This window comes from Nitrospira sp., from assembly GCA_024998565.1.
Taxonomy (GTDB): Bacteria; Nitrospirota; Nitrospiria; order Nitrospirales; family Nitrospiraceae; genus Nitrospira_A.
Genome location: JACOEM010000003.1, coordinates 115,343 through 173,013, shown reverse-complemented (window position 1 = coordinate 173,013; position 57,671 = coordinate 115,343). Strand labels below are relative to the sequence as shown.

At 60.4% G+C, this 57,671-nt stretch carries 46 protein-coding genes and 1 tRNA gene (2 of these 47 running past the window's edge); 28 read left to right on the top strand and 19 right to left on the bottom strand.

From position 1 onward, the window contains the following. The 3 genes from H8K11_07255 to H8K11_07245 form a co-directional block, all read right to left on the bottom strand. Positions 1 to 2,383, bottom strand: the 5' portion of a protein-coding gene (locus H8K11_07255) for a DUF2309 domain-containing protein (protein ID MCS6263542.1). The gene continues 968 nt to the left of window position 1, outside the view; only the first 2,383 of its 3,351 coding nucleotides appear in the window; its start codon is at positions 2,381 to 2,383; its stop codon lies off the left edge, out of view. 36 nt (positions 2,384 to 2,419) lie between these two features. Beyond that, positions 2,420 to 4,090, bottom strand: coding sequence for an NADH-quinone oxidoreductase subunit L (locus H8K11_07250; GenBank protein ID MCS6263541.1), 1,671 nt, complete (start codon positions 4,088 to 4,090; stop codon positions 2,420 to 2,422). Positions 4,091 to 4,293: 203 nt separating this feature from the next. Beyond that, on the bottom strand, positions 4,294 to 4,584 hold the full coding sequence (locus H8K11_07245) for a hypothetical protein (GenBank protein MCS6263540.1): 291 nt from the start codon (positions 4,582 to 4,584) through the stop codon (positions 4,294 to 4,296). Positions 4,585 to 4,803: 219 nt separating this feature from the next. Here H8K11_07245 and H8K11_07240 point away from each other — a divergent pair, with 219 nt between their 5' ends. Then, entirely contained in the window at positions 4,804 to 6,147 is a 1,344-nt protein-coding gene (locus tag H8K11_07240; protein MCS6263539.1) for an IS110 family transposase, read from the top strand. Positions 6,148 to 6,152: 5 nt separating this feature from the next. Here H8K11_07240 and H8K11_07235 read toward each other — a convergent pair whose 3' ends face one another. The 3 genes from H8K11_07235 to H8K11_07225 form a co-directional block, all read right to left on the bottom strand. Then, positions 6,153 to 6,395 carry a hypothetical protein gene (locus H8K11_07235; protein ID MCS6263538.1) on the bottom strand — a complete coding sequence of 81 codons (243 nt, stop codon included), beginning with the start codon at positions 6,393 to 6,395 and terminating at the stop codon, positions 6,153 to 6,155. Then, positions 6,392 to 6,691, bottom strand: a complete 300-nt coding sequence (locus H8K11_07230) for a hypothetical protein (GenBank protein ID MCS6263537.1) — start codon at positions 6,689 to 6,691, stop codon at positions 6,392 to 6,394. The genes H8K11_07235 and H8K11_07230 overlap by 4 nt, the downstream gene beginning before the upstream one ends. 421 nt (positions 6,692 to 7,112) lie before the next feature. Beyond that, positions 7,113 to 7,994: a tetratricopeptide repeat protein gene (locus H8K11_07225; protein ID MCS6263536.1), complete on the bottom strand. Its 882-nt coding sequence runs from the start codon at positions 7,992 to 7,994 to the stop codon at positions 7,113 to 7,115. Positions 7,995 to 8,431: 437 nt separating this feature from the next. On the opposite strand from H8K11_07225, the gene H8K11_07220 reads away from it, so the two are divergent. The 8 genes from H8K11_07220 to H8K11_07185 all read left to right on the top strand — a co-directional run bounded on the left by H8K11_07220 (position 8,432) and on the right by H8K11_07185 (position 16,704). After that, positions 8,432 to 8,740 (top strand): DUF1778 domain-containing protein, encoded by a 309-nt coding sequence (locus H8K11_07220; protein MCS6263535.1) that lies wholly within the window; start codon positions 8,432 to 8,434, stop codon positions 8,738 to 8,740. Beyond that, on the top strand, positions 8,737 to 9,231 hold the full coding sequence (locus tag H8K11_07215; protein MCS6263534.1) for a GNAT family N-acetyltransferase: 495 nt from the start codon (positions 8,737 to 8,739) through the stop codon (positions 9,229 to 9,231). The genes H8K11_07220 and H8K11_07215 overlap by 4 nt, the downstream gene beginning before the upstream one ends. Before the next feature lie 169 nt (positions 9,232 to 9,400). After that, positions 9,401 to 9,877, top strand: a complete 477-nt coding sequence (locus H8K11_07210) for a hypothetical protein (GenBank protein ID MCS6263533.1) — start codon at positions 9,401 to 9,403, stop codon at positions 9,875 to 9,877. A gap of 102 nt (positions 9,878 to 9,979) precedes the next feature. After that, positions 9,980 to 11,239 (top strand): TolC family protein, encoded by a 1,260-nt coding sequence (locus tag H8K11_07205; protein MCS6263532.1) that lies wholly within the window; start codon positions 9,980 to 9,982, stop codon positions 11,237 to 11,239. Continuing rightward, the gene (locus tag H8K11_07200; protein ID MCS6263531.1) at positions 11,236 to 12,447 is read left to right on the top strand and encodes an efflux RND transporter periplasmic adaptor subunit; all 1,212 of its coding nucleotides are present in this window, start codon (positions 11,236 to 11,238) and stop codon (positions 12,445 to 12,447) included. The genes H8K11_07205 and H8K11_07200 overlap by 4 nt, the downstream gene beginning before the upstream one ends. Before the next feature lie 7 nt (positions 12,448 to 12,454). Continuing rightward, a complete protein-coding gene (locus H8K11_07195) occupies positions 12,455 to 15,577 on the top strand; it encodes an efflux RND transporter permease subunit (protein ID MCS6263530.1) in 3,123 nt (1,040 codons plus the stop codon). 188 nt (positions 15,578 to 15,765) lie between these two features. Then, positions 15,766 to 16,131, top strand: coding sequence for a response regulator (locus tag H8K11_07190; protein MCS6263529.1), 366 nt, complete (start codon positions 15,766 to 15,768; stop codon positions 16,129 to 16,131). 174 nt (positions 16,132 to 16,305) lie between these two features. Then, positions 16,306 to 16,704, top strand: a complete 399-nt coding sequence (locus tag H8K11_07185) for a VanZ family protein (protein MCS6263528.1) — start codon at positions 16,306 to 16,308, stop codon at positions 16,702 to 16,704. A gap of 2 nt (positions 16,705 to 16,706) precedes the next feature. Here H8K11_07185 and H8K11_07180 read toward each other — a convergent pair whose 3' ends face one another. The 6 genes from H8K11_07180 to H8K11_07155 all read right to left on the bottom strand — a co-directional run bounded on the left by H8K11_07180 (position 16,707) and on the right by H8K11_07155 (position 22,219). Further along, entirely contained in the window at positions 16,707 to 17,123 is a 417-nt protein-coding gene (locus H8K11_07180) for a hypothetical protein (GenBank protein MCS6263527.1), read from the bottom strand. 82 nt (positions 17,124 to 17,205) lie between these two features. After that, the gene (locus tag H8K11_07175; GenBank protein MCS6263526.1) at positions 17,206 to 18,063 is read right to left on the bottom strand and encodes a hypothetical protein; all 858 of its coding nucleotides are present in this window, start codon (positions 18,061 to 18,063) and stop codon (positions 17,206 to 17,208) included. A gap of 59 nt (positions 18,064 to 18,122) precedes the next feature. Beyond that, positions 18,123 to 19,889, bottom strand: a complete 1,767-nt coding sequence (locus H8K11_07170) for a SagB/ThcOx family dehydrogenase (GenBank protein MCS6263525.1) — start codon at positions 19,887 to 19,889, stop codon at positions 18,123 to 18,125. A gap of 47 nt (positions 19,890 to 19,936) precedes the next feature. Then, positions 19,937 to 20,632, bottom strand: a complete 696-nt coding sequence (locus H8K11_07165; GenBank protein ID MCS6263524.1) for a VIT1/CCC1 transporter family protein — start codon at positions 20,630 to 20,632, stop codon at positions 19,937 to 19,939. Positions 20,633 to 20,663: 31 nt separating this feature from the next. Next, positions 20,664 to 20,921: a hypothetical protein gene (locus tag H8K11_07160; protein MCS6263523.1), complete on the bottom strand. Its 258-nt coding sequence runs from the start codon at positions 20,919 to 20,921 to the stop codon at positions 20,664 to 20,666. Between the two features lie 440 nt (positions 20,922 to 21,361). Next, positions 21,362 to 22,219: an HDOD domain-containing protein gene (locus tag H8K11_07155; GenBank protein ID MCS6263522.1), complete on the bottom strand. Its 858-nt coding sequence runs from the start codon at positions 22,217 to 22,219 to the stop codon at positions 21,362 to 21,364. 265 nt (positions 22,220 to 22,484) lie between these two features. Between H8K11_07155 and H8K11_07150 the strand changes: the two genes are divergently transcribed. Further along, positions 22,485 to 23,210 carry an endonuclease/exonuclease/phosphatase family protein gene (locus H8K11_07150; GenBank protein MCS6263521.1) on the top strand — a complete coding sequence of 242 codons (726 nt, stop codon included), beginning with the start codon at positions 22,485 to 22,487 and terminating at the stop codon, positions 23,208 to 23,210. Positions 23,211 to 23,298: 88 nt separating this feature from the next. Here the strand turns inward: H8K11_07150 and H8K11_07145 are convergent, their stop codons facing one another. Continuing rightward, a complete protein-coding gene (locus H8K11_07145) occupies positions 23,299 to 23,871 on the bottom strand; it encodes a thioredoxin family protein (protein ID MCS6263520.1) in 573 nt (190 codons plus the stop codon). 152 nt (positions 23,872 to 24,023) lie between these two features. On the opposite strand from H8K11_07145, the gene H8K11_07140 reads away from it, so the two are divergent. The 8 genes from H8K11_07140 to H8K11_07105 all read left to right on the top strand — a co-directional run bounded on the left by H8K11_07140 (position 24,024) and on the right by H8K11_07105 (position 29,564). Continuing rightward, a complete protein-coding gene (locus tag H8K11_07140; GenBank protein MCS6263519.1) occupies positions 24,024 to 24,446 on the top strand; it encodes a hypothetical protein in 423 nt (140 codons plus the stop codon). A gap of 86 nt (positions 24,447 to 24,532) precedes the next feature. After that, a complete protein-coding gene (locus tag H8K11_07135; GenBank protein ID MCS6263518.1) occupies positions 24,533 to 25,300 on the top strand; it encodes a tetratricopeptide repeat protein in 768 nt (255 codons plus the stop codon). A gap of 66 nt (positions 25,301 to 25,366) precedes the next feature. Then, positions 25,367 to 25,684 carry a tetratricopeptide repeat protein gene (locus tag H8K11_07130; protein MCS6263517.1) on the top strand — a complete coding sequence of 106 codons (318 nt, stop codon included), beginning with the start codon at positions 25,367 to 25,369 and terminating at the stop codon, positions 25,682 to 25,684. Positions 25,685 to 25,702: 18 nt separating this feature from the next. Beyond that, positions 25,703 to 25,903 (top strand): hypothetical protein, encoded by a 201-nt coding sequence (locus H8K11_07125; GenBank protein ID MCS6263516.1) that lies wholly within the window; start codon positions 25,703 to 25,705, stop codon positions 25,901 to 25,903. A gap of 158 nt (positions 25,904 to 26,061) precedes the next feature. Next, positions 26,062 to 27,141, top strand: coding sequence for a hypothetical protein (locus H8K11_07120; GenBank protein ID MCS6263515.1), 1,080 nt, complete (start codon positions 26,062 to 26,064; stop codon positions 27,139 to 27,141). A gap of 136 nt (positions 27,142 to 27,277) precedes the next feature. Next, on the top strand, positions 27,278 to 27,931 hold the full coding sequence (locus tag H8K11_07115; GenBank protein MCS6263514.1) for a sigma-70 family RNA polymerase sigma factor: 654 nt from the start codon (positions 27,278 to 27,280) through the stop codon (positions 27,929 to 27,931). After that, the gene (locus H8K11_07110; protein ID MCS6263513.1) at positions 27,928 to 28,944 is read left to right on the top strand and encodes an anti-sigma factor; all 1,017 of its coding nucleotides are present in this window, start codon (positions 27,928 to 27,930) and stop codon (positions 28,942 to 28,944) included. The genes H8K11_07115 and H8K11_07110 overlap by 4 nt, the downstream gene beginning before the upstream one ends. Positions 28,945 to 29,075: 131 nt before the next feature. After that, positions 29,076 to 29,564 (top strand): nucleoside deaminase, encoded by a 489-nt coding sequence (locus H8K11_07105; GenBank protein MCS6263512.1) that lies wholly within the window; start codon positions 29,076 to 29,078, stop codon positions 29,562 to 29,564. Here H8K11_07105 and H8K11_07100 read toward each other — a convergent pair. From H8K11_07100 to H8K11_07090, 3 genes are read right to left on the bottom strand one after another with little or no spacing between them, the layout of a single operon-like run. Then, positions 29,561 to 30,346, bottom strand: coding sequence for a 4'-phosphopantetheinyl transferase superfamily protein (locus H8K11_07100; GenBank protein ID MCS6263511.1), 786 nt, complete (start codon positions 30,344 to 30,346; stop codon positions 29,561 to 29,563). The two genes, H8K11_07105 and H8K11_07100, sit on opposite strands and share 4 nt — an antisense overlap. A gap of 10 nt (positions 30,347 to 30,356) precedes the next feature. Next, entirely contained in the window at positions 30,357 to 32,054 is a 1,698-nt protein-coding gene (locus tag H8K11_07095) for a cyclic peptide export ABC transporter (protein ID MCS6263510.1), read from the bottom strand. A 57-nt stretch (positions 32,055 to 32,111) separates the two neighbouring features. Continuing rightward, positions 32,112 to 41,474 carry an amino acid adenylation domain-containing protein gene (locus H8K11_07090; protein ID MCS6263509.1) on the bottom strand — a complete coding sequence of 3,121 codons (9,363 nt, stop codon included), beginning with the start codon at positions 41,472 to 41,474 and terminating at the stop codon, positions 32,112 to 32,114. Positions 41,475 to 41,753: 279 nt separating this feature from the next. Between H8K11_07090 and H8K11_07085 the strand changes: the two genes are divergently transcribed. Beyond that, a tRNA-Ser gene (locus H8K11_07085) sits at positions 41,754 to 41,841 on the top strand. Between the two features lie 577 nt (positions 41,842 to 42,418). Here the strand turns inward: H8K11_07085 and H8K11_07080 are convergent. Beyond that, on the bottom strand, positions 42,419 to 43,924 hold the full coding sequence (locus H8K11_07080) for a DUF2779 domain-containing protein (GenBank protein MCS6263508.1): 1,506 nt from the start codon (positions 43,922 to 43,924) through the stop codon (positions 42,419 to 42,421). Between the two features lie 95 nt (positions 43,925 to 44,019). Between H8K11_07080 and H8K11_07075 the strand changes: the two genes are divergently transcribed. Beyond that, positions 44,020 to 45,357, top strand: coding sequence for an MATE family efflux transporter (locus H8K11_07075; GenBank protein ID MCS6263507.1), 1,338 nt, complete (start codon positions 44,020 to 44,022; stop codon positions 45,355 to 45,357). A 5-nt stretch (positions 45,358 to 45,362) separates the two neighbouring features. Here H8K11_07075 and H8K11_07070 read toward each other — a convergent pair whose 3' ends face one another. Continuing rightward, a complete protein-coding gene (locus tag H8K11_07070; GenBank protein MCS6263506.1) occupies positions 45,363 to 46,730 on the bottom strand; it encodes a 2-dehydropantoate 2-reductase in 1,368 nt (455 codons plus the stop codon). A gap of 90 nt (positions 46,731 to 46,820) precedes the next feature. Between H8K11_07070 and H8K11_07065 the strand changes: the two genes are divergently transcribed. Further along, on the top strand, positions 46,821 to 47,552 hold the full coding sequence (locus H8K11_07065; GenBank protein ID MCS6263505.1) for an NAD-dependent deacylase: 732 nt from the start codon (positions 46,821 to 46,823) through the stop codon (positions 47,550 to 47,552). On the opposite strand, the gene H8K11_07060 is transcribed toward H8K11_07065, so the two are convergent. Then, on the bottom strand, positions 47,538 to 48,263 hold the full coding sequence (locus H8K11_07060; protein MCS6263504.1) for an HAD-IA family hydrolase: 726 nt from the start codon (positions 48,261 to 48,263) through the stop codon (positions 47,538 to 47,540). The two genes, H8K11_07065 and H8K11_07060, sit on opposite strands and share 15 nt — an antisense overlap. A 220-nt stretch (positions 48,264 to 48,483) precedes the next feature. Here H8K11_07060 and H8K11_07055 point away from each other — a divergent pair, with 220 nt between their 5' ends. The 7 genes from H8K11_07055 to dnaK form a co-directional block, all read left to right on the top strand. Next, a complete protein-coding gene (locus H8K11_07055) occupies positions 48,484 to 49,650 on the top strand; it encodes a response regulator (GenBank protein ID MCS6263503.1) in 1,167 nt (388 codons plus the stop codon). A 480-nt stretch (positions 49,651 to 50,130) separates the two neighbouring features. Continuing rightward, a complete protein-coding gene (locus H8K11_07050; GenBank protein MCS6263502.1) occupies positions 50,131 to 52,890 on the top strand; it encodes a valine--tRNA ligase in 2,760 nt (919 codons plus the stop codon). After that, complete coding sequence (nadC, locus tag H8K11_07045) at positions 52,877 to 53,758, top strand: carboxylating nicotinate-nucleotide diphosphorylase (protein ID MCS6263501.1); 882 nt, start codon at positions 52,877 to 52,879, stop codon at positions 53,756 to 53,758. Before H8K11_07050 ends, nadC begins: the two co-directional genes overlap by 14 nt. Further along, positions 53,742 to 54,614, top strand: a complete 873-nt coding sequence (locus H8K11_07040) for a biotin--[acetyl-CoA-carboxylase] ligase (GenBank protein MCS6263500.1) — start codon at positions 53,742 to 53,744, stop codon at positions 54,612 to 54,614. Before nadC ends, H8K11_07040 begins: the two co-directional genes overlap by 17 nt. 35 nt (positions 54,615 to 54,649) lie before the next feature. Beyond that, positions 54,650 to 55,420 carry a type III pantothenate kinase gene (locus H8K11_07035; protein ID MCS6263499.1) on the top strand — a complete coding sequence of 257 codons (771 nt, stop codon included), beginning with the start codon at positions 54,650 to 54,652 and terminating at the stop codon, positions 55,418 to 55,420. Positions 55,421 to 55,554: 134 nt separating this feature from the next. Next, the gene (grpE, locus tag H8K11_07030) at positions 55,555 to 56,109 is read left to right on the top strand and encodes a nucleotide exchange factor GrpE (protein MCS6263498.1); all 555 of its coding nucleotides are present in this window, start codon (positions 55,555 to 55,557) and stop codon (positions 56,107 to 56,109) included. Between the two features lie 89 nt (positions 56,110 to 56,198). Continuing rightward, positions 56,199 to 57,671, top strand: partial view of a molecular chaperone DnaK gene (gene dnaK, locus H8K11_07025; GenBank protein MCS6263497.1) — the 5' portion only. 459 nt of this gene lie beyond the right edge of the window; the window shows 1,473 of its 1,932 coding nt (coding positions 1-1,473); it begins with the start codon at positions 56,199 to 56,201; the stop codon falls past the right edge of the window.

Genomic DNA, 57,671 nt, shown 5'->3' with positions numbered 1-57,671 from the left:
GCGCATTCGGCAGGCCGCTGTTGCCTCCGCAGGCGCCGCAATCGAGTGCGGACTCATAGGGATTGTTGTCGGACGTGCTCCCGTGTGAACACATCACAACCAACCTTGCAAACCCGGAGGTGAACCCCATGAGACGGAGCGCCGCCTCCACGGCATAGGCCTGCTCGGATACCGAAAAACCATGCAGGGTGATGCGCTGGAGGCGGGACGACATGCCGCGCGGCGTGAGGTTCAAATCGCGCCGAAATCGTTCATACAGGGCATCCGCTTCGGAAGGAGTCAGGCCGAGACTTTTTGCCACTTCGCGAGTCTTCTGTTCGTCCTGGGTTTCCATCGCCCCAAGGCGGATGGCCTCAATCAAAGTCGGCGTGATGTCGGAGCCCAGCGCGGGAAATTCCCGCCGCAGCGCAGCACGGATGGCCGCGCGCTGCTCCACAGCGACCATCTCTTCCGCCTCGTCTCTGGTCAGCTTGTCGATGGTGAGGGTCGTCGCCAAAGGCGGCAGCCAGAGCCCTTTGAACCAGGAACTCATGCGTTGGTACCACAGGGGAAACAGCGTCTTACCGAAAAACGGGACGCTGAAGAACCAGCCCAGGGCTTCGACCATGACGTACGGCGTGATGACGTTTTCTTTCAGGTCGTGCAGGAGCGTGTGGCCGGCATGACTGAGACGCGCAAATAGTCGATGCCGACTTGCCGCCGCCCCATGGTAGCTGCGCGGGATTTCACGGATATGATTCTTGGGTTTTAGCAACACCGGAGCATGGGTGACCGGATGCTCTTCACCAAACGCCTGATACTTCACCGGAATACCGAAAAACCCTGCCACGCCCAGAGTTTCGTACCCTCCGAGTTGCTCGAGATGACGTCGAAAAATCTCTGATCGCACATCGATGCAAAAGACCATCTGGGCCAGCGGTCGCGAGCCTCCCGCAGGAGGGGCCTGACCATCCGTAACCCGCAACTGGTTCGCGACGCCGGTCAATTGTGCGACCACATCGCGGCGATGGCGGGCTTCCAGTGCTTCCAACCAGCGATGGTTGTGTTGCGCGGGCGGAAACCCGTCCAGCCAGGTCAACACCGTGAGCACGTCTGATGGCGCCGTCTGACTGATAAGTTCGGGGTCGACGCCCATGGCAGTCGCCAGTGCAAGCAACCGCCTCGCATCGCGTTGCATGATTTCTGCGGCACGCCATTCGGCGGTTTGTTCGTACACCTGCCGGCCGATCTCGTTCCACTCTGCCGGCTGAGCGGTCCGATGAAGACGACTCCATGCTTGTATCTCTCTCTCGGCAGACGCAGGCAATCGGCCTGCCACCAGTTGACGCCTCAGCCAGTGCGCATGGGGAGCCTGGTCGATGTAGCTGCGAATCGCATCGTAGTGCCCCGGAAGATCTAACAAGCCGCGGCATCGTAACGCGACCAATTCACGTTCGTAGAACAATCGCACCGCGAGATATTTCACCAGATCGATCGGATACCGCGCCTGCCAGGGATGATGCTGTTCTTCGGCTCGCCACTTGATATACCCCGTCCAACCTGGAAGCGCGGCCAGGTGCAACGCAAAATAGGACTCCCAGGAAGACTTAGGAATTCCCAAATCCGCCAGGCACTGCAAGACCGCTTCTTCCGGCCGCTCGCCCAAGGCATCGATCTTGGTTGCGGCATCATGGATCCCGAGCAGCCGCAGGCCGGCATCATATCGGGCCAGCCGCTTCCAGGCGCGGTAAAACGTCTGCTCCCGTTCCGGCATGACCCAGGAGGCTTCGCCTTCATCCAGGAATACGCCGCACCACTTGATCATCTGCTCATCGATGTCCGCCGCGGCGGACGTACCCAGTGTCCGGTCGCACCAAGTCGAGAGCGTTTCGTGAGCCAATACATCCACGGCCTCCCACGGAACGAGCGGCTCCTCCACTCGAGTACGCGCCTGCGCGAGAGACGTGGTGAGCCAGGCGGTGAGCTCCTCCAGCGATTTCTCTGCCGCCGCATCAGCACCGGACTGTGCCGTCGCAGGATCGTCCAGCCCTTGCACCATGGAATACCGGAGCAAGTCCAGATGTGATAACTCCCGTCCCGCAAACATGACTCGCCGGTCGCTGGCGAGGGGAGCCAACACGTGAGCGATATCCTCCTGACTAATACGACCTTGTGCAAAGTAGCGGCGATAGAGAGCGCCGGCTAGATAGCCTTTTCCGCCGAGCAGTTGCTCCCCCCGCTTGACTGCTTGATCGAAGGGAAGATGCTCCAGACCATGGAGCGGGTTGTGATGGATAAACGTGCGCATGGGCCAGTAGGCGGCGATTGCCTCGCCTGCCAGTTCCACATGGGACCGCAGCTCCATCCGCTGGGCATCTGTGAAGGCGCGTTGTTCGAGTGCCATCCAATAACTCCGTGTACGGCTGCCCGCCCGGCCCGACTAGCGGCGAAAAGCCGTTCGACCGATCATGCGCATCAGGTCCTCGACATAGAGACCGTTGAGAAAGGTCACATAGGCGCGCGCGCGTAGGGTTTCGATCCAGGCCGGCATGAGAAGCTTAACCCCTTTGGCCTTGCCGTAGATCATTCCCCAGGCGGCGATGATCAACAGCACCACGCATCCCACCACGAGATCAAAGAACGAGCGATTCCATTCCGCAGCGCGCATGAACGCCGCCGCCGTCTCATGTCCGGGGTAGAGAAAATGCGTGAACGCCTCGCCCGCCCACAGATACGTAAGTCCGATCACCGCGAGCGCCCCAAGCATCGTTAACGACACGGTCCATGAAGCGCCGGTGTGCAGACGATACAGCGTAAACATCGCCTGCGAGGTTGTGACCCACCCGAAGAAGAGAAAGATCACCGCGCCCTGGGCATCCTGGAGGGGAATACTGACGACACCATGCCCGACGAGCAGGATCACCAGCGGTAACACCAATGTCGCCGCCAGTCCGGTCGTCCACGTCATTGGCGAGAATGCGCCGGCCTCATCCACCTTCGCGGCCGGCGGCAATTTGAACTCCGTCCGCGCCTTATGGATGACCGACCCTGAATTGAGAAACAGGGTCGCCTTGAAGAGGCCGTGCGCGCACAGATGGAACACGGCCAGAGCGAAGGCGCCCAATCCGCACTCCATGACCATATAGCCCATCTGTCCCATCGTGGAGTAGACGAGGCGGCGCTTCACGCTGGTCTGCGTCAACATCGCAGTGGCGCCGATCAAGGCCGTTACGCCGCCGATGACAAACAATAGGTGCAGCGTCGTCGGGGCGAAACTGAACAGGGGCGCCAGTCGGTTCACGAGAAAGCCGCCCGCATTCACGATCCCCGCGTGCATCAAGGCTGAAACCGGCGTCGGCGCTTCGATCGTGCCGATCAGCCAGACATGAAACGGGAATTGCGCCGATTTCGTCATGACCGACAGGATCAACAGCAGGGTGGCGATTAAGGGTACGTTCAGTCCGGCCTGCAGGCCGCTGACCTCGGCTGAGGGCGTTGAAGCGTTCTGCAATCGCGCGAACAGATCCGTCAGATCCAATGTGCCATAGGCCCTGTAGAGCAGCACCAGCGCCACGGCAAATGCCGCATCGCCCAGCCCCTGTGTCCAGAAGGTCTTCCGTCCCGCCTCCCTGGCGGCGCGGCTTGCCGGGTTACAGACCAACAGCGACGAAAGCAGCCAGGTCACCAGGTGCCAGCACAGGAACATCCAGAGGAGATTCCCGCTACTGACGAGACTTAGCAGCACGGACGTGAGGGCGCCCAGGAACGCAAAATATCTGACATAGCCCGCATCGCCGACCATGTAACGCTCGGAGTACACATGAATGATCAGGCTCACGCAACTGATGAGGACCATCATCACCGCCGCCAAGCGATCGACCAGGATCGTATAGGCGAATGGTCCTGAAGGTGCGCCAAGGATCGTCAGACGGATCGGCTCGCCGTAGAACACGATCACAAACGTCGCCACCGAGGTGAGCGCCGCACACCATAACGCTCCGATCCCGATGCGTGAAATGCGTTCTCCCAGTTCTCGCCAGAATAGACCGATGAAGAGCGTGCCCAACAGGGGCGCAAATATCGTCAGCAGGGGAACAATCGCTTCCATCACACGAACATCTCCGACAGTCACGTAGGTTGTGCAGGGGCACCAGCAAGAACAAGGCCCGGGGAGCAAATACCTCTAAAAAGCGGTGAAATGCAAGAAACCACGGAATCAGCCTCTCACCGGGTAGCTGCAAAACGAGCTGTCGCCCTGAAAGCGCCGTGCATCGATGCACAGCCGTGCATATGCGCACGACGTGCGTACTGAAATCAAGGAAGGGAAGGAACGTCGTGCTGAACGAAGAGTCCATACCCCATCAATGAAGGAGGGACCGTACAGAGCAACGCGCGAGCGGTCCATGCGGGATGAGATGAGAGTCCCCGGAGGCAGCTCGTCACCTGGCTGCCCGGCAGAGTCTTACTGAGCAATTGATTGACGGCATTGTAGGCGAAGCTGATGGTCTCGTTCTTGGGCGTGATTCTCGTGAGCAGGTTGTCGTTGCCGTCGTATCTGGTATGACAACGAACAGACGGAGTCGCCCGCTTGCGCGGAACCGTCACAGCGCGTACAGACGTGTGATCGGGTTCGGGGCAAGCGAGGTGGCAACGGGAGCGCGGGGACCACGTCGCTTGGGGCCGGTCGCGTATGCCTATGGGCTGCGAGCCCGCGATCGTATCTGACCGCCCCTGCGGCCCACCCGATTGGCCTACGAGGCCGGAGAGGTAGTTGCCGAGTGGCGCCCCACACCGTCGCCTGCGCTCACACGGAAAGGAGGACGTATGCCCCAGTTTATTGGGCTGGATATTCATAAAACCGTCGTGGCGGTGTGTGTACTGGATGCACACGGCACCGTCTGTACGCGACTCCGCTTTCCCCTCACCCGCGCAACTCTGACTGCCTGGGCGCGCCAGCTGACCGCCGAGGATGCGGTGGCACTGGAAGCGACCACCAATACCTGGGCCGTGGTGGCACTGCTGCAGCAGACCCCGGCGCGACTCGTCGTGAGCAACCCGCTGCGCACGCGGGCGATTGCCACGGCCAAGATCAAAACGGATCGAGTAGATGCCGAGGTCTTGGCGCAACTGCTGCGCTGCGACTATCTGCCGCCGGTGTGGATTCCCGATGCGGCGACCTTGGCGGCTCGACGACTCACTACCCGCCGCAGTGTGCTCGTGGCGGAACGGACCCGACTCAAAAATCGCCTACATAGCGTGCTGCACCAGCTGTTGCTGCCCTGTCCCGTGGCCGATCTCTTTTCCCGCACCGGCCTCGCCTGGCTGGCCACGGTCGAGGTGCCGGCGGCGGAGCGGGCCGCCGTGGACGCCGATTGCCGCCTGCTCACGGCGATCGACCAGGAACTGGTGGCCTTGGAGCAGACGCAGGTCGTCGACGCGGCTGCCGACCCCCGCATCCGACTCTTGCTCACGCTGCCCGGCCTCGATGTCGCGGTCGCCACGGCCCTGCTGGCCGCCATTGGCGAGGTGAGTCGGTTTCCCACTCCCGCTCGATTGGCGGCCTATCTGGGCCTCGTTCCCTCGGTCCGTCAGTCTGCCCAGCACTGTTACACTGGCCACATCACGAAACAAGGCGCCAGCCATGTACGGTGGCTATTGGTCCAGGCGGCCCAACACCTGGATCGCCATCCCGGCCCGCTTGGCGCCTTTGTGCGCAAGCTCCTGCGCCGCAAAAATCGGAATATCGCTATCGTGGCCGCCGCCCGCAAGCTCGTCACCCTCGCCTGGCACGTGCTCCGCACCGGTGCACCCTATCGCTATGCGATGCCCCGTGTCACCCAGGAGAAGCTCGCCCGCCTCCGGCGACGCGCCACCGGCGTACGCCGACGCAGTGGCCCCTCGGCGGGCACCCCCCGCACAGCGACGTATGGCACTGGTCAGCGGACTCGGGGCATCCCGGCGCTGGCAACGGTCTATCAACAGGAAGGGCTGCCCGCGCCCGGTCCGGCTCCCGCGGCGGAGACACGGGTGGTGGCCCTCGACCAGGCCGTCCACCAGTTCGTCACGAGTCTCCACAGTGTGCAGCGTCAACCTCGGTCTGCCCGGTTCACCGCCGAGACATCCGTCGAACGCCACTCGCGCCAGGTGGACAAACCCAAACCAGGTTGACATTGTCAGAGGTAGGTCAACGTGGTCGTCCGGTTCAGTGGATCGGTCGTGGTGAGCAGCCGGCCCAGCGCGTCATAGGTAGAGGTGGTGGTCTGATTCAGCGCGTCCTGGGTCGTGAGCAAGAGGCCCTGCGGGTTGTAGGTGAACGTGGTCACCTGGTTCAGGGCGTCGGTGATCGTCAGCGGATTGCCCTTGGCATCATACGCAATCTGCGTGAGGGTGCCTTTGGGGTCGCGGATGCTGGTCACCTGGTTGAAGGTCGGATGCTTTGAGGAGGGTTGCCTTGATCCTTTTTCAAGCGGTGGGACTCATAGCAGGTTACTTCATCGACGTGCCCACTGCCATCTATGGAGATCTGAGGCGTGCTCGGCACGATTGCCGGAGCCGGATAAGTCAAGAGTTTACGGTGCGCAGAAGGCTCACCGCTTTTAGCAGAATCCATCTTAGTAACATCAACATCCGTAACGTCCATTGGCTTGCCCATCAATTCCCGTACCTTCTCTTCAGTATCTCCTATTTTCACCTTCTCGCACGCCTGAATCATTCTCCGGTGCTCCATAGATTGACCATCACAGCTGACGCTCAGAAGCAACCCGAGTAGCAGCAAGTAGAAACCTCTTCCTTGCGACCACCTCTTTTTCATAACATTTACCTTCACCTATGTGCTCATTTACAAGAGTTTACCGGATCCAGCGGGCAGGAAATATGCTTTCGTTTAGCAAAGAAAGCGCGAAGCTGATCTCCAAAATTCTGGCTTGGATTCGCTGTCGCAAAAAATTGTGCGCCGAGCGCATTCGAATAGAAATCCTGTGGATCAAAGGCACCACCGGAATTGGGGTCAGGTCTTGCTATCAAACACTGCTTCACCAAAACTGCACCTGAAACGTGTTCCGACACACCAGCGCACAGCCCAATTGATCAGCCGGCGATACCACCGGTGCGGCAGGCATGTTCCTCTTCCGCCCTTACCCACAGCCTGTATGCACTTCCGCCTGAACCAGTGTGGTGGGTTCCTGAGCGAGATGTGCTTTGGCCTTCTCAAGTTGCGAGACTGCACGGGGGAAGGGTGCGATGCGAATAGCTTGTTCCCACTGCACAATCGCGTCGCGATAGCGCCCCTTGCACATCAGAAACGCAGCATACTCACCATAGGCGTAGGCATTCTTCGGATTGAGGCCGATGCCCTCCTTCAGCAGCTTCTCCTGTAAGGCAGCGTTCCCCTCGACTTTCGTCACACTGGTCCGATGCCCCACGACGAGCATCGAATGGTGTGGAAGTGTCGCCGCATGTTGCGCGCCATCGAATGCCTGATTGGCCTCAGCCACCTGACCTTGCTTCTCATGCCAGATGCCTTCGAAATACGGCGGATAAAAGCTGTCGGGGTCGAGTGCTTTCGCGGTGGCGATGTGACGTGCCGCTTCCTCAAACTCTCTTTTCACGATCAGCACCCGCGCCAACTGCGCATGGGCCGCTCCAAGGTTGGGATCCAACGCGACTGCCTGCTGGGCATGGCCGAGCGCTTGCTGGACCGTATCCCCTGAAAACGTGTTGAGGTCATACCAATCGCCGATGGTGTAGCCTCCGATCAGGGTACCGAGGGACACAGCCACATATATGAACGCTTCATTGCGGTTCTGGTCGGCGGCCTGGTTGATTTTGGTATAGGCCTCCTGCAGTTGCGTGCGATCAAACACATGCGCTTCCATCTGATAATAGGCTTGCCGCGCGAGATCCCGGGGCGTGGGGGTTCCCGCGGATGGCCGGTCGTGATTCGTGACGGTATAAGACCAGGCCCCGAGGATGACAAGACTGCACCCGAGTACCCAGGCTAACGATTTCAGCACCATGGCCATCCCCCACCCTTTCCATGCATTCTTCTTGAGTCAGAAGATCGCGACAACTCGCTCTTGGATCTTTCCATGAGCGTACCTTCGCAGCAAGCATTGGGTGAAAAGATGGCGTGGTGGCGGTACCGGTCGATGCAAGCAAGGAGAGCGATCCGGTGGAGCAGAGTCTAAGCGGCAGCAGGAAACCCTAAGGGAGCGGGAAAACGAGGTCACTTGGTTCAGCGCGTCGGTGATCGTGAACATATTCTTGGCATGGTAGGCGAATAGCATGTAGTCTCCTTTGGGCGTCTGTCGTGTGACGAGAAGGAACGGTTACCACTGGATGCATATCTGTCGACAGATTCTCACAAGAGCCGGCAATCTACGACAAACAGTCATGACATTGTCTTGACAGCGCATCGTGATCGAGTTATCGTGCTCGTCATACGAGGTGATCCATGGCGGTCCGTACCCTCCGTACTGAAAAACTCGATCTCCGGGTAAGCTCCTCAGCCAAACGTATGCTGGAAGCTGCCGCCTCGGTTTCCAATCGTTCGCTGAGCGCATTTGTCCTTGAGAGTGCGCTGGCTCGTGCCGATGAAGCCTTGGCAGATCGTCGAGCATTTCCCTTGAGCAAAGCGAAATGGAGCGACTTTTTGGCGGCACTTGATGCGTCCCCCCGCCCTCTCCCTCGGATGCAGCATCTCCTTACGGAGCCAGGCTTTTTTGACGCTGCATCGGTGGCCAACTCCAAAGCAAAACGTTGAAGAGACGTATCGAGAAACTTCAACCGCATCATGCCGTTGACGCATTCGACTGCGGGCGGGAAGCCCTCAATCTTTTTCTCCGGAAGCACGCATTGCAGAATCAACGCACCGGAGGCTCACAGACCTATGTAGGAACGGCCGACGACACAGTGATCGGCTACTACGCTCTGGCTGTGAGCTCAGTCGAACAAGAACATGCCCCAGCGCGAGTAAAGAAAGGAATGGCGAGGCACTCCATTCCCCTCATGTTACTGGCAAGGTTGGCCGTCGATCTCCACTGGCAACAACAAGGAGTCGGTGCCGCGCTACTGAAGGATGCGACCCTGCGAACACTTCAGGCTGCCGATATTGCCGGGATTCGTGCCCTGGTGGTCCACGCTCAAGATGAAGAGGCCAGAACGTTTTACGAGCGCTTCGATTTTCTCCCTTCACCCAGCGATCCGCTCCACCTATTCATTCTTCTCAAAGATCTTCGGAAATTGCTTTCGTAATGTGTTCGAACATCGGGCGCATGTGAATCGCCGCCCCTGCGGACCGAAGATTGGCGACATGCGCCCAAGCCCTCACCTCCCCTGCCGTCTCTGGCCCTGCACCCTTCAGAGCGCTTCTTGATGTGTTTCGCGCCCTGTGATAGCGTCTACTTAGAAGCCTATGCGTTCCATGCACAACAGACTCCTCCGACTCGACCACATGCTACGTGCATGGGCAGTCCTGTGGCTATTGGCCTTGCCGCTGTTCCATATCCATCCCGAGACGGATCCCCATCATGGCGAAGCCGGTCACATCCACGCCGCTGCCGTGCACACGGTTTTTTCGGCCGACCTTGAGGGGGAATTCAGGGACCATCGCGAGTCCCATCACCATGCGCCGGACACAGAATCGGGGCAGGGCCTCTCAGTGGAAGGCCCGCACGCCTGGAACGCTGATCCCGAACTAAGCTTCTCGCTGCTGAACGACGCCACCGACCGCAAGCTCGTAAAGCCCCTGCTCACGCATCTCCTATTCGTCGCCCAACACTTTCTCCCCCTGCCTGAACGCCGTGAACCGGCGGTGGACCAGGGCGATTCAACCGTTGCCTTCCCCCTTCTTGCTGCTGGCATTCCTGCGCGCGCGCCGCCCGCTCCCCTCTTCGGCTAACGTCCGTACGTCCCGACACCCATAGCCTGCTCGCACTCGCGCACCGGTTCAGGGCTCTCCTGTTGATCGGTGTGGCCCGATTGCGAACGGAGGAGGCTCCCGATGATTGCTCGTCTCGTCATGTCCGTTGTCTGCATGAGCCTGGCTACCGTCTCCTTCACAGGCGGTCACGAGGCCCGGGCTGAAACGCCTCGCAGCGCCGCCTATTCCTTACCGGATATTCTCGGTCTGGCGGTCCAGCACAATCCTACCTTGGCCGGTGCCGAGGGGATGGTCAAACAAAGCCAGGGCCAACAGATTGCGGCCGGCGCCTATCCGAACCCCTCCATCACCGGCATTGCCGGTCGCGGTGCGATTCGCGACCCGAGTACCGGGACACACGTCACCGAGCGGACGTTCACCGTGGAACAGCCGCTGGAATGGACCGCCAAGCGACAGGCCCGCCAGGAAGCGGCCGATGCCGGAGTGGCCGGTGCGAATGCCGCATTGGAAGAAACCCGCCTCACAGTACTTGCCGATGTGAAGGTGGCGTTCTATCACCTGCTTTTCGCCCAGCGTGATGTCGAACTCGCCGCACAAAACGTCACCAGCGTGGAGGAAGTCCAGCGGACGGTACACGCGCGCGTGGCGGCCGGAGAAGCCACCTCCTTCGACAGCATGAAAGCCGGTGTCGAGGTACAGAAGGCCAAGAAGGAAGTCGCCCGGGCGAACAGCACGCTCTTGGTGGCCAAGGCCCGCTTGAATACGCTGACCGCCGGGTCGCTCGGAAAAGATTTTTCGATCCAGGGGGATTTTCAGGCTCCGAAACAGGGCATGAGTGCAGACGTGCCGGCAGGACAGGCCCTGGAACAACATCCGGCCGTTCGCCGCCTCAGCAAATTGGCGGAACAAGCGGAACATACGGTGCGTTTCGAACGCGAAGCTCGAGTGCCCAACATCAGCGTCGTGGGAAGCTATCACCGGGAAGCGGGCGACGAATCGCTCACCGCCGGGCTCAGCGTGCCGTTGCCGCTCTGGTATCGGCGGCAGGGCGAAATTCAATCCGCCCTCGGGGCACAGCTCCGTGCCGACGCAGAACGCCGGCGCGCGCAGAATGAGTTGGAACAGGCCATCACTCAACATGCGCAGGAGGTCCGCACGGCGCAGGATCAGCTCCAGGTGTTTGAAACCGGTCTGTTGAAACAGGCCGAACAAACCTTGACCGTAGCCCGTACCAGCTTTCGCCACGGCGCCGCCAGTTTGTTGGATGTGTTAGATGCTCAACGAGTGTACCGGCAAACCCAGCTGGAATATGCCCAGGTGCGGGCCGATCTCTCCATTGCGCTGGCCCGGTTGGAGCGGGCACTGGGAGCCTCGCTATGAGTCTCCTTGCCTGGTTCGCACCTCAGCAAGAGCCGATGATCGGACGCGGCGCAACAACCGGAATGATCCTGACCATCCTTTCCGTTCTCCCCGGATGCGGGGATCCGGGAACGGAACCGCCGAAACCGTCCACGCCCGCCGCGGTAGCGCCGCATGCAACTGTGACGCATGCGATTCACCCTCCGCCGGCAGTCCGTGAGCGTCTGCGCGCCGAGCCCGCCGCGCGACGCACCGTTCCCGAATTGGTGACCGCCCCCGGCGAGGTCGCGCTCGACTTGAAAAAGGTCGCCAAGATTACTTCCCGCATCGGCGGACAGGTCGAACAGATTCACGTGCAGTTGGGTGACCGGGTCAAGCCCGGCCAACCGCTCGCCGCCATCGGCAGCCTGCAGCTCGATCAGCTCGTGGAAGAATATCTCGTCGGGAAGGCCCAGGCCGACGTGGCGGAAAACAGTCTCCGGCGCACCGAAAAACTGCGCACGGACGACATCGTGCCGGAACGAAAACTCATTGAAGACAAGGGGCACTACCTGGAGACGAAGGCACGCTACCAGCACGTCCGCGAAAAGCTGTTGGCCATGGGCATCTCGAAAGCCGAACTGGCCGGACTCGAACGCGGCGGACATGAAGAAGGCCATCACTATACGCTGACGTCTCCGATCGCCGGGACGGTGGTGGCCCAGAATGCGGTGCGCGGACAGGGGGTCACACCCGGAGCCGAGCTCTTCGAAGTCGTCGATACCAGCCGCGTCTGGGTCATTGCCAATCTCCCCATCGAACAGGCTCGCAAATTCAGAGAGGGCGACCTGGGCACGATCACGCCGAAAGGCGGCGACGTCATCACGGCCCCGCTGACCTATCTGGCGCCGGTCGCCGACGAGACCACGCGCACGATCCACGTTCGCTTCGAGGTGGAGAACCGGCAGGGACAACTGAAGCCGCACGAATATGTGGAAGTGGCCCTCACCCTCTCAGGCGCGCCCGCGGTGGCGGTTCCTGTGTCGGCTCTGACCACCATCGATAAGACGCGAGGGGTTTTCCTCGAAAGCCAAGACGGATACACGTTCTCACCGATCGACGCGGGACATGAAAGCGGCGGCTGGGTCGAGATTCGAACTGGTGTGAAAGAAGGCATCCCGGTCGTGACGGAAGGCGTGTTCGATCTGAAAAACGTGCTGCTGAAAGAACAGATCGGATCGGGCGACTGAGGACCCCATGGACCACCTGCTGACATTTTCGCTCCGCTATCGATTTTTTACCCTGGTGGCGATCGCCGTCGTCATGGCCACAGGCATCTGGTCTTTTACGAACCTCACCATCGACGCCGTCCCCGACCTCACACCAGTGCAGGTGCAAGTGCTCACCCGCGCTCCGGCCTTGGGTCCGGTGGAAGTCGAACAGTTCGTGACGTTCCCTATCGAGGCGTCCTTGAACGGGTTGCCGGCCTTGCGGGAGCTGCGCTCCGTGTCGCGCTACGGACTCTCCGCCGTGACGGCGATCTTCGACGACCACACCGACATCTATCGGGCCAGACAGTTCGTGACCGAACGGCTGGCGCAGGCCATGGAACGCATCCCCGCCGAATATGGACGACCGGTCATGGGCCCGCTGACCACCGGGCTGGGCGAAGTGTATCAATTCACGGTCAAAGGCCCGGGCTACAGCCCCATGGCCTTGAGAACGCTGTTGCAGTGGGACATCGGGATGAAATTGCGCGCCGTGCCCGGCGTGGTCGAGGTCAACATCTGGGGAGGCGAACCGCAACAGTTCCACGTGATCGTGGATCCGTCAAAGCTGCTTTCCTTCAAGTTGACCATGAAGCAGATCTTCGACGCGCTGCAACGGAACAATGCCATCGCCGGCGGCGGCTACATCGAACATCAGCGTGAGCAACTGCTCATTCGAGGGGAAGCGCTCGCCACGCAGGTGAGCGACCTGGCCCGGATCGTTGTAGCCCACGGTTCGGGCGGCGTGCCGGTCTACATCGCCGACCTGGCCGAGGTGAAAGAAGGGTCAGGGCTCCGCATCGGCGCCGCCACCGCCATGGGCGAGGGCGAGACGGTCATCGGAATGGTGCAGATGCTCGCGGGTGAAAACGCGCAGCAGGTCGTGACCCGCGTGAAGGCGCGCGTGCAGGAAATCCAGGCGACCCTGCCCTCCGGCGTCACCATCGAACCCTACTACGATCGCACGATTTTTGTGTCCAAGGTCATGACGACCGTGCGCAACAACCTGCTCGAAGGCGGCTTGCTCGTCATCGCCGTGCTGTTTCTCTTTCTCGGCGACCTGCGAGCCGGCCTGATCGTCGCCTCGGCCATCCCGCTCGCCATGCTGATCGCCTTCACCGGCATGATGCAGGCCGGACTCTCGGGCAACTTGATGAGCCTGGGCGCCATCGACTTCGGCCTCTTGGTCGATGGCTCCGTGGTCATGATCGACAACATCCTGCGCCGATTGGCCGACAAGCCGGCACGCACCCAGGAAGAGCGACTCGCGACCGTGCTGGCGGCCGGGCGGGAAGTCCTGCGTCCCATGACTCTGGCCGTGAGCATCATCATTCTGGTGTATGTACCGATCCTGGCGCTCACCGGCATCGAGGGCAAGATGTTCCGTCCCATGGCGTTCACGGTGATTATGGCCCTGGCCGGTTCCCTGCTCCTCGCAGTCACCGTCACGCCCCTGCTGTCGTTCTGGTTTGTACGGACCGGGACCGACCAGGAGGAAACCCGGGTCATTCGGGCCCTCAGAAGCTTCTACGCCCCTTGGGTCAGGGGAGCGGTCGCACGACCGGTCTGGCCGGTGGCGCTTGCGGTGGGTCTGTTTGCCATCAGCCTGGGGGCCGCCACGAGACTCGGCGTCGAGTTTGTACCGCGACTGGAAGAAGGTGACCTCGCCGTGCAAGTGTGGCGGTTGCCCAGTATCTCGCTGACCGAATCAGTGGCCACCGCACTCGAGATCGAGCGGGTGCTCCGTCGCTTTCCCGAAGTCACTCAAGTCGTCACCCGCACCGGCAGCCCCGAAGTGGCGACGGATGTGATGGGGGTCGAGATGTCGGACGTCTTCGTCATTCTCAAACCGCAACGCGACTGGGTCAGCGCCGACAACCGCAACGCCCTGATCGAGGCCATGAAGCGGCGCATCGAGGAACAGGTGCCCGGAGTCGGCCTCGGATTCACCCAGCCGATCGAAATGCGGTTCAACGAATTGATCGCCGGCGTGCGATCGGATCTGGCCGTGAAGATTTTCGGCCCCGACCTGGATGTCCTCAAACAGCAGGCCGAACGCACGGCGCGCGCACTTCAAAACGTGCCGGGCGCGGCAGACGTCAAGGTCGAACAGGTCGCGGGGCTCCCGCTGCTCCGTGTCATCGTCGATCGTGCAGAAATCGCCCGGTATGGGCTCACCGCCGACGAAGTGCTCACGCTCATTCAATCGACCCGGGTGGGAACGGTCGTCGGCACTGTCGTACAGGGCTCCCGTCGATTCGAGCTGGTCGTGCGGTTGGCCGACCGGGTGTCGCAGGATCCAGCGTCCTTGGGCCGACTGCTGATCCCGACCATGCACGGAGAACTCGTACCTCTCTCGCGTGTGACCAGCATCACCATTGATTCAGGCCCGGCGCAGGTCAGCCGGGAGCATGTGCAACGACGCATCGTAGTGGAATGCAATATTCGAGGTCGGGACCTGGGTGGGTTTGTGGCTGACGCCCAGCAAGCCGTCGCCCGGGCCGTCACGCTCCCCGCCGGTTACGAAATGACCTGGGGCGGGCAATTCGAACACCTGCAGGAGGCCGCTCGCCGGTTGACCATGGTCGTGCCGGTCACGCTGCTGCTGATCCTCGGCATGCTGTCGGTGATCTTCGGCGCGATGCGGCCGGCCCTGCTGATTTTCCTGAATGTGCCCCTGGCCTTGTCCGGCGGCATCCTGGCGCTGTGGCTCCGGGGATTGCCGCTGAGCATCTCCGCCATCATTGGCTTTATCGCGCTGTTCGGCATTGCCGTCCTCAACGCGGTCGTCCTCGCGAGCCATATCCGCCGGCTGGAGGCGGACGGCGCCTCCACCGGCGAAGCGGTTGTGCAAGGGGCCATGGATCGCCTGAGGCCGGTACTCATGACTGCGCTCGTCGCAAGCCTGGGATTTCTCCCCATGGCCTTGGCGACCAGCATGGGCGCGGAGGTCCAACGGCCGCTGGCCACGGTGGTGATCGGCGGCCTTCTGACGTCGACGGCCCTGACATTGCTGGTTATTCCGGCGCTCTATCCCTACTTTGTGCGCGGCGAGACCACGGGGCCGCCGCCCGCGGCCGGAGGGGCAGGAATCACCGAGTCCGGCTTGTAACCTATTGGCCCATCAAGGCGGGGCGGGGCAGGTTCGAATCCGGGCCGAGCCGTTTCCGACTCTTTTCTGGACAGACTTTCATCCCGGCGGTAAGCTTCCTCTACGAGTCGAATTGTCTGCAACCGAGCCCGAATACTGCGAAATCGTTCCATCACACGCAGAACCGGTGCCCATCCTGAGGAGTAGTTATGGCGACCATCATGGTGATCGACGACGAACCATCCATCCGCGGCCTCCTGCGGGAGGTCCTGGAACGATCAGGACACAAGGTCGTCGAAGCGAAAGATGGGCGGGAAGCGTTGGATCTCTATCAGAAACATAAAGCCGACCTGCTGATCATGGACCTGCTCATGCCGGAGGTCGATGGACTGGAAGCCACGCTGCAGCTGACCCGCGAATACATGGACACGAAAATCATCGCGATGACCGGCGCCCAAGGGGACCGGAACTTTTTGGATATCGCGAAACTCTTCGGCGCCCACCGGACCTTCGAAAAGCCCTTCGACTTGAAGGAAATGCTGAACGCCGTGGAAGCGGAACTGGCCCAGAAATAATCCGCACTCCGCTCTGCGCCCCCGGCCTTTCCCGGAGCGCCATTCACGAAGGAAATTCTGCTGGAAACCCCACCGCTGCTTCTGCAAGAATCGGCCGGTGCAGCGGACAGCCACCCCCAATCACCCGTGTTTCTAACCCCCACTCGCGCATGGCGTCTCTGGTGTGCCTGGAGCATGCTGATCGTGCTCGTCGGCATCCTTCCGCTGCATAACTTCGTCGGCCATGCGCATTGGCAATACATTCGCTGGGTGCCCACGCCGGACCAATTGAGCTCTCCGTCCGTGCTGTTGGATCTCGGCATCGATGCGGTGGCCAACATCATGCTCTTTGTGCCCTTCGGGCTGCTCTATACCCTGCGCGGATTGGGCGGCAAATCCTTCTCGCCGGGCCTTCTGATGTTCATGGCCTTTATCCTCTCCTTCGGCATCGAGTACTACCAGGTCTATTGTCACAATCGCAGCACATCGCTGCTGGACCTGTTGGATAATGTCCTCGGCGCCTATATCGGCATGCGAGTGGGAGAGATGTATCTCAGAAAGAAAGCGGCGGAAGTGATGGAAGCCGCGACGTAACCCTACTGCCAGCCGGTCGGATCATACCCGCGCTCACGCAGACAACGATCCACATAGTTGGTAAACGCCCCGCTCGGCGGCGATCGCCTGAACAGGCCTCGCAGAAAGCCAGCCGTCGCGCCGCTTGCTGCGCCGACCATGGCCCCTCGCCCCGGATGTCCCAGAATCGCTCCGCCCACCGCACCGGCGGCCGATCCGATCGCCCCGCCCGCCACTGTGCCGGTGGCAACCTGGGCGGTTTTCCCTTCGCTGGGAGAGGCCCCGGCTTGCTCGGCCAATGTCATACAGTCTTTGATGTCCGATTCGGCCGCATCGGCGCCGACCTGTCGATAGTGATCGTTGGGGTAGAGAATCGGTTTGGGCCCCGCACAACCGGCGAGCAGCAGGCTCATGGCGCAGATGAGCATCGTTTGCTTCATGGCTCACAGGTCCTCTGTTCCAAGACACCGGGGCAACTGGGTTGACCGGCCGCATCAGCGAAAGCCTGATGCCTGCTGAGGCTTAGATCCGTCCCCCCAGATCCTTCCGCTGCAATGTTCGCATCATCACCGAATCGTTATAGGCCACTTCGCTCAAGGCATCCAGAATATGCAGGCCTTTGCTCGCCACTAATTCTTTGGCCTTGGTGTAGTTCTTCGCGCTGAAACGGGCGACGGCCGGCTGACCGTTTACGATCTGACAGGCGAGCACTTCCCCGCCGGCGACGTCCATCGTACCGCCCTCCTCCACGAGTTTCTTCGCCTGCGGCACCGTAATCTGGTGCAGCTGCGCAAATTCCTCCAACCCGCCCGTCTCCACGAGACGTCCATCCGGCATGATGCAGAGCCGTTTGAAATGAGGCGACCAGTCTTTGCGGAAGTCGATGAACTTAATATCCCCGCCCTTCGCCACCGCGCGGTCGAGGGTCCGGTAATCGAGGCCGAGATTCTTTTTCGCCAGCTTGTCTTTTAATTCCTGAGGAAGCGTTCGATAGAACACCTCTGTCGCCGCCTCGAGCAGCGGCACCGCACGCGACCGGGCCCATTGCTCCGCTTCGGCAAACTGCATCAGGTCGAGCACCCAGGTCTGTTTCGGCGTGGCGCCCGTGGCATCGATCCGACAAGCAAAGAGGCCACGCGTCAGCAACCCGCCCACTTGGGGATACACATAGACACCACCCTCCGCCAGCAGCTGCGTCATCTGCTCCAACGGCACATCGTAGCTTTCGGCCAGAATTTTCGCATGCGCTGGCAGATCTTCCGGCAACGTCATCGCGCAGGCCGTCACGTTCCCCGGCGCATCGAACTCCGAGTAATCTTCGATCACGTTATATAAAACCGGTGGTTTCGGCTTCTCGATCTTCTTCTTGATCTTAAACATAGTAAGCTCGTTCCTCGTCTCTCGTCGTTCGTCTCTCGTTCAACGCAGGTCCTGCACAATCACTCATGCCGGAGGTGATGATAGGGAGGGAGCGTCATGAGCCGCTGGTCGTCCACCGGCCCGCCGATCGTGAAATGGTACAGCGACTGGATGGAGAGGTCCTTGATGCCGACAACCTCATGCACCGGATCGTCGAAAAAGCAGCCGATCCCCGTGCCCCGCACCCCTGCGGCCTCCGCTTCCAGATAGAGCACCTGCCCGAGCAATCCTGTTTCCCAGAACAGGCGTGGATACCACCAAGCCCCGTCCTGCCGCAAGCGGCCTTCGAACTCCGCCAGCATCCCGAGCGAGAAAGCGCTGTCTCCGGCAATCGCCTGTTGGCAACTGACTTGCGCCGCCAGTCGTTGGGCATTGCCCTGCAGCAGCCAGAACAGGGGAAGATCTCCCGGGCAACCGGGCGCCGGGGTCCATTCCAATTCAGGATTCATCGACTGCTGCAGAAACGGCAGCTTGTTCGGGTCACGCGCCAGAAGATACAACCCCGCCTCCAGCCCTTCGACGCGATGCACGAACAGCATGAGGTGAATCGCCGGATCCCAGGACAAGGCATCCCACGGCATGGGCCGCTGCAATTGCGGTCGCTCCACGCGAGGCATCACCCGCTGCAGGATGTGAAAGAATGTGGCGGCTGAAATAGCGGTGCGGCCATCGAAGGAGACGGCGCTGCGGCGTTGCCTGATGATCGCGCCGGCATCGTCCGTCGTTCGTGACGCGTGAAGCGTCCCGGCCTGAACAATGGGCGCCGCGCCAAGCAGAACCGTCGGGTGCTCCAGGCTGGTCTTCCAGGAGGCCTCTGCCACCTGGTCGATGACATCCCAATGCACCCCATGTTCGCGGCTCAGCTCGTTGGCCTTCCCATGCCATGGCCCCGCAGCCACACCCGTGACAGCCGCCTCATCCAGAAACAACGGCAGCCCCTGATTCTCAAGCGATGAGCTCGCCGAGGACCCCACCTCGGCTTCACCCGGCCAGATCACCGCAAGGCAATCGGGATGTTCCGGCTCCACCCCGCTGAAATCGTCTACGCGATGAGTGCCCAATACTCTCGCGATCTGGTTCTGATCGACTCCATCCAAGAGCGCCATCTTCCACCCGAGCGTCGCCGCCGCAATACGCGCCGACCCGATCGCGTGGCCAACATCGTGGTTGCAGTAGCGAAACGCCCGCTCGCCATACTTCCAGGCTTCCCGCCAATGGACAGAGGTGAGACCGAACAGAAACGCTCCTGCCGGAAAGGGCGCCAATAGACTCGAGCTGGCGGCAGGCGAACAGTCCGCGCGTAACTCCAGCCCATGTTCTCTCGGTGCGTAGTGATAGAGCCCCGGCTTCAGGTCGAGTCCCTCGGCCGACGGCAGCAGGACATAGCCTTCTGTCGGATGGAGATTGCCGGACGACGGATTGTTCCGCAGGGCCCACTCCGACTCCCCGGCCTTCTTCCAGGCCGACAGCCCGAGGGCCAGCTCGAAGAACCGTGAGATGGTACGGGTGGTCACCGCCTGAGGAGAAACGGCGCCTGGTTGATAGATGGCGTGGTAGGACGGCGACCGCGGTTCATCCTCCGGCTTCAACAGCGGCAACCGGACCAACTCGGCTCCGTCGAATCGCCGAAAGGGATTGGGCTGATTCGCCCAGTCCAGATAGCCCAATGACCGCGCATAACGATTGAAATAGTGCTTGGTTCGAACGTGATAGGCGATCACGCGATCGACCGGATCGGTTGAAAGCAGCTCAGTGGAAGTAGTGGAAGACGGTTGTTCAGGAGTCATGGCGGCAGTCTAACGAGGCGGAGGAAGGAAAGTAAACGCGGGCCGCCTCAACCGAGCAGGCGGGCAATACCGAAGGCCGCCGCCGCCGCAAGACCACCGACCAGCACGGTTTGGAATCCGCCGCGCCACGGCGGCACACCGGTATACCCGCTCTTGACGTAACCGAACACAAATAACGCCACGGGAGTCACCGCCACCGACCACCAGAGCGCGGTCTGGATATCGGCGAACACCATGTAGGGCACCAGCGGAATGAGCCCGCCGACCACATAGGACAGCGCAATCGTCCAGGCGCTGATCCGCGCGCGTGTGGGATCAGGCTCCTCAAGTCCCAGCTCAAACCGCATCATGAAATCGACCCACTGCGTCGGATTGGCCTGAAGTGTCTCGATCAATGGAGCGATCTGTTCATCGCGCAAACCATACCCGCGAAAAATCTCGGACACTTCTTCGGCCTCCCGTTCCGGAATATGCTGCGTCTCTCGCAACTCCCGCAGGCGCTCAGACGCGTAATGTTCCAGATCCGTCTTCGCCGCGAGATACCCGCCCAAACCCATGGCAATCGAGCCGGCCGCGATCTCGGCTAACCCGGCTGTGACCACCAGGCCGGATGAGGCCACGGCGCCGGACAGGCCGGCCGCCAACGCAAAGGGCACCGTCAACCCATCGGCCATACCGATCACGATATCGCGGACGGTCGCGGTGGCGGTGAAATGTTTTTCAATGTGAGGCGTCACGGGCATGGGCACACTCTTTCCGGGAACGCACCACCGCTTACGCTTCTTGAATGCGTACAAACTCCCGTGCGCTGCGCAAATCTTCCTGCGTGCAGAGTTTCAGCTCCAGCAAGAGATGCTCTAAGGCCGCCACCCGGGCGGCGACCTCCGGCAGCACCACATCGATCCGCTCCACGAGATCTTGTAACCGGCGGGTCATCCCGGCCTCACCGCTTTTCGTCGCGGCGCCCTTCCGTTTCTGTCCGGCCGACCGATTGCGGCCCGACTGCCGTGGCACTTTCCTTTTGGGTGGCATAGATCCCTCCTGGTTAGGGTGCTTGTGTACGCGCCTTCGTGGCGCCGGTCAAGCAAAGGATGTGGAGAAGGAGATCTCGCCGCCCAGAATAAAACCTCATGTGATCATTAAAGTTTTAAAATGGATCGATTGGTCGTCCCATGGACGCAGGTGTGTTGGTCAGGCGGTTCGAAGCTGCTGCGAATCCCCTATCCTTCACCTCTGAAACGGCTAAAACGCAACAGGAGCCAATCGAATGGAATATAGCTTAACTTATTACTTGAGGTTAGCACGGTGCGGCAGGCTGGGGGACTGGGCCCTGCCCCAATGGTCGGACAGACTCCGGTTTCATGAGAACGATGAGTTGGAGGGGAATATCTGGAACAGGGTCCGCATCCGCCGACGAGCCGTCTCAAACGTGGAGCGCATCGCCGGCGGTGAGATCGCGTCTCTGCCTGAAGTCAGGCGGCCATCGCGACGGGACTGAACAGTTTCACCGTCTCCTGCAGTTGCTCCTGCGCCTCGTTCAGTAATGCCGGCCACTGACTGACATCGAATCGGGTGGACTGCAATGCGGCCGCATGAAACGACAACTCCTTCGGAGCAACGGAGGGATGCAATTCATTGTGGTCGGCAACCACCCCGGCGAGGTGCACGATCGAAGGGTGAAGCGCATACTCACCCGCCTCGTCAGGATAGAGCTGGTGCCGGATGGCCTGCTCGATTTGAAGCGGCATCCCCCAGGAATGAATCAACTCGGCGCCCACTTCCGTAAAATCGCACCCGAAGTTGGACTGTTCGACTTCCGCAAGCGGGCTACCCAGATTGCCCGCCTCGATGAGCGCCGATTGCGCGCGCTCGGGAATGGTCTGATACAACACCAGGTGCCCGATGTCTCGCAGCAGGCCCTCGATAAAGAACCGCTCGCTGTCATCGATCCCGCAGGCTTTGGCGATCTTGCCGGCCATCAAAGCGCAGAGCACGCTTTTACGCCAATAGGCCGACAGATCCATGATCTGCACCGTCATGCCGCTGAAGCTGCGGCCGATGGTCGTGGCCGTCACCAAATCGCGAATCGCTTGCATCCCGAGCAGGTTCACCGCCCGGGTCACCGTATCCACCTGCTTGGGAACCCCATACAGCGGGCTGTTCACAATCTTCAGGACGCGGGCGGAAATTGCCGGGTCCATCTTGAGGACCTTCGCCAAATCATCCATTGTCGAGTCCGGGTTGTCCACGACGTCGCGAACTCGATAGTAGATCTCAGGAAGGGTAAAGACGTTTGAGCAGGATTGGACGAGTTCTTGCGCCGATGCCATGATAGACGATCCTCCTTGGTGCGCGTTGCGCGTGCGCCCTGCACAGGGGGCCCCGGCTATCTTTATCGGTTGCGGCCTGTCTTTTCTGAAGGGCCAGGAGATCCCCGGTCTATACCAGGCAGGGGCCGGTTGTGATCGTCTTGTTTGGTCCCGCAAGGAGGTAGACAAGCATTGGGACATTCTGTAACTTCTGACGGCAACCGATGGCAAAAACTTCCGCTTTCACGCACATATCAACGCCAGAGCCATTCTATTTGTTCACCTCATGAGAATTGTCAGTTGGAATTGCAGTGGCGCCCTTCGCAAAAAGCTCCCACAGCTTCTCTCTCTCAATGCCGACATCTACATTGTCCAAGAATGCGAAAAGCCGGAAGGGGCCATAGACAGTGCATACAAGAGTTGGGCGAAGGGTTCATTGTGGGTTGGTAGTAACAAACACAGGGGGCTGGGGGTATTTTCAAGTAACGCGCCTCTGGTCATGCTCGACTGGGATGGCAATGGACTTGAGTCATTTGTTCCGTTCACCATCGACAACAAGATCACGGCATTGGCGGTTTGGACGCGTCACGCAAATTCGCCGACCTTCCGCTACATCGGTCAATTGTGGAAATACCTTCAGGTCCACAAGGCAAGAATTGGGGATCGCAACATGGTCATCTGCGGAGACCTCAACAGCAACGCCCGCTGGGACGTCTGGGATCGGTGGTGGAACCACAGTGATGTCGTCAGGGAGCTCTCCTCGATTGGCATAGAAAGCGTGTATCACCACCAGACCGGCGAGCAGCAGGGAAAGGAATCACAGCCCACGTTTTTTATGCACCGTAAGCTTGCTCGTCCCTATCACATCGACTATGCATTTGCTTCCGCGGATCTTCTTCGATCTTCAAAAATTTCAGTCGGCCGAGCCGATGAGTGGCTCGCATTCAGTGATCACGTGCCCATAGTGTTCGATTTCGCCTGCGACTTGTGTACGGTTCAAACCGATAAGTAGCGGTACCGCCAGACATTCGCCAGAAAATAACCAACGGAACACAAGAACGGCTCAACAATTCTCAATTTCTCTCCGCAGCCGTTCAGTCCTAGGCCGGTGCGTTGCCCGGCTTCCACTTGATGCTACAGCCGATGCTGGCTTTTTGATCGGGATTCACCGGCTTTCCGCTCAGGACGGCATCGATCGCGGCGCGGAGATCTCGGCCGGTGACCGGCCTGTTGTTGCCGGGACGTGAGTCGTCCAATTGGCCTCGATACACCAGTCGACGCTGCCGGTCGAACAGGAAAAAATCAGGCGTGCAGGCGGCCCGGTAGGCTTTTGCCACCTCCTGCGTGTCATCGCAGCAGAACGGGAAGGAGAAGGCCAGCCGCTCGGCCATTTCTTTCAAGCACGAAGGTGCGTCGTCCGGATACGACTTCGCATCATTGCTGCTGATCGCGATAAGCCCCAGTCCGGTCTCTGCATAGTCTCGCCCGATCCTGGCGATCTCCTGCTCCACGTGCACCACATAGGGGCAATGGCGGCAGATGAACATCACCAGGAACGCCGCCTTCTCATTGAACGAATCCAACCGGTAGATCTGACCATTCACCACATTACGCAATGAGAAATCAGGCGCATTCGTTCCGAGCGGGAGCATAGCCGATTCGACCGCCATCATGACCTCCTGAGGAATATGCACACACCACGATGTATCCACCCTACAATTGCGTGACTGATGATTCAAGCGTCGACAGCATTGACCTCCCTTCCCTGCCCCCAGTATTCTGCCAATGAACGCCGGACATCATTTACCGACCCAGTGAGGACTCCATGCAATTCGATGCCGCGCTGGCCGCGCAGGATACCCTACAGGAATCAGAAGCCGAACTCGGTGCCGATTGGGACCAGGCCATTGAGCTCGAACAAACCTTCTCGTCCAATGCCGGTTCCACAGCCCGCGAGGCTTATGAACAATTGCTGGCGTTGGCCGGTCGCCACCCCAAGGCACATCGCTTCCAGGCCTTCTGTATTTACATCACTTGGCAACAGGTGACGGAGGAGACCATCGCCCGTCATTTTGAAACCGGCATGACGCTCTCCGAGGCCTATCTCGCCTCACCGGAGGGGAAGGACCCGCGCCATCTGGCCTATGTGGCCGAGCTGCTTGAGTCATTTCGCGCCGGCCTCGGCCTAGACGAAGAAGACGACATCGTGGTGGAGTTTCGCAAAGACACCCCGAAGGGCGGCGACTGACCCAAGCCGTGAAGCGTGACCCGTAAAACGTGAAACGTTTCAAAAACGAGATACAAGCGACGGGAGACGAACGACGGTTCTAAGACATGGCTGAAAACGACAAACACCGCGCACGCATTTTTCTCCATCGTGGCGATCTCGTCCAGGCACGTGCCGCCTGGGAGGCAGCCGTCAAGGATGACCGGCTGACCGGGACTCAGCGCGAACTCTCGAACAGCCTCGGCAATCTCGGCAACACCTATGCCCTGGCCGGCGACTTGGAGAAGGCCGACACCTGTTACAAAGAAGTGCTGGCGATCCAACGCAGCGAACAGGACCCACACGCCATCGCCCATACACTCGTCAATCTCGGCAACCTCTACATCGGTGCCGACAAGCCGGAGAAAGCGCGTCCCTATTATCTCGAAGCGCTGGACCTCCTCAAGCCGCTCAACGACCATCGCGCCCTTGGCATCCTCTACCACAACCTGGCCATGGAAGAGGCCCGGCAGCACCAATGGGATGAGTCCGTCCGATTGTTCACGCAAGCGCTGGAGTCCCACCGGGTGGTCGGGAACGAAGAAGGCCTGGCCGGCACCTACAGTCAGCTGGGAAAGACCTTCCTCGACAGCGGCCGCACGGTAGAGGCCGAACGATGTTTCAACAATGCCTCCGAGCATTTCATCAAGCTCGGCAATCCGGCCGGCGAGGCGGCGGTCCTCCGGGAACTGGCCGAACTCTATGAACAACGACAGGATACGGTCGCGGCCATTCGTTGTGTGGAACGGCTGCACCATCTGGCGCTGGGAACCGGACGCGCGCCCGCTGACGCGGACCGCGAACGGCTCGCGCGGCTTCGCGCCGCCCGTAGCTGAACGAACAACGGTGATGGTAGAATCCCGCGTCACCAGACCAGCCAATCACGCTTCACAAGGAGCCTCATGGATATCAGCGCGTTTCGCCAAATGGTTGAGAAAAACCCGAAAGGATTCCTGGGTCGCTACGGCCTAGGCAATAAGATTTTGCAGGAAGGCGGCAGCGTCGAAGAAGCCGCGGAGCACCTCACGGTCGCCACCCAACTGGATCCGACGCATGTGGCGTCGCACCTCGCCCTCGGACGCGCCCTCGTCACACTGGGCAAGAAAGAAGAGGCCAAACCCGTCTTGAAGGCGGGTATCGACGCAGCCGTCTCCGGCCGATCCAACGGCGGAGTGGATCTGGTGCCGGAACTGCAACAACTCCTGAGGACGCTCGGATAAGCCGGTTGGAGGATCTCTATGACTCTTGACACAGCCAGACAGCGGATCGAATCCGCGATCACACAATACGGCCAGCATGCAGCCATGGCTATCGAGCTGGTCATCAATGAAGTACGCTCCGACATGGGCCGGGACGCCGTGAATGAATTGATCGACGAGTTCGACCTCGAACTGATGTACAACATCGCCCCCATGGAATCCGACTACTCGAACAGCTAAGCCAAGATGGAGCTGATCTGCACAGCCCTCGCAGGGTGCTCAAAAAGGCCATCCAACAAGGCCGCAGGCGAGGAAGACCCGGAGACGTACGTTCAGAGGTACGTTGAGGAGGATTCCGAGTCGAGAACGACGTTGGAGGTCTTTTTCAGCACCCTGCCATGCCGCTGATCTGGTGTTCCATCTCAGGCCACGGCTACGGGCACGCGGCGCAAGTGGTGCCGGTGCTCAACGCGCTGGGACGATTGGTGCCGAATCTCAGCGCCATTTTACGAACAAGCGTTCCCGCCGACTTCTTCGAACCTCGCCTCGACATTCCCTGGCAGCTCCAGGTGGGGCAGCAGGATATCGGGTGCATCCAGGACGGCCCCCTGAAGATCGATGTCTCCCGCACCTGGGCCGCCCACTCTGCGCTGCACAGCGATTGGCCGCAGAAAATTGAGGCTGAAGCCGCGCTCATCCGCAGCGCCGGACCCGCCTGTGTCCTTTCCGATATCTCCCATCTCGGCATTGCCGCCGGCGCGGCTACGGGCATTCCGACCATCGGCCTCTGCTCCTTGTCCTGGGATCTGGTCCTGGAGCCGTTCGCAGATCCCGCCCAGCGCGAACATGCGACGATTCTTCGCCAGATCCGCGAGGCCTATGCCAAAGCCACCTGCTTCCTGCGCGTGGCGCCGGCCCTTGCAATCACCGCGTTTCATCCTGTCCGGGAGATCGGCCCCATCGCGGAACCGGCCGTCCCTCAACCCGCGGCGCTCCGTAAGGCCATCGGCGCCGGGCAGTCGGAACGGGTCGTGCTGGTCGGGTTCGGCGGCATTGCCCTGCGAGCGTTTCCCTTCGAACACATGGAGGCGATGGACGGCTTTCGTTTCGTTGTGGATGGCGTCGTGCCAAATGGACTGACTCGCGTCCTATCGCTGGCCTCCCTGGGCATGACCTTTAAAGCGGTCATGGCGTCCGTAGATATGATCCTCACAAAGCCAGGGTACGGCACGATCGTCGAAGCCGTGGCGCTCGGAATCCCCGTCGTCTATGTGCGACGATACAATTTCCCCGACGAGCCGCCCCTGGTCGATCACCTGCATCAATATGGTCGCGGTGCAGAGCTCTCACTGACCGATTTTCTCCAGGGACGATGGAACGCAGCCATAGAACAAGCCTTCGCCCGCCCCCTCTCATCTACGCCGCCGCCCCTGTCCGGCGCACAGGACGCCGCGCACATTCTGAAAGACTACGTATGAGGCCGTGCCGGCTGATCGTTCGTGACACTGCCCTCGATCGCCGCTGAAGACCGTTACGCTGCCGTGAACGGCTGTGCTACGACTGCCGACGGATTCTCACATCCGATTAGTCGTTTTTCACGTAGAGTGTTATAGTGTGCCCTATTCTGATCCGGAGCATTGCGCCCGCGCCCAGGCCGACTGCATGGAAGCTGCCTCCCGACAAGCTGCATCGATGATCGACCCCAAACTCCTGGCCCGTGTGGCCAGGGGCGATCAACAGGCATTCGGCCAACTCTACGATCAATCGAGCACCCTGCTCTTTACCCTGGCGTATCGCATTTTGAGCGACCGCGATGAGGCCGCGGAGTTACTTCAGGAGGTCTACCTGGAGGTATGGCGCAAAATCGCCAAATACGATGTCGGCCGTGGAAGCCCGATTGCCTGGCTGGTGACACTCACCCGCAGTCGAGCCATCGACCGGCTCCGTGCACGAGCATCGCGCGGGCAACATGTCGTCGCCGATTCGTTCGAACATCCCCTGGTTTCGCGCACACCCGATGTCAGCCCGAATCCGTACGAAGCCCGCGAGGATACCGAGCTACGCCAGCTGATGGCGAAAGCCATCCTCGAACTGCCGCTGCCGCAACAACAGGCCATCGAGATGGCGTTTTACCAGGGCCTGACCCATACGGAGATTGCCGCCAAGCTGAACCAGCCGCTCGGGACGGTGAAGACGCGCATCAAACTGGCGATGGCCAAGCTCCGCGCGTCGTTGCAGCAGACAATGCCGCAGGGTGAGGGGGTATGACACACGAGGAACTGGAGGACGCGGTCCCCCTCTACGCGATCGGCGCCCTCGAACGCTCGGAGCGGCAGGCCATCGAAGCACACTTGTTATCGGGATGCGCGGCCTGCCATGCCGCTCTCAAGGACTATCAAACCGTGGCGTCACTGCTGCCGTTCGGACTCACCCCGGCGACACCCCCGAATACGCTCAAAGCCAAAATCATGATGGCGCCGATGCCCATCGCGGGTGCGGTGGAAACGGAGCAGGCCGGCCCGAAGTCGAGCCTGGAACCGGGCGAATGGATGAACCACCTGTTCCCGCCCATCGCGCCGGCCCGTTCGCTGCCGTTCCGCCTGGCAATGGGATTTGCTGCGACCGTATTGATTGTGGGAGGCGGGTATTTCGCGTGGTTATCCTACACGCAAACCTCTCAGCGTTCGGGCGAGATTCAGCAACTGCAAGCCGCGGTGCAACAGGAGACCGCCCGCGTGGCCGGCCTGCAGTCGGAGCTGCAACAGCGTGAACAGACCATCGGCACGCTTAAGTCGGAGATCGACCAACGGAGCACGGAGATCGCGGAACTCCGCGATCAATTGCTGCAGCGGGAAGCGGAGCTGGACGACGCGCACACCCAGCTGACCCAGAACGAATCCTCCTTGCAACGCCTGGCCAGGCAGAACGAGGAATTTGCCGGACTGTTCAAAAACCCCTCGTCAAAAGTCGTGTCGCTGGCCGGATCCGATATGGCCAAATCGGCAGGCGCCTTCCTGCTGTTCGATCCGGCAACCAAGAAAGCCTGGCTCTACGCGTACAATCTGCCGGCCTTACCGAGCGGCAAGGTGTACCAGCTCTGGGCCATCGACGACAAACCGGTGAGCGCAGGTGTCTTCGGACTCGATGCGGGCTTGAAAGCCCGTATGCTCATCAGGAATATGACCGAGTTTTCGCGAATGAAAAAATTCGCCGTGACCGTGGAACCGGACGGCGGACGCCCGGAACCGACCGGCGCGATTTATTTGATCGGGCAGATCTGACCGGCCGGTCACTCGACCTCCGCTTGCGCCTCCTCTCCCGGTGCCATTCCACATGCAGAACGTGCTAGCATGCAGGCGCCTTTTCGACTGCCGTAGCGTTCAGCCCCTGACAGGATTCATCCGACGACACAATGCTCGCCCTCGACGATCCCGATACCCGTTTCATGCAACAAGCCCTGACACTCGCGCGTTCGGCGCCGCTGATCGGTGAAGTGCCGATCGCCGCGGTACTGGTGCACGAGGGCATCGTGATCGCTCAAGCCCACAATCTCAGGGAAACCAGGCAGGACCCGACGGCTCATGCAGAAGTCATCGTGATTCAGGACGCAGCCCGGCACATGGGGAGCTGGCGACTCATCGACACGATCCTCTATGTCACGCTGGAGCCCTGCACGATGTGCATCGGCGCCATCGTGCTCGCTCGCATACCGCGGCTGGTCTTCGGCGCGACCGATCCCAAAGCCGGCGCGTGCGGATCCATCATGAATATTCCCCCTGAGCCAAGACTCAACCACCGCGTGGAGGTCGTCGGAGGAGTCTGCGCTGAAGAAAGTCAGGCGTTGCTACAGGACTTCTTTCGGCAGCTGAGAAAAGACGCAGCCCGGCGGGAGTTCACCTAACGGAACAGACCTGTACTTGAATCACACAGTCGAACCTGGCAGGCCGGCCCCTCAACGGCGAGCGCCCCGGAGACGTCATCGGCCAGCGAAACCGACTGCACTTGCCAGTTGGTATCGAAGGCCCCGGAGTCGGTCATCCGCACATGAGCGAGCGGCGACCCGTCTTCGAACAAGATTTCGAATCGATCCAAACCGAGAGACAACCCCACCCCACGCCCTTTGAGATAGGCCTCCTTCGCCGTCCAATAGCGATAGAACAGTGACAGCTGCGCACCCTGCTGAGCCTGAGTGATCTGCCGTGACTCCTCGGACGAAAAAAAACGCTGCGCGAGCTTGAGCGCATCCACGTTCGGCCTGTACACCTCGACATCCACACCGACGGCGCGCCCGGCCGCCACGGCCACCACGGCGTAGGCCCCTGAATGGGAGAGGCTGAACTGAATGTCCTGACCGGCACAGGAGCAACCGGTCAGAGCCGGCTTCCCATGGGCTCCGCTGGCGAACTCAATCTGCCCGGCTTCTCTGCCGACGTAGCGGGCCAGAATGGCACGCAGCAACCCGTGCGACAGGATGAACCGGTGACGATCCCGGTCGAAGGCAAATCGGGCCGCGCGGGCCTGTTCATCACGCGAGAGCAGAGCGGCAAGAGCGGCGCGTTGCTCCTCATGCCGGACAAGACGGCAGAACCAGACGTGCACATCCTGCCGGCTCAGAGCGGGCAACGGCGACGAATCTCTGGAGGGAATCGACAATCCGGACATGGGTTGAGACACGCGAGGCACAGACCCTGCGTTATGCCGAGGAGCGGGTCACCGGCTTCAGCATCGGGGGCGTTCGAGTCGAGCCCGTTGAGGCGGCCTGGTTCGGAGTTTCCAGGATCTTGCCTTCGTCGAGTTTTAGCACACGGTCGCCCACATGAAAATACCGGTCGTCATGGGTGACTACGATGACACCTTTTCCTCGCGCCCGCAACTCCGGCAGGAGCTCACCGTAAAACACGTCCTTGTACTGAGGATCCTGATCGGCCGCCCATTCGTCGAAGACATAGAACGGACGATCTTCCAGCATGGCCGTCACGAGGGCGAGGCGCTTCCGTTGGCCCTGTGACAGGTTGATCGTCGAATACTCGCCGTTCTGGATCGTGACCTTATGCTGGATCCGGAGCGTCTTCAACCAGCCGTCCGCCTCGCTCTCGATCAGTGCCGGATCGAGCCCCAACAGTTTCTTGAACAGGTAGAAATCGGAAAAGACCGCCGCAAAATGCTGTCGGTACCAGTCCTGGTTCGAGGGCGTGATTGCCTCGCCGTTCAGCCTGACCGTTCCCTGCTGCGGCAAATACAACCCGGTGAGTACTTTCACAAAGGTCGACTTCCCGCTTCCGTTTCCTCCGATGATAAACACCAGTTCGCCGGTCCTGATCGTCACATCCAGCGGTCCAAGGCTGAACGACCGCTCATCTTCACCTTTCGGTTCATACGAAAAAATCGCCTGCGAGAACTCCAGAGATTGCGTGCCGTGATTCACCGGGCGCTCCGCGCCACCCTCACGACCGCCTTCATCCAACGCCAGCCCCAGCGATTCGATTTTCTCCAGCGCCACTTGGCCGCGACTGAGGGTGGGCACCATCCCGAGCAGACCCCACATCGGACCGATCATGTAGAGCATCGCGAACGCATACCCTGTCAGAGACTCTCCCGACAACGACAACCATCTGGGGAAGAGCAGGAGAATAACCCCGATCAGTCCGTAGAACAGCACCTGTGTCCAGGAGTCGGTGGTGAGGTATTGCTTTGTCGTCACCAGATTGTGGTAGCGAAGCGCTTCGGCAGCTTGTCGGATATCCGACTCGACGAACGTTTCTCGACGCCCGCGATGCAACATCAGCTCCTTCATGCCTTCCGTCAGACTGCGAAAATGCTCGAAGAGCGCCCCTTTCGCATCGCGCACCGCCATCGAAGATCGGAGCACCCGGTTATACAGCTGGCGGTACCCGATCAGTCCGAACACGGCCAAAAGAACCACGCCGAGAAACGCCTGCCAGGAGAGCCAGGCAAGGTAGAGGGAACAGCCGGCAAGGATCGCGACATTGATCGCCAGGCCAGGCAACCCGTTCACCGCCCAGGCCATGGCATTCGTGTCATCCGTCAGCGTGGCCAGAATTTCATGCGCGCCACGGCGTTCCAACGTGCGATAAGGCGCCCGCACCACTTTCCAACAGAGATCCATCCCGAGCTTCAAGATGGTTTTCTGCGCGAAGGTGACGAGCAACAGTTGGGAGAGATAGTTCGACAGGACCTTCAGCACCGCCAGACCGATGAAGGCCACTGCAAACAGTTCGGACGTCGCTCCGGCGCCGTTGATGAGCTTGTTGATGACGGCGAGCAGACCCACGCTGGACAGCCCGGCCAACAGACCGGTCAGGACCATCAGCACCATCATGCTTCGGGCGTCGCGGAGCAGAAACAGGAGAAACCGATACAGTTTCATCATGGTGAGGTGACTGCTGTCCCGTTGGCCTTAACCCGGACTATTCATGAATAGTCCGGGTTAAGCGGCTCTTGAGGAAGGCCCTTTTCCCTGATCATCCGGTTTGTTCCGGAGCACCGACCAGGCTTCCTGCCAAAACGTCTTGAGATGGTGCGCCAACTCCTGCACATGCGGCGCGACAAATAACCGCCCCGAATCTTCGGCCGGCAGATAGATCGTCCGGCTCATGCCCATCGCGGATTCACCGAAGACCAACCGCGTATCATCGCTGGAATTCGTCAGCGGATGTTTGGAAGCAATCACATTCAACACCGGTCCGCGGAACGGTTTCAAATCGTAACGCGCCACGGCATGGAAGGTGGCATACGTCACCTGATCCTTGTACAGAAACTCGTCTTGATGCTCGGCCGCTTCGGTATGGTGCATGAGATTCCAGATCCGTTTCAACTTGCCTCGCCAGAACGACGGCCACTCGTGGATCGGCAGTCTCCGCATGAGACGCAGATACGTCGTGATCTTCATCCACACAAACAGGATCGGCCAGAGCAGATAGGGAGGTCGACTCCAATGCGTCAGATAGGACCGTGGATGCCAGGATTCCATGACAGCCAGAATCACCTGCTCTCCCTGCGCCATGAGCTGTTGAGCGATCTCGTAAGCCGCAAGCCCGCCCGTGCAGGTTCCTCCAATGAGGTACGGTCCCTGCGGTTGAATCGACCGTATCTCTTCGATGTAATGCGCGGCCATCTCCTCCACGCGCATGAACGGTTTTTCTTTTCCGTCGAGGCCACGGGCCTGCAGTCCATAAAACGGTTGGCCTTCCCCCAGCAACTTGGCCAGGCGGGCAAATACGAGCACATTGCCGCCGACCCCTGGAACCGCAAAGAAGGGGGGATTTTTTCCCTCCGGTTGAATCGCGACCAACGATCGCCAGCGCACGGTACACCCTTCGCCGGTCAGGACATCGGCCAATTGTTCGATCGTGGGCGCCTGAAAGAGTACCGCCATCGGCAGGCGGATGCCGAACGTCTGCTCGATGGCGCTGAACATCCGGAGCGCCAGCAGGGAATAGCCTCCCAACGCGAAGAAGTTGTCGCGCACCCCGATGGGTGTGATTCCCAGGACCTGCTCCCAGATGGCCACCAACTGCAATTCAACTCGATTTCTGGGCTCGATCGGCTGGGCGCTGTCATGCACCGGCTCCGCCGTCGGCGCTGGCAAGGCGCCACGATCCACCTTTCCATTCGGCGTGAGAGGGAATTCGTTGAGCGGCACAATCGCCGCCGGCACCATATAATCCGGCACCATGTCTCGCAGGGCCCGTCGAAGCGCCTGCGGATCGCAACTGTGCCCTTCTCTCGCGACCACATAGGCCACCAATCGCTTGTCTCCCGGCGCATCTTCCCGCACGATGACCACCGCCTGCTTCACCGCCGGATCGTCCGCCAGGACCGCCTCGATTTCACCGAGTTCGATCCGGAATCCGCGCAGTTTGACCTGATAATCGATACGCCCGATATACTCCAATCGTCCGTCAGGCAGCCATTTGACCTGGTCGCCCGTGCGGTAGAGCCGCTCGCTCGCCCGGAATGGATTGGAGACGAATCGCTCCGCCGTCAGCTGAGGAGCCCCCCGGTATCCACGCGCAAGTCCCCTGCCGCCGATATACAGTTCACCCGGAATTCCCACCGGGACCGGCTCCCGATTCAGATCCAACACATAGACCTGAGTATTCGCGATCGGCCGTCCGAGAGAAATCGTACGTTCAGCAGTACGTACGCGCTCCAACGTCGACCAAATCGTCGTCTCCGTCGGTCCGTACACATTCCAGACCGATCCCGCTCGGGCAAGCAGCTCCTGGGCCAATTCACGCGGCAAGGCTTCCCCGCCGCACAGCACTTTGACCTGTCGTCCACCCTGCCATCCCGACTGCAACACCATCCGCCAGGTGGCGGGCGTCGCCTGCATCATGGTCACGGCACCCTGATCGAGTTCGCGCTGTAGCCACGCTCCCTCCATGGCCTGAAGACGACCGGCCAGAATAATGCGGGCCCCGACCAGCAGCGGAAGATAGAGCTCCAAACCGGCGATATCGAACGACAGCGGCGTGATGGCCAGCAGGACGTCCCGGCTGCCGATGCCCGGCTCCTGTTGCATGGAGCGGAGAAAATTGACCAGTGCGCGATGTTCAATCTCGACGCCTTTCGGCTGCCCGGTCGATCCCGAGGTGAACAGCACATAGACGAGATGCTCGGGTTTCGCGAGGGGCTCAGGATTACGCTCCGAATATCGCGTCAGTGACTCCACCTCCCCGTCCAGACAGACCACCCGAAGCTGGTGTTGGGGAAGCCCGCCCAGGAGGGTCGAGTCTGTCACAAGCACCGCCGCGTGACTGGCTTCGATCATGGCCGCCAACCTGCGGATCGGCAATCCGGGAACCAACGGCAGATACGCGCCACCGGCCTTCATGACCGCCAGGAGACCGATCAGCAAATCGAGAGACCGTTCGAGAAACACCGGCACCACCACATCCGGCCCAACGCCCTGCTCCCGCAAGCGATGCGCCAGCCGATTCGCGCGCCGATTCAGTTCCCCATACGACAATTCAGCGCCTTCAAACACCACGGCGATCGCATCCGGAGTCCGGTCGACCTGCGCTTCAAAGAGTTGCGGGAAACAGGCTTCGCAATCGACAGGCTTCTCGGTGGCATTCCATTCGCGCAGAATCCGATGTTGTTCCTGTTCCGTGAGGATCGCCACGCGTCCGACCTTCTCTTCCGGACGCTCCGCGATGACCTCCATGAATTGACGGTACTCCGCGAGCCAACGTTCGGCGGAGGTGCGATCGAACAGGTCCGTGTTGAATTCCAGATAGGCTTTCCGCGAAGCCAACGGGTCGATCGACAGGCCGAGATCGAGCTGCGCCGCCCCTCGACTCACTTCATAAGGGGTCCACGACAGATGCTGAAACTCCGTCCGGGCGAAGGGAGTATTGGCGAAGTTGAACAGGACCTGCACCAGCGGTAACCCGCCCTGGCTGCGATCCGGGCGCAGCTCTTCGACGAGCTTTTCGAACGGGATGTCCTGGTGCGCATAGGCGTCGAGGGACAGGTCTCTCACCTTCCGCAGTAATTCGCGGAAGGTCAGTTCCCCCGTAACATCCGTCCGCAACACCAACGTATTCACGAACGTGCCGACTAACTCCTCAATCTCGAGCCGATTTCGATTCGCGATCGGCGTCCCGATCACCAGATCACGCTGCTGCGTGAGGCGATGCAGGAGGCCGAAGAATCCGGCCAGGAACACCATGTACAACGTGACGCCTTCGCGCACGCTGAGCTGCTTGAGGCGATTCACGAGCGCCCAAGACAGGTCGAGAGAGACCTGATCGCCCTTGAACGAATGGATGGGCAACCGCGGCCGATCGGCCGGCAAGGCGAGCACCGGCAGATCCGTGAGTTTGGATTTCCAATGCGCGAGTTGCTCAGCCAGCACCGCACCGGTCAGCCATGTCCGCTGCCACTGAGCGAAATCGGCATACTGGATCGCAAGCTCCGGTTGAATCGCGACGGGTTTCCCCGCGCAGAACACGTTGTAACACTTCACCAATTCACGGGCGATCACACCATACGACCATTGGTCGGAGATGATGTGGTGCGTGCTGACGACCAACACATGATCCTCTTCGCCCAATTGAACCAACAGAATGCGCAGCAACGGACCCTGCCCGAGGTCGAATGGACGGCGCGCCTCGGCGGTCGCCAGTTCCAACGCCCGAACCTCACGCATCTCACGAGGCAACCCGCGCAGATCTTCTTCCACCCAGAGCGGATCCAACGAGGCATGAATAATTTGACGCGCCTGACCATCCACCGTAGCAAACGTCGTCCGGAGCGCATCGTGGCGTCGCACCAGCTCAGCCACACCCCAACGCAACGCCGCCCGATCGAGCGGACCATGCAAGCGCACGCTGGCCGGAATGTTGTAGGCGGCGCCGGTCGGCGACAACTGATAAAGAAACCACATCCGTTCCTGCGCAAACGACAGGGGCAACGGCGCTCCCCTCGCCGCTTTGGTCATCATTCGTCCGTCCCGATCCGACTGCTGCGTTACGCCCTCCTGAGAACGTTTAATCACCTCGGCCAGTGTCGCAATAGTCGGCCGCTCGAACACTTGTCGCAGGGGCAGGACGACCCGGAACAGGGCTTGAACTCTGGACACCAGCTGTGTGGCCAGCAGCGAATGGCCTCCCAGTTCGAAGAAATTGTCATGCACGCCGACATCCTTCACGTGGAGGATTTCCCCCCAGATGTCGGCCAGCACCTGCTCGGTGGGCGTCCGCGGCGCGAGAAACTCAGACGTGAGATCGACCTTGCTCGCGCGACTGTCCGTAGCGACACGGAGCGCAGCACGATCCACTTTTCCATTGACGGTCAGGGGAAGCGTCTCCATCTCGACAAAGGCTGAAGGAATCATGTGCGCGGGCAACTGACTCCGCAGCTGCTCGCGTAGCTGCACCAGTCCCAGCCGGTTCTGCGGACGAGGGACCATGAAGGCGACGATTCGCTTATCACCCGGCTGATCTTCCCGCACCTCGACCACCGCGCGTTCCAGATCCGGGTGCCGATTCAGCACCGCTTCGATCTCCTCCAGCTCGATCCGATAGCCGCGAATCTTGACCTGGCGATCCACACGGCCGCGATAGTCGAGCTGCCCGTCCGGTCGCCAGCGCACCAGATCGCCGGTCCGATACAGACGGGCCCCCGGAAGGCTTGAGAACGGATCGGGAATAAACTTCGTGTCAGTGAGCTCCGGCCGGCCACGATAGCCTCGCGCCACCCCCATGCCGCCGACATAGAGTTCTCCGGGCACACCCACCGGAACCGGACGTCGATGCCGATCCAAGACATAGACGGAAGACTGAGCAATCACGCGCCCGATCGGCACATCCTCGTGCAACTCCTCCTGCAGCCCGAGGCCCGTGAGATCCGACCAGGTGACGGCGACCGTCGTTTCCGTCGGCCCATAGGTGTTCAACAATCGAACCCTAGGACCGACCAATTTGGCCCACCGCTGCACGATCTGGGGAAGGACACGTTCTCCACCGATGATCACCGTCTTCACCGACTCCGGGAAGGCCAGTTGCTCCAACTCCATCCGGGTGACGACTTCATGCCAGTACGCCGTCGGCAAGTCCAACAGTGTCAGTTGCCAGTCGCGGCATCGATCCAAGAAGCCCGACACCGAATCGATCATCATCTGAGTGCGCAGCACCAACGTCGCGCCCGTCGTGAGGCAGGGAAAAATTTCTTCGGCGGCGGTGTCGAAACTCATCGACGCGAATTGCAACACCCGGTCGCGCGAGTGGACACCCGCGATCTCCGTGATCGCCCGCACATAGTTGGCGATCGATCGGTGCTCGATCATCACCCCCTTGGGCTGGCCGGTGGAACCGGAGGTGTAAATCACATAGGCCAGATTTTCAGGAGCGTCCGTACCTTCGATGGTATCGTCCGGGAAGCGGGCGATTTGGTCCCATTCGGAATCGAGACAAATCGTATGCGGATTTGTCGCAGGCAGCCGGGCGAGTTGATCCTGTTGCGTCACCAACACCCGGACCTGACTGTCTCGCAGCATATATTCCAGGCGGTCGGTCGGATAATCGGCATCGAGGGGCAGGTAGGCCCCGCCCGATTTGAGAATGCCGAGCATACCGACGATCAAGTTGAGCGATCGTTCCAGGCAGAGACCGACGACCACACCGGGCGCGACACCCCGCCGGCGAAGGTAATGGGCCACACGGTTCGCGCGGGCATTCAACTCCCGATAGGTCAATTCCTGGTCGCCCTGTCGAACCGCGATCTCGCCGGGGGTGCGAGACACTTGTGCTTCGATCAGACGATGGAGACACTGTGCCGGCTCCTGCAGTTCCGGAGACTGTCCCCACGTCAGGACCGTCTCGCGGCACTCCGACTCCGACATGAGAGGTAGTGACCCGATCGGCGCTGCCGGGTCGGCGACAAGCCCCTCCAGCACGCGGACAAAATGCTCCTGCATCCGTGCCACCCGGTCGGGGGCAAACAGCTCGTCTTTGTATTCGAAGTAACCAGTTACGCCCTGCTCCGATTCGGCCAGCTCAAGGCAGAGATCGAACTGCCCGCTCTGCTGGGGAATCACATAGGCCTCCCACGGAGGCAGGCACGACTCAGCGACAGATGACGGCGAGGCACTCAGCCGTCGATCGAGTTCCGCCAGCAACTTGAACTGTTGCAGCACGAACAGGATTTGTCCCAATGGCGCGCGTTGACGATCGCGGGCCGGTCGCAAGTCCGACACGAGCCGCGCATAGGGATAGTCCTGATGATCGAGGGCTTCCAGCAGAGTACGCTTCGTCAGCGCCAGGAGTTCTCGGCCGGTCGAATCGACCTGAACCGTCTCCCGCAACACGAGCATATTCACAAAATCACCGACGGTCCGGGCGAATCGAGATCGGCTTCGACCGAATACCGGAGTGACCACGGCGGTGTCTTCCACATTCGTGTAGCGATACAGCAGGACGTGAAGCGCCGTCAGACAGACGGCATACAGTGTCGTGCCTTCCGCCTGCGCGAATGCCTTGAGCCGCTCGGTCAATCCCCGATCGATGTGGATCGCCTGCCACGCATAACGGCTTGGCTCAATCGTCGTCGGCTGTCGATCGTAGAGCATGTCATAGTTCGGGAGTTCACCTGCCAGCTGCGCCTTCCAATACTGGGCCAGCCGACCGCCCTCTGCACTCTCCAGCAACGCACGATGCCAACTGATGAACTCGCCATAGGAAGCAGGTTGGCTGCCGAGTCCGTTCGATCCATCCTGAGGCAGGGATCCGTCGGAGGCGTAATCCCGCTTAAGGTCCTCGACCAGGTGGATCATCGACCAACCGTCCACGGCGATATGGTGCGCAACCACCAGCAACCAGGCCTGCCGTTGGCCCTGGAAGAAAGACGCCCGCCACAAGGGCCCCTGCGCCAGATCGAACGGAACCGCCGCAGTCTCCAACACCTCCCGCCGTAGCTGCACCCAATCCCATGTGGAGGCATCGATCACCGTCCAGTTCAACGGCAACCGGTCGTGGATTCGTTGCACCGGCACCTCGTCCTTCGTCTCATAGGTGGTTCGAAGCGGCGCATGGCGTTCACCCAGCCGATCGAGCGCCTGTTTCAGCGCAACCTGATTCACGTCGAACGGCAGAGGCAGAACGACGGAGACGTTGGCAGCGGCGCTATCCGGAGCCAATTGGCTGAGGAACCAGAGGGCAGCCTGATTTTCGGACAGGGGGGCGACAGTCTCCGCTGTGAGATTCGTACGACCGGCAGCAGCAAGTTCATCGCCCTCACGGAGCATTCCCGCTTCGATGATCGCAGCCAGATCGCCGAGCGTCGCGCCTCCCAACAGCTGTTGCAACGAAAGCGGAACGTGGAACGATTCCTCCACGCAATGCGAGACCTCGGCGGCCATCAACGAATCGAGCCCGAAGAGCTGTATCGGCCGGTCACCGGCTATGACCTCTCGGCTGCACCCGAGGCGATCGGCAATCATCCCCTGCACCGCCTGCACAATCTGCCTCCGCCGTGCATCCGGCGAGAGCGCGCCCAGATCTTCTATCTTGACGACCGTTGACTGGGCCTGGGACGGAGTCGCCGGCAAGACACTCTTTCCGAGAATGGAAAGTTGGCCGGCGAGAAATTGATCGCGACAGGCACGTCGCTGGACTTTTCCACTCGATGTCCTCGGCAGACTTCCGGCCTTGATGAAGATGATGGTGAAAACATGGAGGTCATGCTGCTCGGAAACGGCAGAACGAATCGCGGTAGCCGGCTCATCGATGGCCAGGGCCGTCGCCTGGCGCTCGACCTCCTGCACCACCACCACCGCTTCCTCCCCCGCATCCTGGACAGAGAAGGCCGCTGCGCCCCCGCCCCTGAACAGCCTATGGCTTTGCTCGACGGTCCGCTCAATATCCTGCGGGTAGTGATTTCTGCCTCGCACAATCAGCAGGTCCTTCAAGCGCCCGGTGACAAAGACTTCACCATCTCTGACGAACCCGAGGTCACCGGTTCGCAGGAACGGGCCCTCCCCCGTATCGCGAAGCGTTGCACCGAAAGTGCGAGCCGTTTCCTCCGGATTGTTCCAATATCCTTGAGTGGTGCTGGCTCCGGCCAACCAGATTTCGCCGACCTGTTGCGCAGCACAACGAGACAGGGTCTCCGGATGGGCGATGACTACCCGGGTATCTCCCACAGGAGCACCGCATCCAACGACTTGCCGGACCGGAACCACACCAGCCGTGGCTTCAGACACTACCCCCCGCTCCAATGCCGAGGGATCCAGCGGCAGCAACGTCGGGGCCACCCCCTCCCGCTTCAACGAGATCAACAAGGTATACTCCGCCATCCCGTAGGCAGGGAAAAACGCCTCGCGCCGGAACCCGGACGGAGCAAACGCCTCAATAAATCGATCGATGGTATCGTGGGCGATCGGTTCCGCACCGCAACTCGCGACCTGCCAACCGGACAGATTCAGCGTTGCGCGATCTTCAGGAGCGATGGTCTCCACACAGCGACGGTAGGCAAAATTGGGCGCACCGCTATGCGTAACCTGATACCGTTGAATCGCTTCGAGCCAGCGCAGGGGCCGCTTCAGAAAGGTGAGCGGCGACATGAGGTAGGCCGGGCGGCCGATCCAGGCGGGCTGGATAATGCCCTTCACTAATCCATAGTCATGGAAATGCGGCATCCAGGACAGGGTGACGGAATAGGCATCGTAACAACCGGCGTCGGTAATGCACCGGCTTTGGGCGGTCATATTTCCGTGGCTGACCATCACGCCTTTGGGAGCGGAGGTCGAGCCGGACGTATATTGCAGATAGGCCAGGGTGGAATCGACCGGATGCGTTGATGTCCAGTGAGCCGGTGAGTCCGGGGTGGCGGCATCGCAGACCAACCATTGTTCCAACGAAATCGCGGGCTCCTGCGCCCGAACCAGCTCCAGAATCTGGTTTGTGCTCAAAGCTCCGGCCACGCCGGCATCCTCGGCAATACGCTGGACGCGCGTGACACCGACCCTTGCCCGAAAGGCATCCGGCGGGGGGACCGGCACGGCGACTAACCCGGCATACAACGCCCCCCAAAAGGCTTGGACGAATTCAAGACCGGGCGGATAGACCAGGAGCAAGCGGTCTCCCGCTGCGTACCTGGATTGCAGATGACCGGCAATCGAGCGAGCTTTGGCATCGAGCTGTCTGTACGTCAGGACGGTATCGGGGCTGATCCCATCACGCAGGAAGATGTACGCCGACTGGTCGGGTTGATGCTCAGCCCGCCAACGCAAGACATCGAGCAGGGTCTCGCCGGGTGGAATCGTGACGGATGGATGTCTGACCACAGAATGCTCAACCCCAGTGGGACCGAGAAGCGGACAAGAACTATGCTTCGTAACTATATCGGATGGATGACTGGAAAAGATCAGTCACGAACTGTCTCCAACCGGTCTCACTACACCAGGTGAGTCTACGGTGGAACCGATTCCTCGCAAAACGGAATCACGTTTTCCTCACGCCGTGACCTATCCCCATGGGCGAAAGAAATCTTCTCCAAGCACATGATTTCATTTGAAAGTTACGCCCGACCACGCTAAGCTGCACATCTTTGCCGGCCTGGGTACGGAGAGGTGCGAGAGCGGCCGAATCGGACGGTCTCGAAAACCGTTGTCCTGAAAGGGACCGTGGGTTCGAATCCCACCCTCTCCGCCACACCTGCGGCAACGCCTCAAAACTCTGCCGGTGGGATTCGAACGGGGGTTCTGAAGGGGGTATGCCCCCTTCACGGGGTGACCGGAGCGAAGCGGAGGCGCGAGGGGGCCTGGCCCCTTAGCGGGAGCGCGTGCGAAGCACCTAAGCGCGACTTCGAATTCCCACCCTCTCCGCCATACCGAGCTTGCTTGACCCGGAGCCCATGTCATGGTCTTGGCGACGGGATAATCACCGACAGTGCCCCACTTCCTCTGTCGACTGCTCGACCCGGAGCCGTCTGTTACTGAACCGTCCCCTTGGTTTCCCCCAAAATTCCCGGTAGTTTCTTTCGGTTTCAGCGACTTGTCGGCCCAGCACCTACCGAAGTCATGGGCGCTCCCCCTCCTCCAGTGGTCTGTCCGTCACCACAGTTCCAGGCTACTCTCTGCTCCACACAGGAGGGCCGCATGTTCGAACAATCTGAAGCTGCGCTGGTGATGACGCTGTTGGCCTTGGGGGGAATCGCGTTGATGGCGGATGAATCGATCGGAACGACGTGCATGCAGATGGTGAAATGGCTTCGTACTCGGGGCAGGCGCTAACCGGCCCGTTTCTTCAACTCCCTCCGCAGTTCGACCATCGCCAGGGTATCGCGTTCGCAATACCGCAGGAGCGCTTCTTCAATCTGGGCTTTTTCGATCCAGTCACTCACCGTAAAGATCATACGGGCATATTCACAGGCTGCCACGCCCCCGTCCCCGATCGCCAGATCCGCATAACTCAACGACGGTACCACAGCCGGCAGCACGGCCTTGATCGAATAGCTGCCCTCGAAGGCCGGATGGTAGTAGTGATCCCTGATGACAATGTGAAGATCCCACAGCCTCGCCATCACCCGCTTCAGATCTTTTCGCAGTGACGGGAAATCCTCAGCCAGCCGCTCCAACACCGAACGTTCATAACTCGAATACACACAGATACTGCCTTCGCCGCCCAATGAATCCAACAATGTGACGGCCAGTTCTTCGCGCGGATCACGCCCGTCGCGGCAGAGGTACTCCGCATGATCGAGCCGTCCATCGGGATATTCGATGTGGTTGGACCACTGAGTGGGAATCACCTGATAAGGCCTGGTCCCCACGAATTTCGGCACCGCCGGCATGAACGTCTCGAAATCCAGATGATGCACCGGATACACGATCTTCTCCAGCGCCGACCGCAAGCCTTGCCCGATCCATTCCTGATTGTCTTTCACCCGACGTTGCACCGGCGTCAACACCATGTGATCGGGAATGTCGTCGATGGTCTCCACACCCAACTCGCGCAACTGTATGACCGTCTTACTGCTGCCCGGCAGGTGGTAAATCCAGCGAGGCGGCTTGTCCTGCGTACAATGGGCCCAGAAGGGACATTCGTAGGGGCTATGACAATGTTCATCCGGGGCAACGGCCGGCGCAGACATCTCGCTCAACATGGCATGCATCGAGGCCAGACGTGAGGGCACTTCCGGCAAGCGCGGGCGTATCGTGTCATTCAAGGAGCGAATCGTAAACAACTGGCCGAGGTCGAGTTCCACCCCATCGAACACATACTGTGTGTTCACGTGCATGAGACAGATGTCCTCGAGCACCAGACCGGTCCCTTCGAGCACGTAACTCTGGATCGTCAAATCCTCCACATGGGTCGATTTCAACTTGGTGGACGATTTCACTTCCACCAACCGCCAGGTGGGTTGCCCCGATGCATTCACTCCGACACGCTCCAGCACATCGACACGGATCAAGACCTGATCGAACTGAAATGCGCCTTCGAAGATGGCCGACACCGTCGAATCCCGGAGAAGCTCCGACGTCTGCGCCAGAGCCTCCTGAGATTGGCGGTACCCGGCCGTGACGAGGCGACCGCCGGAAAATCGCCGACGGGCGAGCTCACCGAGATCCGTGCCCATGTCGAGAATGGCTTGGGTGGCCGCATCCGGCTTCGCGGCCAGCGCCGGAGCATGAATTTCGAGGTACAGACGCTTATGGCACTGCAGGCCCGACAGGTATCGTGATTTTGACAGCCGATAGGAGGAACGAGCGGCAGGCTCGGGCGTGATCAACATGGATACGTGCAGGCTACCGAAGCCGTGCGCCTCTTGTCCAGCCCCAGGAGAAGGACATCCTCGTCCGCAACCGAGTTCTGGTAGGATGACGCCCCATGGCAAACGGCGTCGCACAAATCAGACGATCGGTCATGACCCTCGCACTCCCGGTGACGGTGAGCAGCCTGCTGCAGCGAACCGAAGGCATCGTCGCGGTCTTTCTCGTCGGAGGGTTGGGCGCAATCCCCATTGCCGCTGTGGGATTGGGCCAACTGCTTGCGTTCATCGCAACGACCCTCGTGTCGGGTCTCTCGGTCGGGAGCAACGTCATCATCGCGCAACAGTGGGGCGCCCGCCGGTATGAAGAAGCAGGTCAGGCCTCCCGGCATTTTCTCGGCCTGTCGATATGCGTGGCCTTCGCTCTGGCCCTGCTCGGCCTGTCGACGAACGGACTCATCATGCGGCTGCTCGGCGCACAGCCGGAGGTCATCGCCCTCGCACTCCCCTATTCAAACCTAATCTTTCTGGTGATCCCCTTCACCGTGCTCCTCGCAGTCCTCTCGTCGATTCTCCAGGGGACCGGGGACACTAAGACGCCCATGTACGCCATGATCCTGGTCAATGTGCTCCACATCGCCATTGCCTATCCGCTGATCTATGGCTATTGGGGAGTCCCGGCGTTCGGTGTGAAGGGCGCTGCCGTCGCCGTGGGGATTGCGGAAGCGACCGGCTCAATCTATCTGCTGTCCCGCTGCCGGACGATCTTCAAACCGTCGAAGCGGCTCAGATGGGACATGATCCGCACCATCTGGCACGTGGGTGCGCCGGTATCCGGCGAACGGATCATGCAGCAGGCGGGTATTCTGCTCTACACCAAAATCGTGTTGATCTACGGCACGGTCTCCTATGCTGCGCACCAGGTGGGACTCTCGATCGAATCGCTCTCGTTCCTGCCTGGCTACGGCTTTGCCATCGCCGCCGCCACCATGGTCGGGCAAAGTATCGGCGCCGGCAAATACACGCGAGCCAAACTCGAAAACTGGGAAGCGAACCGGTTGGCCACCTTCATCATGTCCGCGATGGGCATCGTGTTCTTCTTTTTTCCCTATGCCCTGCTGCGCGCGTTCACCAGCGATGAAGCGGTCATCGATCTTGGGACCGTGTTTCTCAAGATCGTGGCACTGCTGCAAGTACCGTTGGCGCTGACCATGGTGCTGGCCGGCTCGTTACGCGGCGCGGGCGACACCCGATTCATCATGATCGCCACGACGATCGGGATGTGGGGCGTGCGTATCCCCATCGCGTTCGTGGCAGGGTACTGGCTGACGATGGGGGTCTTCTACGTCTGGCTGGCGATGATCGCAGACTGGACCTTGCGCATGGTGCTGATGCTCTGGCGGTATCGGTCGGAGCGATGGAAATCGATCCGAGTGCTCCGTTCCTCGACGACGTGAGTCGTTCAGCTCTGCCCCTCGGGCGTGCACTCCGGAGGCCTGACAGACGGCCGCGTATCCTTCCCCGATCCGGCCCGCACTTCGATCCGCCCCACGCCCTTTACGTTCGCGCAGAGATCGCCCAAACCCGGCGTTACCAGGCGATAGGGCCCACCCTTGCCGTCCGGCAGCGGCTGGCCGTCGAGTTCGTACAGTAACAATCCGAACTCTTGCGCCTGCTGCAGGGTGAGCGTCGCCGCATACTTGCCATCGACGGAGTGGAACGTGACATGGTCGGCGTCGACCGCGAGGGCCGGAATATCCAACAGGCCTTTGACGCGAATGGCCCGGCCCCGCATCGACGGCATCAGTTGGCTGATATCCTCGACATGTTGGTCGTGGGGCAGTTGCGCCAGCGCCGCGCGGGTGAGGGCGACCGGCTGAACGACCGCGCCCTCGATCCGGACGACACCGGGACCAGCGGGTTCCCGCTCCGTGATGGCTTTCACCATTGCTGTCAGTGCTTCATTCACCGGGGTGGGAATCCCTAACTCCCGTCCTGTACGGACAATGTAGCCGTTCAGATAGTCGATCTCGGTGGGGCGCTTGGCTTTCCAATCGTCGTACATCGAAGTGTGGATGTCCCGCAGTTCCTGCGTCCACTTCACCACCTTCTCGGCCATATCCGGCGCCAAGGGCACCTTCACCGCCGCCGACACCGCCATCACTTCGCCCACGATCTGCCGGATCACTCCGGCCATCTCCGGGTGATCCAGCGCCTTGGCCACCTTGTCGTCGATCAAGACCGTGAGGGGGTTGAAGACGCAGTTCCAGCACATCTTTTCCCATTTGCTCTTCCTGATATCGTCGCTGAGCTGGCAGGAAATGCCCGCCTGCTTGAAGATCTCCGCAATCTGCAGCACCCGTTCGCTCTTGTGGCCCATGAGTTCGCCGATGGCCACGCCACCCCGCTTGTAATGTTCAATGACGCCGGGCGCCACGATCTTCGAGTAGATGAACGCCACGCCGCCGACCACAGCGTCGCGATGCACCCGCGCGATGATGCGGTCTTCGGTATCGATGCCGTTCTGAAGCGTGAGCATGACGGTACGCTCGGTGAGCACCGGCTCCAGCTGCGCCATGACTTCATCGAGGTCGTAGGCCTTCACCGCCAGAATGATGAGATCCGGTGGCGCCAGCTCTCGCGGATCGGAGGCTGCAGGCGGATGCACGGTGAAGTTGCCCTTGGCACTTTTGATCATCAAGCCATGGCGCTGCACTGCCTCCAGGGTGCGTGGTCGCAGAAGAAACGAGACGTTCGGATTATTTTTTGCGAGATGGGCCCCGAAGAAACCGCCGACGGAACCGGCCCCAACCACCATGATCTGCTTCATGAGACTCCTCACTCGTTGCGTTCGAAAGGACGGTACTATAGCATGCAGCCGCGTACCTGAAACAGTGATGGCCCTCTCGCAGTGACGCGTATGGGAACCGGATCAACTCTCGGTCTGATTCAGCAGAAGCTGGCCTCGGCACGATCGGTGACCGTGCTCACCGGGGCCGGGATTTCCGCCGACAGCGGCGTGCCGACCTTTCGCGGGGCCGACGGACTCTGGCGCAATTTTCGCGCGGAGGACCTCGCCACGCCCGAAGCCTTCACGCGGGATCCTCGCCTGGTGTGGGAATGGTACAGCTGGCGGCGAGAACTCATTGCGACCAAACGCCCCAACCCGGCCCACGAGGCCGTGGCGCACATGGAGCAACGGTTTGAGCGTTTCTGGCTCATCACGCAGAATGTGGACGGACTGCACCGTGACGCGGGCTCCCGGAAACTCTCAGAAATTCACGGCAACATCTGGCTGGTGCGCTGCACGCAATGCCGGCGGGTCACTGAAAATCGCGACGTGCCGATTGCAATCCTGCCTCTCTGCGGCCACTGCAGCGGGCTCCTCCGTCCGCACATCGTCTGGTTCGGAGAATCGCTGGCGGAGGAGGACCTTGAAACCAGCGCAGCCGCCCTTCAATCCAGCGACCTGTGCCTGATTATCGGCACCTCCGGTCTGGTCTATCCTGCGGCTGGTTTTGGTTCGATCGCGAAACAAGCAGGCGCGTTTGTCGTGGAAATCAATCTCGATGCCACCGCACAGTCAGGCATCGTCGATGCGGCGCTTCAAGGGCGCGCGAAGGACATCGTTCCGTTGTTATTGCAGGCGTGACAGCAGCGGCAGTAATTCGTTGAGGTTGGTGATCGTCGTCCCGCCTGAAGGACGCGCCCCCTCCCCTCTCGCGAGCAACACCCCGGTCAGTCCGACGCCCTGCGCTCCTTTCACATCGTCACGCTCGCTGTCGCCGACATGCAGCGCCTCGTCCGGATCGACCGCATGTTTCTCCAGCGCCTGGTGGAAGATGCGCGCGGAGGGTTTGGCGGCATGGGCCAAACTGGAAATCGTGACCGTATCGAACAGATCGGCGATCCCCAAACCACGCAGTACGGAAAACAACCGCGAGTCGAAGTTGGAAATGATGCCCAACTCGAATCCCTGCCCTTTCAGAGTCTTGAGTACATCGACCGTCTCAGGAAAGAGCCGCCAGGACTCCGATTGCTCGAACCGTGCAAATACCTCCTCGAAAAACTCGTCGAAGGCCTCGAACATACCGACGCGGTAGAACACGTTGTGCACGATGTCGAACCACCACAACCGTTCAGACTGCTTGATCGCGGCAGGCTCGGTCGCAGCAAACACCGGCGGCGGCGCATCACGGAACGAACGGGCAAAGGCGGATTTGATCGCGGCTAACGATTCGGGGGTTTTCCGGAACCCATGTTTCTCCGCATGCTGCAGGTAAATCTCGGCCACTGACCCGTGAATATGGAACAGGGTGTCGGCGGCATCGAAGAAAACGACTTGAATGCGACTCTGCGTCATGCTGTGGGGTGACTCCTCATACTCGCCATGCACGATAGCCGATAGGCCGGCCGGTAAGACCGCCGGATTTTACAGGATGGTCGCCAGCTCCGCCAGCATTCAGTTCGCCTTTCGCGACGCGTGGGCAGACGCCTCGTCAAACCGCTGCTTTCGGCCTTTTCTTTGACAGTTTAAGGGGCCTTTGTTAGCTTCGGCTGAGTGGTATGGAGAGGTGAGCGAGATGGGATCGACCATCTTTGTGATCGACAGTAGCCCTGCCGTGCACCGCATGGTGGAACAGATTTCTGCGCCGGAAGGCCACAAGGTCATGGGATTTTCCGACGGCCCCTCGGCCCTCGACGCTGCCCGCAAACTGAGTCCGGCGCTGGTCATCGCGGACTATCACCTCGACAAGATCACCTTCTCGGGATTCTGCAAAGAGATCAGCCGCCAGGACAATCTGGCCGAAACGCTGATCGTCTCCATGGTGGACGGTTCCGATCGCCTGGACGAAAGTAAATTGCGTTCGCTCGGGGTCCGGGCCTTTCTGAAGAAACCGCTGCACCGGGAACAACTGCTCGACACGATCAAAGGCATCCTCAACGGCGCCGCGGGAAATCCACCCAGCGGGAAACCAGCCAAAATACGGACGTGGCCCCCGGTCTCCACGGGAACGGACGATGAAGACGACGAATCCGCAAGCGATGCATCCATTGACGATGCCGCCCACCACGAGCTGGAGAAGGAGCACAGCCCCATGTCCCCATCACTGAGCCGTGCCGCCGCCCCGGCCGCATCCGCGCCCGCCTCGAACGACCCGACCGGGGAGGCCTTGATGAAGGGGCTCCTCGAGCACTTGTTGCATTCAGTCACAGTCCAGGCCGACCGGAAGATCAACGAACTGCTCCCAGCGGCCATTGCCAAAGACTTGGCCGGACAGGTGAATCTAGCCGTGGGGAAGGCGGTTCAAGCGGAAGTGGCAAAGCAACTGGCAGACGCGCTCGCACCGGAACGATTGCAGACCGTGATGCGAGCACTGATTCAAGCGGAATTGAAGCAACAGGCTCAGACCCAGCTTGGCGGCCTCGAGGCGACTGTTCGCCAGACCGTGACCGAGCTGGCCCCTGCCTTGGTGGAGCAGTCCACAGAGAAACGGTTGGGTGACCTCACGGACACCGGCGTGAAGCAACACCTACCGGAAGCGTTGAAGACACACCTTGGAACGATCGACCAGCTGGTGAAAAGGGAAGTCGAGCAGGTGGCCGCGAACTGCGCGCGACAGGCGGCCGATGAGATTGTGCACGAAATGGCAAAAGATCCGATCCGGGAGGCAGTGCAACGGATCGTTCCAGACGTGGCAGAAACTCAGATCCGGGCGGAGATCAAACGACTGAGCTCGCCCGACTAACGTCCCGTTCGCCTACCCTCGCTTGACCTTCTTGGCCGCCGCACGGCGGGCCTTGACCAGCCCCTTCACACGCGCCACGTTCTTCCGATGCTTCTTGCGAGTCTTGCGATCCTTCTCTCGTCCCCTCGGCATAATCTCTCCTTCAACGGTGATGGGCTCTCAAGCCGGCAATCTCGAACAACCAGCTGAACCGCCGGATGTATATCACAGGGCTTGAGTCCGCTACAACCTTTAGCACGATCACGGACCGGCGCCCATTACCTTGTGAGCCCACACGGCGCATGTTAAGATGCGCCCGCGTTGCGCCCCCGCCGTATTGAAACAGCTGGAACCAAGCAGAACATTCCCGCAGGATGTTCAAAATGGCCGTCCAGCAAGGCCGCAGCTAGCGAAGAGGCGACACGTACTTTTTCTGTACGTTGAGCGTCGGAGCGACGCGAGAACGAGGCCGGCGGGCTTTTTCAGCATCCTGTTAACACCATGTCCACACCGCAACTCGACAAGACCTACAGCCCTCACGACGTCGAAGACCGCTGGTACCAGCGCTGGATCGACGCCGGGCTGTTTCATGCCGACACGGCCCATTCCGGGCAGCCCTACTCGATGGTGATTCCTCCCCCGAACGTCACGGGATCGCTTCACGTCGGCCATGCGCTGAACAATACCCTGCAAGACATTCTGATCCGGTGGCGCCGCATGCAAGGCCGCAATGTGCTCTGGATGCCCGGCACGGACCACGCCGGTATCGCGACCCAAAACGTGGTGGAACGGCAGCTTCAAGCCGAAGGCACCACGCGGGAAGCACTCGGACGGGAAGAGTTTCTCAAGCGCGTGTGGCAGTGGAAAGAAAAGTCCGGCGGCACGATTATCTCTCAGCTGAAACGGCTCGGCGCCTCCTGCGACTGGGAGCGTGAACGCTTCACCATGGACGAGGGACTTTCGGAAGCCGTCCGCGAAGTCTTCGTTCGCTTGCATGAAGACGGGTTGCTCTATCGGGGCGAGCGATTGATCAATTGGTGCCCGCGCTGCCTCACTGCCTTGTCCGACATCGAAGTCGAACATGAAGAGATTACCGGAAAACTGTACACCATTCGTTATGCCCTGGCCGACGATCCCGCGCAGGTGCTGCTGGTTGCGACTACGCGACCCGAGACGCTGTTCGGAGACACGGCAGTGGCGGTGCACCCGGAAGATGAGCGCTTCCGGCATCTCATCGGCAAACGAGTCCTGTTACCACTCACTAGCCGCACGATCCCGATCGTCGGCGACTCAATACTCGTCGATCGTGAATTCGGCACCGGCGCCGTCAAGATTACGCCTGCCCACGATTTTAACGACTTCGAGGCGGGTGAGCGGAACCGACTAAACCGGATCAAGATTTTAGACCTACACGCGCACATGGTGCCTGAAGCTCAATTCCGCCTCGCTACGAAAGCCAATCCTGAGGTAGCTGCAGTCTTGGGTGGTCTGCCGGTGCAAAAGGCTAGGACTAAAGTTGAGGAGCTTCTATCCGACTATCTCCAAGAAGTTGCCCCCCACAAGATGGCGCTCGGCAAATGCTATCGCTGCAAGACGGTGGTCGAACCGTTCCTGTCCGATCAGTGGTTCGTGAAGATCAAGCCACTGGCCGACCCGGCGATTCAAGCGGTAGAAGACGGGCGCGTGCGAATCATCCCCGAAGCCTGGAAGAACAACTATCTCGGCTGGATGCGCGACATCAAAGACTGGTGCGTCTCCCGGCAAATCTGGTGGGGCCATCAGATCCCTGCCTGGTACTGCGAAACCTGTTACGGCAGCCCGTTTCTGCGCCGCTCCTCAGACGGGGCACCGCTGATTCCATCCGACGCAGCCGTCATCGTGGCGAAAACCAAACCGGCTACCTGTCCCAAGGGTCATTCAGATGCGCTGGTGCAGGACCCCGACGTGCTGGATACCTGGTTCTCTTCCGCCCTCTGGCCATTTTCCACCCTGGGCTGGCCGAAGCAGACGCCGGAGTTGAAGACCTTCTACCCGACATCCACACTGGTCACCGGGCTCGACATTCTGTTTTTCTGGGTCGCGCGCATGATCATGATGGGCCTCAAGTTCATGGGCGAGGTCCCCTTCCGCGACGTGTATATCCATGCCCTGGTCCGCGATGCCGAAGGCCAGAAGATGAGCAAGTCTAAGGGAAACGTCATCGATCCCTTGCATGTGATGGAGCAGTTCGGAACCGACGCCCTGCGTTTCACCATGGCCGCGATGGCTTCACCGGGCCGCGACGTCAAGCTGGCCGAAGAACGAATCGAAGGCTACCGCAACTTTACGAACAAAATCTGGAACGCCGCCCGGTTTCTCCTGATGCATCTGGACGGCGAACGGGTTGAGATGCCCGCCGCGCAGCGGTCGTTCCCCGACCGTTGGATTCTGAGCCGCCTGAATGCCACCATCGCCACGGTCACGCACGAGTTGGAACAGTATCGCTTCGACCGCGCGTCGAGCGCGATCTACCAATTCATCTGGCATGAGTACTGCGACAAGTACATTGAGATGATCAAGCCCGCGCTCAAGGATCAGGCATCGGCACAGGCTAAATCGACGCGGCAGACCCTCGCCGAGACCTTCGAGACCATGATGCGGCTGCTGCATCCCTTCATGCCGTTTATTTCGGAAGAGATCTGGCAAACCCTGCCCCACGAAGGCGCCAGCATTGTCCGGAAACCCTACCCGACTGTCCGAGCCGACTGGGATTCACAGGAAGCCGAGCAGGAATTCGCGCTGCTGGAGGAGTGCCGGGGCCTGATGAATCAGGAGCGCGCGATCCTGAATTATGCCGCCGGCAAGCGTCTCCATTTCAAAGTGCACGGGAAGACGAACCAGGCCGCTGCGGCCTTCCAGAAGCATCGAGAGCTGATCGAGTACATGGAGAACGTGGAGGATCTGTTTGTCGGGAGCACTTCGGACGTCACGGCCTCTCACCTATTGACCCTCACGAGCGGCTCAGCCGAGGTCGGCACATCGATGGAGGGCGCCGACCTCCAGAAGGCCAAGGACAATGTGCTCAAACAGATCGCGCTGCTTCAAAAGGAAGTGGCACGCACCCAGCAGAAACTGGGCAATCCAGACTTCGTCGCCAAAGCGCCGCCGGAAGTCCTGACCGATCACCATGATCGCCTGGCGCGTGAATCCCGCATGATCCAATTATTTGAACAGGCGCTGCAACAGATCATCAGTGAGCAGAAACAACATCAAAGCTCCTAGCCTTCAGACCATCCGCAAAGCGGTCCAGCTGGCCCTCGACGAAGACCTGGACCACGGCGACGTCACCACGAGTGCGCTGTTTCCCCGTGCCATTCAGGCCAAGGCCGCCATTGTGGCCCACCAGCCCATGACTGTAGCCGGCGTGGCCGTCGCGTGGGAAGTCTTCCTCGCCGTGGACCCCTCCTTGCGCATCGTCAAGAGCATCAACGACGGAGCCACCGTCAAGCCCGGCACGGAGGTCATCGTTGTCCGAGGCGATGTGCGGTCGTTGTTGATGGCGGAACGCGTCGCCGTCAATTTCCTTCAACGCCTCTCCGGCATCGCCACGTTGACCGCAAAATTCTGTGCCGCAATCCGGAATACGGCGACCGCCATTCTCGATACACGCAAGACCACACCGGGCCTGCGAGCCCTCGAAAAATGGGCGGTGCATCTGGGCGGTGGGAAAAACCATCGCTTTTCACTGGGTGACGGCGTGCTGATCAAGGACAACCATCTCGCGGTCTTGCGCTCAACCGGCGTCGATGTGGCCGGAGCCTGCCGCTTAGCACGCGCCGGAGCGCCGCATGGCCTTCGCATCGAGGTAGAAGCCAAGAGTTTGCAAGAAGTGAAGGAAGCGTTGGCTGGTCACGCCGACATCATCCTGCTCGACAATATGTCTCCGGCCCTCGTGCAACAAGCGGTGGCCCTGATCAAGAAACGCGCCCTGGTCGAAGTCTCAGGCGGCATCACCCTGCAGACCGTCGCCGATATGGCCCAGGCTGGTGTGGACTTCATTTCCGTCGGCGCCCTGACCCACTCCGCACCCGCAGCCGACCTCAGCCTGGACCTCACCGGTTATCGAGGGAGCCGTGGGCGGACCAGCTAACGATCCGCCTCCAGCCGATGCGCTGGACATTGACCGCCTTCAAGCCGGCCTGCAGACTCACGCCTTCGGAAAGGTTCTCCGGTATGCCCCTTCTACCGCCTCAACCAATGCCGACGCGTTGGCATACCTCCAACAACTGACCGGCCCGACGACTCCCCATGGAGCCGTGATCCTGGCGGACTGCCAAACCGCCGGCCGGGGACGCCGCGGGCGCACCTGGCACTCTCCGGCCCAGGGCAACATCTACCTGTCCGTGATTGTGGTGCCCGATCCCGGCACCAAACGTATGGGGCCCTGGCTCTCCTGGATTCCGTTGTTTTCCGCCCTTGCGGTAGCCGACTGCCTGGTCAGCTGCACGGGGCTTGCCGTCTCGGTGAAATGGCCGAACGATCTGCTGATCGGCGACAAGAAAATCGGCGGCATCCTCTGCGAGCAGACCACCACCGCCGACCGAACTCCGGCGATCGTCATCGGCATCGGGTTGAACATCAACGCTGAGCCCAACAGTTTCCCGGAGGAACTCCGACCCGGCGCAACCACCCTGGCTGCCGAGGCCGGCCGTCGGTTCGACCGCGTGACGATCCTGGCAGATCTCTTGCTCCGCCTCGAACAACGCATGAATTGTTTGTTCCACGACGGGCCATCCGGCATGATCGATGAATTCACACGGCGCTGCTCCACACTCGGCAAGACCGTCCGTGTGGCCTTGGAAGAGAACGGGATCGTGCAGGGAATTGCGGAATCGATCGGCCCCGATGGATGCCTCTGTCTCCGTGTCACCTCCGACGCCTCCCCTGCTCCGCCTCACCGGCTGCTGGAAGTCCGAAGTGCGGAAGTCATCCACCTGCGGGGGTGAAATCGGACGAGCTGTTGGGTTAGAGTGGAGACACGATGCTGCTGACCATCGACATCGGGAATACCAACGTGGTGTGGGGCCTGTTCGAAGATTCCACCCTGCGCGGGCATTGGCGCCTCGCCACCGAATCACGGCGAACCGACAATGAATACGGCATTCTGTTGCTCAATCTGCTCCACAACGCCGGCTTCACCCCGGAGCAGATTACGGGCTGCATTCTCTCGAGCGTCGTGCCCGCGCTGACCGGCACCTTCGACTCCTTGGTGCAGACCTACTTTCACCGAACACCGGTGATCGTGGGACCCGATACCGATTCCGGGCTCACCTTGCGGTATGCCAACCCGAAGGAAATCGGCAGTGACCGTATCGTCAACGCCGCCGCGGCCTATGCACGGTACCGGTCCGATCTCATTATCGTCGACTTCGGCACCGCCACCACCTTCTGCGCCGTGACCAAATCCGCCGAGTATCTCGGCGGTGTCATCGCACCGGGCCTCGGAATTTCAGCCGACGCTCTGTTTTCCCGTACCGCCAAGCTGCCGAAGGTGGAAATCATCCGGCCCAAGACCGTCATCGGCACCGATACGATCGGCGGCATTCAAAGCGGCCTGCTGTTCGGCTATGTTGGGCTGGTGGACGGTATCGTCCGACGCATGGAGCGAGAACTCGGACGGACATCGACCGTCATCGCCACCGGAGGGCTCGCGACGGTCATCGCCCAGGAGACCGAAACGATCCAAGAAGTCCGCCCCTTCCTGACGCTTGAAGGCTTGGAACTCCTGTATCATCGAAACCGCCTGACCTAGGCCTGGCTCACCGCAGACTGACGTTACCCCTCGCCTCAAACCCTTAGAGAGCTGAAAAAACGATGATTTCTTTCTATTCCCCGTTGACTTCCGTTCCCCGGTGGCTATCTCACTCCCCAGCAAAGGTGTAATCAATGTCTGAAGACGACAAGAATATTCACAGTATCGACAACTTAGACGGTTCCAGCGAGGCATCTTCCGGCACGATGGAGGGTGTCAATGAACTCCAGCAGGTGCTGGATGCCAAGTCCGACGAATGCAAAGCCCTCAACGAAAAGTATTTGCGGCTCGCAGCAGAGTTCGACAACTACAAGAGGCTGGCTCAACGCGATCAACGTGAGCAAATCAAGTTCGGAAACGAACAGATCCTCAAGGAACTGCTACCCGTGGTCGACAATCTTGAGCGCGCCATTAAGTCGTCGAAGGGAAGCGGGTCCGTTGATGCCCTGACAGAGGGCGTTGAATTGACGCTGAAGCAACTCGTGGGGGCGCTGACGAAATTCGGTGTCAAAGCCGTGGACAGCGTCGGCCTGGCCTTTGATCCTGCCACACAACAGGCAGTCGCTCAGGTTTCGTCAAATACGATCCCGGAAAACCATGTGGTGGAAGAGTATCAAAAGGGATACCTCCTTCAGGATCGCATCCTCCGCGCCGCCATGGTGACCGTGTCGACCGGAGCCGCAAACTAGGACCGAATCATCGGTATGAAGAACAGGTTTCACAAGCAGAGCTGACACGATCGTTCACGTATTGATATTTTTTGCGAAGGAGCCAACCCATGGGCAAAGTTATTGGAATCGACCTCGGCACGACGAACTCCTGCGTCGCCATCATGAGCGGTGGAGACCCGGTCGTCATCGCCAATGCGGAAGGAAGTCGCACAACTCCGTCGGTGGTGGGCATCACGGACAAGAACGAGCGCCTGGTGGGACAAATCGCCAAGCGGCAGGCGATCACCAATCCGGAAAACACCATCTTCTCCGTCAAGCGCCTGATGGGACGCAAGTTCCGCAGCAAAGAAGTACAGGAAGCCATGAAGCGGCTCCCCTACAAGGTGGTGGAGGCAGACAACGGCGATGCGCACGTCGAGCTGCGCGGGAAGCGTTATAGCCCGCCGGAAGTCTCTGCCATGATCCTGCAGAAGATGCGGCAGACCGCCGAAGATTACCTGGGCGAGAAGGTCACTGAAGCAGTAGTGACGGTCCCGGCCTATTTCGACGACAGCCAGCGCCAGGCCACTAAGGATGCGGGGCAGATTGCCGGATTGAACGTCCTACGCATCATCAACGAACCCACGGCAGCCTCACTGGCCTACGGTCTCGACAAGAAAAAAGACGAGCGCATTGCCGTGTACGATCTCGGCGGCGGTACCTTCGACGTGTCCGTCCTCGAAATCGGCGACGGCGTGTTCGAGGTCAAGTCGACGAACGGCGATACGTACCTCGGCGGCGATGACTTCGATGAGCGTGTCATGGACTGGCTCGTCGAGGAGTTTAAGAAAGATCAAGGCATCGACCTGCGCAAAGACCGGATGGCGCTGCAACGCCTCAAGGAAGCGGCGGAACGGGCGAAGATCGAACTCTCCTCGTCACAGGAAAGCGAGATCAACCTGCCGTTCATTACGGCGGACGCCAGCGGGCCGAAGCACATGGTCACGAAGTTGACCCGCGCGAAGCTGGAGCAACTTGTCGGCGACCTCATCCAGCGGACCATCGAGCCCTGCCGGAAAGCCCTGGCGGATGCCGGTGTGAGCGCGAAGGACATCCAGGAAGTCGTCCTGGTCGGCGGCATGACCCGCATGCCGAAAGTCATTCAGGTCGTGAAGGACTTCTTCGGCAAAGAACCGCATCGCGGCGTAAACCCCGACGAAGTCGTCGCCATCGGAGCCGGTGTCCAAGGTGGTGTGCTCAAGGGCGAAGTGAAGGACGTGTTGCTGCTGGATGTCACGCCGTTGTCACTGGGCATTGAGACCCTCGGCGGCGTCTTCACGAAGTTGATCGAACGCAACACCACGATTCCGACGAAGAAGAGCCAGGTGTTCTCGACCGCTGCCGACAACCAAACCGCCGTCACCATTCGCGTGTTCCAGGGCGAACGTGAAATGGCGAACGACAACAAGTTATTGGGACAATTCGATCTCGTCGGCATTCCTCCCGCTCCGCGCGGGATGCCGCAGGTCGAAGTTTCCTTCGACATCGATGCCAACGGCATCGTGCACGTGGCAGCCAAAGACCTGGCCACGCAGAAGGAA

Excerpts from the sequence above, each read along its gene's own strand:
- H8K11_07240 (MCS6263539.1), top strand. The coding sequence starts at position 4,804 with ATGCCCCAGTTTATTGGGCTGGATATTCATAAAACCGTCGTGGCGGTG.
- H8K11_07230 (MCS6263537.1), bottom strand. The coding sequence starts at position 6,691 with ATGATTCAGGCGTGCGAGAAGGTGAAAATAGGAGATACTGAAGAGAAG.
- H8K11_07225 (MCS6263536.1), bottom strand. The coding sequence starts at position 7,994 with ATGGTGCTGAAATCGTTAGCCTGGGTACTCGGGTGCAGTCTTGTCATC.
- H8K11_07220 (MCS6263535.1), top strand. The coding sequence starts at position 8,432 with ATGGCGGTCCGTACCCTCCGTACTGAAAAACTCGATCTCCGGGTAAGC.
- H8K11_07210 (MCS6263533.1), top strand. The coding sequence starts at position 9,401 with ATGCACAACAGACTCCTCCGACTCGACCACATGCTACGTGCATGGGCA.
- H8K11_07205 (MCS6263532.1), top strand. The coding sequence starts at position 9,980 with ATGATTGCTCGTCTCGTCATGTCCGTTGTCTGCATGAGCCTGGCTACC.
- H8K11_07200 (MCS6263531.1), top strand. The coding sequence starts at position 11,236 with ATGAGTCTCCTTGCCTGGTTCGCACCTCAGCAAGAGCCGATGATCGGA.
- H8K11_07195 (MCS6263530.1), top strand. The coding sequence starts at position 12,455 with ATGGACCACCTGCTGACATTTTCGCTCCGCTATCGATTTTTTACCCTG.
- H8K11_07190 (MCS6263529.1), top strand. The coding sequence starts at position 15,766 with ATGGCGACCATCATGGTGATCGACGACGAACCATCCATCCGCGGCCTC.
- H8K11_07185 (MCS6263528.1), top strand. The coding sequence starts at position 16,306 with ATGCTGATCGTGCTCGTCGGCATCCTTCCGCTGCATAACTTCGTCGGC.
- H8K11_07180 (MCS6263527.1), bottom strand. The coding sequence starts at position 17,123 with ATGAAGCAAACGATGCTCATCTGCGCCATGAGCCTGCTGCTCGCCGGT.
- H8K11_07175 (MCS6263526.1), bottom strand. The coding sequence starts at position 18,063 with ATGTTTAAGATCAAGAAGAAGATCGAGAAGCCGAAACCACCGGTTTTA.
- H8K11_07170 (MCS6263525.1), bottom strand. The coding sequence starts at position 19,889 with ATGACTCCTGAACAACCGTCTTCCACTACTTCCACTGAGCTGCTTTCA.
- H8K11_07165 (MCS6263524.1), bottom strand. The coding sequence starts at position 20,632 with ATGCCCGTGACGCCTCACATTGAAAAACATTTCACCGCCACCGCGACC.
- H8K11_07160 (MCS6263523.1), bottom strand. The coding sequence starts at position 20,921 with ATGCCACCCAAAAGGAAAGTGCCACGGCAGTCGGGCCGCAATCGGTCG.
- H8K11_07155 (MCS6263522.1), bottom strand. The coding sequence starts at position 22,219 with ATGGCATCGGCGCAAGAACTCGTCCAATCCTGCTCAAACGTCTTTACC.
- H8K11_07150 (MCS6263521.1), top strand. The coding sequence starts at position 22,485 with ATGAGAATTGTCAGTTGGAATTGCAGTGGCGCCCTTCGCAAAAAGCTC.
- H8K11_07145 (MCS6263520.1), bottom strand. The coding sequence starts at position 23,871 with ATGATGGCGGTCGAATCGGCTATGCTCCCGCTCGGAACGAATGCGCCT.
- H8K11_07140 (MCS6263519.1), top strand. The coding sequence starts at position 24,024 with ATGCAATTCGATGCCGCGCTGGCCGCGCAGGATACCCTACAGGAATCA.
- H8K11_07135 (MCS6263518.1), top strand. The coding sequence starts at position 24,533 with ATGGCTGAAAACGACAAACACCGCGCACGCATTTTTCTCCATCGTGGC.
- H8K11_07130 (MCS6263517.1), top strand. The coding sequence starts at position 25,367 with ATGGATATCAGCGCGTTTCGCCAAATGGTTGAGAAAAACCCGAAAGGA.
- H8K11_07125 (MCS6263516.1), top strand. The coding sequence starts at position 25,703 with ATGACTCTTGACACAGCCAGACAGCGGATCGAATCCGCGATCACACAA.
- H8K11_07120 (MCS6263515.1), top strand. The coding sequence starts at position 26,062 with ATGCCGCTGATCTGGTGTTCCATCTCAGGCCACGGCTACGGGCACGCG.
- H8K11_07110 (MCS6263513.1), top strand. The coding sequence starts at position 27,928 with ATGACACACGAGGAACTGGAGGACGCGGTCCCCCTCTACGCGATCGGC.
- H8K11_07105 (MCS6263512.1), top strand. The coding sequence starts at position 29,076 with ATGCTCGCCCTCGACGATCCCGATACCCGTTTCATGCAACAAGCCCTG.
- H8K11_07095 (MCS6263510.1), bottom strand. The coding sequence starts at position 32,054 with ATGATGAAACTGTATCGGTTTCTCCTGTTTCTGCTCCGCGACGCCCGA.
- H8K11_07080 (MCS6263508.1), bottom strand. The coding sequence starts at position 43,924 with ATGTTGATCACGCCCGAGCCTGCCGCTCGTTCCTCCTATCGGCTGTCA.
- H8K11_07075 (MCS6263507.1), top strand. The coding sequence starts at position 44,020 with ATGGCAAACGGCGTCGCACAAATCAGACGATCGGTCATGACCCTCGCA.
- H8K11_07070 (MCS6263506.1), bottom strand. The coding sequence starts at position 46,730 with ATGAAGCAGATCATGGTGGTTGGGGCCGGTTCCGTCGGCGGTTTCTTC.
- H8K11_07065 (MCS6263505.1), top strand. The coding sequence starts at position 46,821 with ATGGGAACCGGATCAACTCTCGGTCTGATTCAGCAGAAGCTGGCCTCG.
- H8K11_07060 (MCS6263504.1), bottom strand. The coding sequence starts at position 48,263 with ATGACGCAGAGTCGCATTCAAGTCGTTTTCTTCGATGCCGCCGACACC.
- H8K11_07055 (MCS6263503.1), top strand. The coding sequence starts at position 48,484 with ATGGGATCGACCATCTTTGTGATCGACAGTAGCCCTGCCGTGCACCGC.
- H8K11_07050 (MCS6263502.1), top strand. The coding sequence starts at position 50,131 with ATGTCCACACCGCAACTCGACAAGACCTACAGCCCTCACGACGTCGAA.
- H8K11_07035 (MCS6263499.1), top strand. The coding sequence starts at position 54,650 with ATGCTGCTGACCATCGACATCGGGAATACCAACGTGGTGTGGGGCCTG.
- grpE (MCS6263498.1), top strand. The coding sequence starts at position 55,555 with ATGTCTGAAGACGACAAGAATATTCACAGTATCGACAACTTAGACGGT.